This is a genomic window from Halomonas tibetensis (assembly GCF_042643535.1).
In the GTDB taxonomy this organism is placed as follows: domain Bacteria; phylum Pseudomonadota; class Gammaproteobacteria; order Pseudomonadales; family Halomonadaceae; genus Halomonas; species Halomonas tibetensis.
In genome coordinates this window covers 1-54,644 of record NZ_JBHRSQ010000009.1, presented here as the reverse complement: position 1 = coordinate 54,644, position 54,644 = coordinate 1, and the positions used below count along the sequence as shown (strand labels likewise).

General features: G+C 63.3%; 56 protein-coding genes (1 of these 56 running past the window's edge). 24 read left to right on the top strand and 32 right to left on the bottom strand.

Translation table 11 applies throughout. The features are described 5' to 3' along the window. Positions 1-859, bottom strand: partial view of an AEC family transporter gene (locus ACFODV_RS06515; protein ID WP_379756476.1) — the 5' portion only. The gene continues 56 nt to the left of window position 1, outside the view; the window shows 859 of its 915 coding nt (coding positions 1-859); it begins with the start codon at positions 857-859; the stop codon falls past the left edge of the window. 156 nt (positions 860-1,015) lie between these two features. Here ACFODV_RS06515 and ACFODV_RS06510 point away from each other — a divergent pair, with 156 nt between their 5' ends. Both ACFODV_RS06510 and ACFODV_RS06505 read left to right on the top strand, forming a co-directional pair. Then, on the top strand, positions 1,016-1,483 hold the full coding sequence (locus ACFODV_RS06510; RefSeq protein WP_379756473.1) for a hypothetical protein: 468 nt from the start codon (positions 1,016-1,018) through the stop codon (positions 1,481-1,483). Continuing rightward, positions 1,480-2,073, top strand: a complete 594-nt coding sequence (locus ACFODV_RS06505) for an SCO family protein (protein WP_379756470.1) — start codon at positions 1,480-1,482, stop codon at positions 2,071-2,073. The genes ACFODV_RS06510 and ACFODV_RS06505 overlap by 4 nt, the downstream gene beginning before the upstream one ends. A gap of 50 nt (positions 2,074-2,123) precedes the next feature. Here ACFODV_RS06505 and ACFODV_RS06500 read toward each other — a convergent pair whose 3' ends face one another. The 7 genes from ACFODV_RS06500 to ACFODV_RS06470 all read right to left on the bottom strand — a co-directional run bounded on the left by ACFODV_RS06500 (position 2,124) and on the right by ACFODV_RS06470 (position 8,262). Further along, positions 2,124-3,188, bottom strand: a complete 1,065-nt coding sequence (locus tag ACFODV_RS06500) for a poly(3-hydroxybutyrate) depolymerase (RefSeq protein ID WP_379756467.1) — start codon at positions 3,186-3,188, stop codon at positions 2,124-2,126. Positions 3,189-3,193: 5 nt separating this feature from the next. Beyond that, positions 3,194-3,880, bottom strand: a complete 687-nt coding sequence (locus ACFODV_RS06495) for an FKBP-type peptidyl-prolyl cis-trans isomerase (protein WP_379756464.1) — start codon at positions 3,878-3,880, stop codon at positions 3,194-3,196. Positions 3,881-4,036: 156 nt separating this feature from the next. Then, complete coding sequence (locus ACFODV_RS06490) at positions 4,037-4,480, bottom strand: universal stress protein (RefSeq protein WP_379756461.1); 444 nt, start codon at positions 4,478-4,480, stop codon at positions 4,037-4,039. Positions 4,481-4,528: 48 nt separating this feature from the next. Next, positions 4,529-5,812 carry a TRAP transporter large permease gene (locus ACFODV_RS06485; RefSeq protein WP_379756458.1) on the bottom strand — a complete coding sequence of 428 codons (1,284 nt, stop codon included), beginning with the start codon at positions 5,810-5,812 and terminating at the stop codon, positions 4,529-4,531. Between the two features lie 21 nt (positions 5,813-5,833). Then, positions 5,834-6,421 carry a TRAP transporter small permease gene (locus ACFODV_RS06480; RefSeq protein WP_379756455.1) on the bottom strand — a complete coding sequence of 196 codons (588 nt, stop codon included), beginning with the start codon at positions 6,419-6,421 and terminating at the stop codon, positions 5,834-5,836. A gap of 203 nt (positions 6,422-6,624) precedes the next feature. Then, positions 6,625-7,644 carry a TRAP transporter substrate-binding protein gene (locus ACFODV_RS06475; RefSeq protein ID WP_379756452.1) on the bottom strand — a complete coding sequence of 340 codons (1,020 nt, stop codon included), beginning with the start codon at positions 7,642-7,644 and terminating at the stop codon, positions 6,625-6,627. A gap of 90 nt (positions 7,645-7,734) precedes the next feature. Next, positions 7,735-8,262, bottom strand: coding sequence for a TIGR02444 family protein (locus ACFODV_RS06470; protein WP_379756449.1), 528 nt, complete (start codon positions 8,260-8,262; stop codon positions 7,735-7,737). 77 nt (positions 8,263-8,339) lie between these two features. Here ACFODV_RS06470 and ACFODV_RS06465 point away from each other — a divergent pair, with 77 nt between their 5' ends. Beyond that, a complete protein-coding gene (locus ACFODV_RS06465) occupies positions 8,340-10,286 on the top strand; it encodes an ABC-F family ATP-binding cassette domain-containing protein (protein WP_379756446.1) in 1,947 nt (648 codons plus the stop codon). A 58-nt stretch (positions 10,287-10,344) separates the two neighbouring features. On the opposite strand, the gene dtd is transcribed toward ACFODV_RS06465, so the two are convergent. The 3 genes from dtd to thiD all read right to left on the bottom strand — a co-directional run bounded on the left by dtd (position 10,345) and on the right by thiD (position 12,453). Next, on the bottom strand, positions 10,345-10,782 hold the full coding sequence (dtd, locus tag ACFODV_RS06460; RefSeq protein ID WP_379756443.1) for a D-aminoacyl-tRNA deacylase: 438 nt from the start codon (positions 10,780-10,782) through the stop codon (positions 10,345-10,347). A 118-nt stretch (positions 10,783-10,900) separates the two neighbouring features. After that, positions 10,901-11,506 (bottom strand): chalcone isomerase family protein, encoded by a 606-nt coding sequence (locus tag ACFODV_RS06455; RefSeq protein ID WP_379756440.1) that lies wholly within the window; start codon positions 11,504-11,506, stop codon positions 10,901-10,903. 119 nt (positions 11,507-11,625) lie between these two features. Continuing rightward, the gene (thiD, locus tag ACFODV_RS06450) at positions 11,626-12,453 is read right to left on the bottom strand and encodes a bifunctional hydroxymethylpyrimidine kinase/phosphomethylpyrimidine kinase (protein ID WP_379756437.1); all 828 of its coding nucleotides are present in this window, start codon (positions 12,451-12,453) and stop codon (positions 11,626-11,628) included. A gap of 24 nt (positions 12,454-12,477) precedes the next feature. Between thiD and ACFODV_RS06445 the strand changes: the two genes are divergently transcribed. Beyond that, positions 12,478-12,909: a YqaA family protein gene (locus ACFODV_RS06445; RefSeq protein ID WP_379756434.1), complete on the top strand. Its 432-nt coding sequence runs from the start codon at positions 12,478-12,480 to the stop codon at positions 12,907-12,909. Positions 12,910-12,924: 15 nt separating this feature from the next. On the opposite strand, the gene ACFODV_RS06440 is transcribed toward ACFODV_RS06445, so the two are convergent. From ACFODV_RS06440 to ACFODV_RS06420, 5 genes are all read right to left on the bottom strand, one after another. Then, on the bottom strand, positions 12,925-14,340 hold the full coding sequence (locus tag ACFODV_RS06440) for a TRAP transporter large permease (protein ID WP_379756431.1): 1,416 nt from the start codon (positions 14,338-14,340) through the stop codon (positions 12,925-12,927). Beyond that, complete coding sequence (locus ACFODV_RS06435; protein ID WP_379756428.1) at positions 14,340-14,888, bottom strand: TRAP transporter small permease subunit; 549 nt, start codon at positions 14,886-14,888, stop codon at positions 14,340-14,342. The genes ACFODV_RS06440 and ACFODV_RS06435 overlap by 1 nt, the downstream gene beginning before the upstream one ends. 97 nt (positions 14,889-14,985) lie before the next feature. Further along, the gene (locus ACFODV_RS06430; RefSeq protein ID WP_379756425.1) at positions 14,986-15,810 is read right to left on the bottom strand and encodes an endonuclease/exonuclease/phosphatase family protein; all 825 of its coding nucleotides are present in this window, start codon (positions 15,808-15,810) and stop codon (positions 14,986-14,988) included. 1 nt (position 15,811) lies between these two features. Next, complete coding sequence (locus tag ACFODV_RS06425) at positions 15,812-16,447, bottom strand: thiol:disulfide interchange protein DsbA/DsbL (RefSeq protein WP_379756422.1); 636 nt, start codon at positions 16,445-16,447, stop codon at positions 15,812-15,814. 196 nt (positions 16,448-16,643) lie between these two features. Beyond that, complete coding sequence (locus tag ACFODV_RS06420) at positions 16,644-17,264, bottom strand: c-type cytochrome (protein ID WP_379756419.1); 621 nt, start codon at positions 17,262-17,264, stop codon at positions 16,644-16,646. A 249-nt stretch (positions 17,265-17,513) separates the two neighbouring features. On the opposite strand from ACFODV_RS06420, the gene yihA reads away from it, so the two are divergent. Beyond that, positions 17,514-18,131 carry a ribosome biogenesis GTP-binding protein YihA/YsxC gene (gene yihA / locus ACFODV_RS06415; RefSeq protein ID WP_379756416.1) on the top strand — a complete coding sequence of 206 codons (618 nt, stop codon included), beginning with the start codon at positions 17,514-17,516 and terminating at the stop codon, positions 18,129-18,131. Between the two features lie 54 nt (positions 18,132-18,185). Here yihA and ACFODV_RS06410 read toward each other — a convergent pair whose 3' ends face one another. The 7 genes from ACFODV_RS06410 to argH are packed head-to-tail and all read right to left on the bottom strand — an operon-like array spanning position 18,186 to position 24,347. After that, positions 18,186-18,950, bottom strand: a complete 765-nt coding sequence (locus ACFODV_RS06410) for an HAD family hydrolase (RefSeq protein WP_379757250.1) — start codon at positions 18,948-18,950, stop codon at positions 18,186-18,188. Beyond that, positions 18,944-19,882, bottom strand: coding sequence for a tyrosine recombinase XerC (locus tag ACFODV_RS06405; protein ID WP_379756413.1), 939 nt, complete (start codon positions 19,880-19,882; stop codon positions 18,944-18,946). Before ACFODV_RS06405 ends, ACFODV_RS06410 begins: the two co-directional genes overlap by 7 nt. Then, a complete protein-coding gene (locus ACFODV_RS06400) occupies positions 19,875-20,591 on the bottom strand; it encodes a DUF484 family protein (protein ID WP_379756410.1) in 717 nt (238 codons plus the stop codon). Before ACFODV_RS06400 ends, ACFODV_RS06405 begins: the two co-directional genes overlap by 8 nt. 31 nt (positions 20,592-20,622) lie before the next feature. Continuing rightward, positions 20,623-21,471 (bottom strand): diaminopimelate epimerase, encoded by an 849-nt coding sequence (gene dapF / locus ACFODV_RS06395; protein WP_379756407.1) that lies wholly within the window; start codon positions 21,469-21,471, stop codon positions 20,623-20,625. Continuing rightward, the gene (lysA, locus tag ACFODV_RS06390) at positions 21,471-22,772 is read right to left on the bottom strand and encodes a diaminopimelate decarboxylase (RefSeq protein WP_379756404.1); all 1,302 of its coding nucleotides are present in this window, start codon (positions 22,770-22,772) and stop codon (positions 21,471-21,473) included. Before lysA ends, dapF begins: the two co-directional genes overlap by 1 nt. Position 22,773: 1 nt before the next feature. Then, a complete protein-coding gene (gene lptM, locus ACFODV_RS06385; RefSeq protein WP_379756401.1) occupies positions 22,774-22,932 on the bottom strand; it encodes an LPS translocon maturation chaperone LptM in 159 nt (52 codons plus the stop codon). Further along, positions 22,932-24,347, bottom strand: coding sequence for an argininosuccinate lyase (gene argH / locus ACFODV_RS06380; protein ID WP_379756398.1), 1,416 nt, complete (start codon positions 24,345-24,347; stop codon positions 22,932-22,934). Before argH ends, lptM begins: the two co-directional genes overlap by 1 nt. A gap of 256 nt (positions 24,348-24,603) precedes the next feature. Between argH and hemC the strand changes: the two genes are divergently transcribed. From hemC to ACFODV_RS06360, 4 genes are read left to right on the top strand one after another with little or no spacing between them, the layout of a single operon-like run. Beyond that, positions 24,604-25,545, top strand: coding sequence for a hydroxymethylbilane synthase (gene hemC / locus ACFODV_RS06375; protein ID WP_379756395.1), 942 nt, complete (start codon positions 24,604-24,606; stop codon positions 25,543-25,545). Continuing rightward, positions 25,545-26,339, top strand: a complete 795-nt coding sequence (locus ACFODV_RS06370; protein WP_379756392.1) for a uroporphyrinogen-III synthase — start codon at positions 25,545-25,547, stop codon at positions 26,337-26,339. Before hemC ends, ACFODV_RS06370 begins: the two co-directional genes overlap by 1 nt. Before the next feature lie 7 nt (positions 26,340-26,346). Beyond that, on the top strand, positions 26,347-27,861 hold the full coding sequence (locus tag ACFODV_RS06365) for a uroporphyrinogen-III C-methyltransferase (RefSeq protein ID WP_379756389.1): 1,515 nt from the start codon (positions 26,347-26,349) through the stop codon (positions 27,859-27,861). Next, positions 27,858-29,132, top strand: coding sequence for a heme biosynthesis HemY N-terminal domain-containing protein (locus ACFODV_RS06360; RefSeq protein ID WP_379756386.1), 1,275 nt, complete (start codon positions 27,858-27,860; stop codon positions 29,130-29,132). Before ACFODV_RS06365 ends, ACFODV_RS06360 begins: the two co-directional genes overlap by 4 nt. Positions 29,133-29,311: 179 nt before the next feature. Here the strand turns inward: ACFODV_RS06360 and ACFODV_RS06355 are convergent, their stop codons facing one another. Beyond that, positions 29,312-30,748 (bottom strand): anion permease, encoded by a 1,437-nt coding sequence (locus ACFODV_RS06355; RefSeq protein WP_379756383.1) that lies wholly within the window; start codon positions 30,746-30,748, stop codon positions 29,312-29,314. A gap of 202 nt (positions 30,749-30,950) precedes the next feature. On the opposite strand from ACFODV_RS06355, the gene frdA reads away from it, so the two are divergent. Genes frdA through frdD form a run of 4 tightly spaced genes read left to right on the top strand, consistent with a single transcriptional unit; the run spans position 30,951 to position 34,234 of the window. Continuing rightward, positions 30,951-32,735, top strand: coding sequence for a fumarate reductase (quinol) flavoprotein subunit (gene frdA, locus ACFODV_RS06350; protein ID WP_379756380.1), 1,785 nt, complete (start codon positions 30,951-30,953; stop codon positions 32,733-32,735). Continuing rightward, positions 32,732-33,451, top strand: a complete 720-nt coding sequence (locus tag ACFODV_RS06345) for a succinate dehydrogenase/fumarate reductase iron-sulfur subunit (protein ID WP_379756377.1) — start codon at positions 32,732-32,734, stop codon at positions 33,449-33,451. Before frdA ends, ACFODV_RS06345 begins: the two co-directional genes overlap by 4 nt. A gap of 10 nt (positions 33,452-33,461) precedes the next feature. Next, entirely contained in the window at positions 33,462-33,857 is a 396-nt protein-coding gene (locus ACFODV_RS06340) for a fumarate reductase subunit C (protein ID WP_379756374.1), read from the top strand. Next, positions 33,857-34,234, top strand: coding sequence for a fumarate reductase subunit FrdD (frdD, locus tag ACFODV_RS06335; RefSeq protein ID WP_379756371.1), 378 nt, complete (start codon positions 33,857-33,859; stop codon positions 34,232-34,234). The genes ACFODV_RS06340 and frdD overlap by 1 nt, the downstream gene beginning before the upstream one ends. An 80-nt stretch (positions 34,235-34,314) precedes the next feature. Here frdD and ybiO read toward each other — a convergent pair whose 3' ends face one another. After that, positions 34,315-36,615 carry a mechanosensitive channel protein gene (ybiO, locus tag ACFODV_RS06330; RefSeq protein WP_379757247.1) on the bottom strand — a complete coding sequence of 767 codons (2,301 nt, stop codon included), beginning with the start codon at positions 36,613-36,615 and terminating at the stop codon, positions 34,315-34,317. A 194-nt stretch (positions 36,616-36,809) separates the two neighbouring features. Between ybiO and crcB the strand changes: the two genes are divergently transcribed. Both crcB and ACFODV_RS06320 read left to right on the top strand, forming a co-directional pair. After that, positions 36,810-37,193 carry a fluoride efflux transporter CrcB gene (gene crcB, locus ACFODV_RS06325; RefSeq protein ID WP_379756368.1) on the top strand — a complete coding sequence of 128 codons (384 nt, stop codon included), beginning with the start codon at positions 36,810-36,812 and terminating at the stop codon, positions 37,191-37,193. Then, a complete protein-coding gene (locus tag ACFODV_RS06320; protein ID WP_379756365.1) occupies positions 37,190-37,585 on the top strand; it encodes a fluoride efflux transporter FluC in 396 nt (131 codons plus the stop codon). Before crcB ends, ACFODV_RS06320 begins: the two co-directional genes overlap by 4 nt. Before the next feature lies 1 nt (position 37,586). On the opposite strand, the gene ACFODV_RS06315 is transcribed toward ACFODV_RS06320, so the two are convergent. The 6 genes from ACFODV_RS06315 to ACFODV_RS06290 all read right to left on the bottom strand — a co-directional run bounded on the left by ACFODV_RS06315 (position 37,587) and on the right by ACFODV_RS06290 (position 43,659). Continuing rightward, positions 37,587-38,879: an aspartate kinase gene (locus ACFODV_RS06315; RefSeq protein ID WP_379756362.1), complete on the bottom strand. Its 1,293-nt coding sequence runs from the start codon at positions 38,877-38,879 to the stop codon at positions 37,587-37,589. Between the two features lie 172 nt (positions 38,880-39,051). Then, positions 39,052-40,194 (bottom strand): carboxynorspermidine decarboxylase, encoded by a 1,143-nt coding sequence (gene nspC / locus ACFODV_RS06310; protein ID WP_379756359.1) that lies wholly within the window; start codon positions 40,192-40,194, stop codon positions 39,052-39,054. Between the two features lie 51 nt (positions 40,195-40,245). Then, complete coding sequence (locus tag ACFODV_RS06305) at positions 40,246-41,445, bottom strand: saccharopine dehydrogenase family protein (RefSeq protein WP_379756356.1); 1,200 nt, start codon at positions 41,443-41,445, stop codon at positions 40,246-40,248. 170 nt (positions 41,446-41,615) lie between these two features. Further along, positions 41,616-42,233, bottom strand: coding sequence for a TPM domain-containing protein (locus tag ACFODV_RS06300; RefSeq protein ID WP_379756353.1), 618 nt, complete (start codon positions 42,231-42,233; stop codon positions 41,616-41,618). A 62-nt stretch (positions 42,234-42,295) separates the two neighbouring features. Beyond that, the gene (locus ACFODV_RS06295; RefSeq protein WP_379756350.1) at positions 42,296-43,042 is read right to left on the bottom strand and encodes a TPM domain-containing protein; all 747 of its coding nucleotides are present in this window, start codon (positions 43,040-43,042) and stop codon (positions 42,296-42,298) included. Then, the gene (locus ACFODV_RS06290; RefSeq protein WP_379756347.1) at positions 43,039-43,659 is read right to left on the bottom strand and encodes a LemA family protein; all 621 of its coding nucleotides are present in this window, start codon (positions 43,657-43,659) and stop codon (positions 43,039-43,041) included. The genes ACFODV_RS06295 and ACFODV_RS06290 overlap by 4 nt, the downstream gene beginning before the upstream one ends. A 578-nt stretch (positions 43,660-44,237) precedes the next feature. On the opposite strand from ACFODV_RS06290, the gene ACFODV_RS06285 reads away from it, so the two are divergent. From ACFODV_RS06285 to ACFODV_RS06250, 8 genes are all read left to right on the top strand, one after another. After that, positions 44,238-44,471 (top strand): hypothetical protein, encoded by a 234-nt coding sequence (locus ACFODV_RS06285; RefSeq protein WP_379756344.1) that lies wholly within the window; start codon positions 44,238-44,240, stop codon positions 44,469-44,471. A gap of 107 nt (positions 44,472-44,578) precedes the next feature. Continuing rightward, a complete protein-coding gene (locus ACFODV_RS06280) occupies positions 44,579-47,002 on the top strand; it encodes a type I restriction-modification system subunit M (protein WP_379756341.1) in 2,424 nt (807 codons plus the stop codon). Next, entirely contained in the window at positions 46,995-48,275 is a 1,281-nt protein-coding gene (locus ACFODV_RS06275) for a restriction endonuclease subunit S (RefSeq protein WP_379756339.1), read from the top strand. The genes ACFODV_RS06280 and ACFODV_RS06275 overlap by 8 nt, the downstream gene beginning before the upstream one ends. Before the next feature lie 49 nt (positions 48,276-48,324). Further along, the gene (locus tag ACFODV_RS06270) at positions 48,325-50,163 is read left to right on the top strand and encodes a GmrSD restriction endonuclease domain-containing protein (RefSeq protein ID WP_379756336.1); all 1,839 of its coding nucleotides are present in this window, start codon (positions 48,325-48,327) and stop codon (positions 50,161-50,163) included. A gap of 85 nt (positions 50,164-50,248) precedes the next feature. Then, the gene (locus ACFODV_RS06265; RefSeq protein ID WP_379756334.1) at positions 50,249-50,815 is read left to right on the top strand and encodes a hypothetical protein; all 567 of its coding nucleotides are present in this window, start codon (positions 50,249-50,251) and stop codon (positions 50,813-50,815) included. Then, positions 50,805-52,046: a PDDEXK-like family protein gene (locus ACFODV_RS06260; RefSeq protein WP_379756331.1), complete on the top strand. Its 1,242-nt coding sequence runs from the start codon at positions 50,805-50,807 to the stop codon at positions 52,044-52,046. Before ACFODV_RS06265 ends, ACFODV_RS06260 begins: the two co-directional genes overlap by 11 nt. A gap of 17 nt (positions 52,047-52,063) precedes the next feature. Then, entirely contained in the window at positions 52,064-53,233 is a 1,170-nt protein-coding gene (locus ACFODV_RS06255) for a hypothetical protein (RefSeq protein WP_379756328.1), read from the top strand. Positions 53,234-53,261: 28 nt separating this feature from the next. Beyond that, a complete protein-coding gene (locus tag ACFODV_RS06250; RefSeq protein ID WP_379756325.1) occupies positions 53,262-53,876 on the top strand; it encodes a Fic/DOC family protein in 615 nt (204 codons plus the stop codon). On the opposite strand, the gene ACFODV_RS06245 is transcribed toward ACFODV_RS06250, so the two are convergent. Continuing rightward, positions 53,854-54,018 carry a hypothetical protein gene (locus ACFODV_RS06245; RefSeq protein WP_379756322.1) on the bottom strand — a complete coding sequence of 55 codons (165 nt, stop codon included), beginning with the start codon at positions 54,016-54,018 and terminating at the stop codon, positions 53,854-53,856. The two genes, ACFODV_RS06250 and ACFODV_RS06245, sit on opposite strands and share 23 nt — an antisense overlap. An 85-nt stretch (positions 54,019-54,103) precedes the next feature. Here ACFODV_RS06245 and ACFODV_RS06240 point away from each other — a divergent pair. Next, the coding region (locus tag ACFODV_RS06240; protein ID WP_379756319.1) for a type I restriction endonuclease at positions 54,104-54,644 on the top strand (541 nt) is incomplete at its 3' end.

Sequence of the window (54,644 nt, the reverse complement as noted above, 5' to 3'; positions counted from 1 at the left end):
CAGTGATCAGCGCCGCCATCATCTCGGCGTCGCCGCCCAACTGGCGAGCCAGAATATAGGCGGAGGTGGCAGTGGGCAGGGCGGCGAATAGCAGAACCACGTCGCGGCTTACCGGGTCGAGGCCCAGCGTGACGGCGAGTGCCAGGACGAGTGCCGGCATCAGCCCCAGCTTGATGAGGTTGGTGGCCCAAACGCCCCGGTCGAGGCGCAGCAGTGCTTCCGGGCGCAGCGCAACGCCCACCGCCACCAAGCCCAGCGGCAGGGCAGCGCGGCCGAGCAACTCTACCGTAGCTGCGCTCCAGCCTGGCAGGCCGATACCGCTGAGATTCAGTCCGATGCCGATCAGGCAGCCGAGGATTAGCGGGTTGCGCGCCAGGGCGGTGAGGCTCTTGCCGAGGCTGCCGGTACCGAGCGTTCCTGCGGCGATAAAGCTGGCGACGCAGAGCACGTTGACCACCGGTACCATCAGCGCCACTGCCACGGCGGCTACGGTGGCCCCCGGGGTGCCATGCAGGGCAGCGGCTCCGGCCACCCCTACGTAGGTGTTGAAGCGCAGGGCTCCCTGGAAGGCGGAGGTGAAGGCCGGAGGATCGAGGCCCAGCCAGCCGCGAAAGGCCCACAGCAGGGCCCCGAACAGGCCCATGGCGCCCAGTAGCGCCAAGGCCACTCGCCCCACCGGAACCTGGCTCACATCGGCGGTGGCCAGGGTTGACACCAGCATGGCGGGAAATAGCAGGAAATAGATCAGCCGCTCCAACTGAGGCCAGAAGTCGCCCCCTGGCTGGCGCAGCCGGCCCAGCACGGCGCCCAGCAGGATCAGCAGGAACAGTGGCCCCAGCGCATTTGCTATTCCTGTCATCGTGACCTCCTTGGTCGGGTTGCCCTGCGACATCCTTGCGCAGTCTGCCACAGGCAAATGCTGATAAGCTTAACGCGACATTTCCAATCGTGAGCATTTCCTCTCGTCACCATGCCGACACCTGCTTCCACCGACCCGGCTGTCTCTCGCCCCCCGATGCTCCGCCTTCTGGCCCTTTTTACTCTGGGCACCGTGGCCATGGCGCTCTGGTACCTGACCAGCTACAGTCTCCGCGGCGGTGACGACGTGCACTGGTTCCCGGAAGAGGCTGACTGCGAGCTGAGCAAGGGTGCCTGCCGCGCAGTGCTGGGCGAAGATGGTCGCCTGACGCTGGACCTGGGCGCACAAGGCGAGATTCGTGCCCTGGAAATCCTGTCGATGACGGTCGCCCTGGAGGGCGTCGAGGCCGAGTCGGTGGTGGTGGACTTCATCGGCCGTGACATGGACATGGGGCTACACCGATATCCGCTGACCCGGCAGGGCGATGGCACCTTCCGCGGTGAGGGGCAGGTCCCGATCTGTACCGAAACCGTGATGCCCTGGCGGGCCAGGGTAATCGTCACCAGCGGTGAACGCCGTCTTGGCAGTGGATTCAACTTCGAGGTGGAGAGAAGCCGATTATGAAACGACAGGGACTCTGGGCGGGTATCGCGCTGATTGTGCTGATGCTTGGCGTAGGTGGCTACGGCTGGTTCCAGCAGCAGCTCGGGGCCAGCGGCGGCGGCAATGCCCTGGCCGGCGGCCCCATCGAGCTGCCCTCGACCCGGGGTGATTTCTCCCTGGCCGAGCTCCAGGAGGATCAGCTGGCGGTAGTCTTCTTCGGCTACACCTACTGCCCCGACGTCTGCCCCATGAGCCTCGCCGTAGTGCGCCAGGCGCTGGCTGAGCTGGACGATACCGACCGTGGGAGAGTAGTGCCGCTGATGATTTCGGTGGACCCCGAGCGAGATACGCTTGAGCGCTTGGCGGAATACACCGGCTTTTTCGGCGATGCCTTCATCGGTGCGACCGGCAGCGAGGCACAGCTCAAGGAACTCGCCGAGCGCTACGGGGTGATCTGGCGGCGGGTTGAAACCCCGGAATCGGCCATGGCCTACACCATCGACCACAGCTCGTCTCTCTATCTGGTGGACCGTGAGGGTACCATCCTGCGGCGAGTGCTTTACTCGCCGGCGCCTCATGGACTGCTCTCCGCCCTCGGCGAGACGCTCTGACGGCGAGCCCTGGGGGGCTGTCTGCGCTTTATCTAACCGCCAGCCCTGCTTCAGTTCGAGTCCCGTACTTCCTGCAAACGATCCATCATGGCGATCAGCGCGCTGATCTGGGTACCCTCCCGGGTATCGTGTAGCGGATTGAGCTGCCAGGTACTCTCGGCGAACCCCCACCAGTCCCAGCATCCCTGGGGGTTGCCCAGGCTGGTCTCGGCCTGGGGATAGAGCACCACGCGGTCGTGGGCGGCCGCCCACTCGTTGAGGCCGCTGTGGTGCACGAAGGTGTCGCCGATCTGTTCAGCGCCCATGGCGCAACCGTGCAGCGCCACCGTCAGGCCGCAGCCGCCGGCGTCGCAAGCTGCGGGCACGAACAGATAGCCCGCCGCGTCCAGACCCTTAACGGCGAAGTCGCTCTGGTCGAAGTGCAGCAGGTCGCCGGCGAGCTTGTTGGCCTTGTTGGCCGTACCCGTGCCTGGGGGGGTGTCGTGGAGCCAGTCCATTGCCTCGCTGGCAATGTCCTTGTCGCAGGCCAGCATATGCGTGGCGCCGCCCTGTCGGCAGTCGCCTAGTTCCTCGGCCGTAAGTGGCGTCGTCTCTCGCTCGATGGGCCAGCCATGCCCGATGTTGTCGCTCTGCAAGAAGCTCAGCTGTGTCTCCGGATCCGCCAGCCAGTTGGCGAGTTGCTCGGCCAGGGCGGAACCCAGGGACGGGGCGACGGTCTTGTCCTCTCTGCCGTGCCAGACGAAGGCGCGCAGCCCGGCCAGGTTCTCGGCGCTGCCCACGCGCTCCAATTCACGGTAGTCGGCCAGGCGCTGCTCCAGCTCGTCTAGCTGGGGTGGGCCAAGCCGGGTGGTCATGCATTGGCCCAGGGCGCGGCCCAGGCTGCCCTGGGCGCAGGACCAGGGGCCGGCACCGAGCACGGCGAGGCCCTGAAAGCGCTCTGGCCAGGCCACTGCCAGCTGGGTGGCCATGTAACCACCGGAGGAGACGCCGATTACGCTGGTGTCGGTCTTTTCAAGCCCCAATCGGGGCAGGTCGGGAAGGCGATCGGCGGCAGCCGGGGAGGCGACAAAAACCGCCAACACAAGGCCGGCGGCGGGAAGGAGAGGTGAGATCATGGGGCTCAGTCGTTGATCACGTCGAGTAATTCGACATGAAAGATAAGGGTCTCGTGAGGGCCAATGGGTCCCTGGCCCTGAGCGCCATAGGCCAGCTCGGCGGGGATCACGATCTCCCAGTTGTCGCCGACGCTCATGAGCTGTAGCGCTTCCTGCCAGCCGTCGATCACCTGATCGACCCGGAAGCTCACCGGCTCGCCGCGCTCGAGGGAGCTGTCGAAGACGGTGCCATCGATCAGGGTGCCTTCGTAGTGAACCTTGACGCTATCATCGGGGCCGGGGGTAGCCCCGTCGCCAGTTTCCAGCACGCGATACTGCAGGCCTGAGGCGGTGACCTCGACGCCCTCCACCTCGGCGTTGGCGGCCAGGAAGGTCTCGCTCTCGGTGCGGTTGTTCTCTGCCCGCTGATCGGCTTCGGCCTGGCGAGCGGCCATCGCCTCCTGCTGGAAGTGCATCAGCGTCTCGGCCATCTCTTCATCGCTCATCGCCAGTTCGCCGCCGGCGAAGACATCCTGGATCGCCTGGGTGAAGGCGTCCATGTCCAGGTCGGGTACATCCTGATAGATGCTCTGACCCAGGGTCACGCCCAGACTGTAGCCGAGGCGGCCCTCGTCGGTCTCCGGTGCGGCCAGTGCCAGGGGCGCAGCGCCGAGCAGGGTAATCAGGGAAGCGGTAGTCAGCAGTCTCTTCATGAATGGGCCTTGAAGTTGGGCACGTTACGCCTTGATATGGAACTTGGCGCAGGTGCGAGATACGTGTGCGAAGGTCATGGGACTCCGCAGAGGCGGGCCGGTTCCGCACGGAGGCGATAATAAGCCGGCCCGGACCAAGGCATCATCCCATCGGGGTCAGACCACAAGGATGGGGCAGTGCGCGGAGCCGGCCACACGCTGGGCCACGCTGCCAAGCAGCAGGCTCTTGTCGCCGTTGGTGCCCTGAGAGCCGATCACGATCAGGTCACATTCACGCTTTCGAGCGAAGCGTACGATGATGCGTGACGGGCGTCCTCCCTTCACAAAGGCACGCATCTTTTCGGCCGGCACGCCCATCTCGATGGCCTGGCTCTTGGCATGCACGGCGATCTCGGTGGCGTACTCCTTGAGGGCGTCGTCGGGTATCTCAAGCTTGTCCGGGCGCACCATGGAGAGCGAGGCCTCCAGCAGGCTGTGGTGCTTGAAGACGCACAGGATGTAGAGCTCGGCGCCGGTCAGCAGCTGCAGGCCGACGCCCTTTTGCAGGGCCTTCAGCGCCCCCTTGGAACCGTCCACCGGGACCAGTATCCGGTTGAACATGGCGTGTCTCCCTAGAATTGATTGGGTCAGGGGTCAGGGGTCAGTGGATCAACGGAACGCCAGGTCGCGAAGGAACAGGGCGATCTGCGGGAACATGATGATCAGCGCAGCCGCCAGCACCAGCATGAAGATGAAGGGCGGGGTGCCGCGGATGACCTCCCAGTAGGGCCGCTTGAAGATGGCAATGGCGGTAAATATGTCACAGCCGAAGGGTGGCGTCGCCGAGCCTATCGCGACCTGCAAAGTGATCAGTACGCCAACATGGACCGGATCGAGGCCCGAGGCAGCAATGGCCGGTGCAAAGATCGGCGTCAGCACCAGGATTACCACGATGGGGTCTACGAACATACAGGCCACGAAAAAGGCAATGGAGATAGCGATGAGAACGCCTACTGGGCCGGCCTCATTGACGCCCACTGCGGCGAGTATTTCCTGGGGAATCTGGGCAAAGGAGATGATCCAGGAGAAACCGTTGCCGACGGCCACCAAGATGAAGACGACGGCGGTAATCAGGCCGGTAGACTTGGCGATGGCGTAGATGTGGTGCAGCTTCAGTGAGCGAAACACCACGAACTCGAGGAGCACCGCATAGAGCACGCAGGCAGCTGCGGCCTCGGTGGGGCTGAAGACACCTCCGTAGATGCCGCCGACGATCAGCACCGGGAAGCCCAACGGCCAGAGGGCATCCTTGACCGAGACGGCGCGCTCCTTCCAGGTGGACCTCGGCTCGGTAGGCACCTTGTTGATGGTGGCGTACAGGATGCAGTAGGCCGAGAACATGGCCAGAATTAGCAGGCCCGGGCCGATGCCGGCGATGAATAGTTCGCCGATGGAGGTGCCGGAGATGACGCCATAGATGATCATGCCGATGCTCGGCGGGATCAGGAAGGCGATGTCGCTGGAATTGATGATCAGCGCCAGGGTGAAGGGATCCTTGTAGCCCGCCTTGAGCATGCGCGGGCGAAGCGGAGAACCCACCGCCACCACAGTCGCCTGGGTGGAGCCTGAGACCGCGCCGAACAGGGTGCAGGAGGCGGCAGTGGAGACCGCAAGGCCGCCCTTGATGTGGCCGACAAAGGCCATGACCATGTTGATCAAGCGGTTTGCAGACTGCCCGCGAGTCATGATGTCGGCGGCCAGGATGAACATCGGCACGGCGATCAGCGCCGTGGGCCGAATACCGCCCATCATCTGTTGGATGAGGGTTTCCATCTGGCCGGTGCCGCCAAAGGTCATGTAGAACCCGACGAAGGCCGCCGTGACCAGGGGGATCATCATCGGGAACCCGAGCAGCAGGAGCACGATCATGATGGAGACGATGATGGTTGTCATGGGGGTGTGCCTCGCTCGGAATCAGACTTCCGTTTCCGTGTCCTTGTAGCCGTCCACCACGTGGGTCGAGAGGTAGACGTCATGTGAGGTCAGGTTCTTGATGGCGGTCAGCAGGTACTGAATGCCGGTGATGGCAAAGCCTATGGGGACCCAGATGTACATGATCCAGATCGGAATGCTCAGCGAGGGCAGCACACGTCCACGGCTATAGAGGGTGGAAATGTAGCCGATCGAGTAGTAGCAGAGCATGAACATCACCAGGGCGGTGAACAGGGAGATGATAATCATCATCCAGCGCCTGCCGCCGGTGGGCACAGCGTCATAGATGGCTGACATGCGGATATGGCGGCCATGACGCGCCGCATAGCCTATGCCGGCGAAGGTGATCATCACGATTAGGATTCGGTTGATCTCCTCGGAGAAGTGCAGACTCTCACCGAGGATGAAACGGCTCAACACATTGGCGATGGTGTTGACGGCCATGAGGATCACCCCCATGGCTAGAATCACTGCTTCCGCACGGCTGATCCAGGTGTCGATGGGCCCCAGCGGGCCAGGCAATGTCGAGCGGTAGTTCTTCTCGGCAATGTCGTCTTCGTTCATTTCCATGTCGGCGGGCTCCTGTCGATTCCCTACGCACGATTATCACAGTCGTTCTTCGAGAGTACGCCCTCAGGCCTCGTCATGCCGTTGAGACTTCAACGCTGGGTGGCCGTGATACCCCGAAAGAGGGTACCGAGACGGTAAAGGAAAAAGGGGCAGCCTGTCGGCCACCCCCTTGCATCAGCGGTGATGACGAGTTGATTGACAGATCAATCGTCGGCTCTAACGGCTTCTAGATCAGCGTGGAACTGCTCGATCAACTCGCGGCCACGCTCGCCGGTCATCTCGATGAACTCTTCTTCGACCTGGGGCGCACGGGCACGGAAGGCCTCGATCTGCTCCTCGGTGAGGCGAGTCACAGTAACCTCGTCAGAGGCCTCCTGGATCTTGGCCAGGGATTCTTCGGCCAGACCGGAGATGTGATCGATGATGATCTCGTAGGCGTGCTCGCTGGCGTCACGCACCAGCTGCTGCTCGTCTTCGGAGAGACCGTCGAAGAAGTTCTGGTTGGCCATCATGGCGGTGGTGAACCAGCCGTGGCCGGTGTAGACCAGGTGCGGAGAGACCTCGTAGAGACCGCCAGACTCAATCCAGAAGATCGGATTCTCCTGGCCCTGCAGGATGCCGGTCTGCAGGCCGCCGTAGACCTCGCCCCATGGCAGCGGTGTCGGGCTGGCACCGAAGGCCTGGTAGGTGGCGGAGAGCAGCGGGTTGGTCATGATACGGATGTTCTTGCCGCGCAGCTCTTCCGGGGTCGTGAAGGGCTCATCCAGAGTCACGATCATCTCGCCTTCCGGATACATCTTGAGAAGCTCCAGGCCCTGCTCGGCGTAGAGCTCAGGGAACATCTCGTTGATGGCTACGCTTGTGTTGAAAAACTCGATGACGGTCTCTTCATCGGTGGGCAGCAGGTAGGGAACGAAGAAAATTTGCGCCTCAGGAATCAGTGCGCCGGTGAAGCCTGGCGACTGGTTAACGAACTGCAGGATGCCGGCCTGGGTCTGCTCCATGATGTCATCGGACTCGCCCAGCTCGCCGAAGCGATAGACTTGGAGGGTATGATCGGAATTTTCCTCGATGTACTCCTTGAACGCCGTGGCAAAGACGTCCTGAACATCACCCTCGAACTCCTCGTGGGCGTAGCGCCAGTTGGCAGAATGGGCCGCCGCGGACATCCCGAAAAGCAGGGCGCCGACGGTAGCCGTGGTCATCAGTTTAGTTGCCTTCATTCTTGTAGTCCCCTTACCGGTTGGGTCGTCATGTTCTTGCGAAAATGACAGGCACGAAGCGGACCTGAAATCCGCACATGTACTTTCAGGCTAGCGTGGTGCCGGGGGAGGGTCAAGAGAGGCAATTAGCGTATGAAGCGTTGAAAGGTGGGTTTTTTTCTGCAAACCGAGGGCGTTTGCCAGCACCTTGTCGGCGCCCCTGACACTGGCTGATGGGGCCGGTGTCAGGGCCGCCGGTGAGGCCGTTAGGGCCAGGCGCTCGAGTCGGCAGAGGGTCTCCCGTTCGGCCTGAAGTTCCGCGTGCTTTAGCGTCTTGCGCAGTTCGGCGACCCCTGGCCGCACGCACGCTTCTTGTTTGAGTCGACGGCGCAGCCGGCGAAGTGGGGCGGTGACCTCGCGCTGCCAGCGGAGAGCGTCCACCAGCCCCTCTTCTGCGGTCGGCCCGGGCACGGCGCCATGGTAGAGAAGCCAGCAGCGCCACAGCAGCTCGCAGACATCGACACTGGCCTGATCCTGCAGTGCCAGGCAAGCCTGTTCGACTCCCTGTTGGCCATAGAATGCCAGGGCAAACTCCCAGAGAGGCTGCTGAGTCAGCCGAGCCCGCAGGATGGCCGTCATTTCGGTAGAATCATGGTTTGTATCCTAGGCTGTCGCCGGCATGGCGGCGGCTATCACGCACTGTCCGTGGAGCCCGCATGATCGCACTGCGCCAAGTTTCCCTGCAACGCGGTACCCAGGCCCTGCTGGAAGGGGCCGACCTGACCCTGCATGCCGGCCACAAGGCGGGCATCGTTGGTCCCAACGGCGCCGGCAAATCGAGCCTGTTCAAGCTGCTGCTGGGCGAGCTGGCCCCGGATCGTGGAGCAGTCGAAATGAGCGGCGGCCAGCGCATCGCCCATATGGCCCAGGAAGTGGAAGCGCTGGACCGGGCCATTATCGACTATGTACTGGACGGCGATCATGAGCTGCGCGAGACCGAGGCGGCTCTGACGGCCGCCCGGGAGTCTGATCACGCCCATCGGGAGGCGGAGCTGCACGGTGCCATCGAGGCCCTGGACGGCTACAGCGCGCCGGCTCGGGCGGCTCAGCTGCTGGTGGGTCTGGGCTTCACCCAGCAAGACCTGGTGCGTCCGCTGTCGGACTTCTCCGGCGGCTGGCGGATGCGCGTCAACCTGGCGCGCACCCTGTTTATGCCCTCGGACGTGCTGCTGCTTGACGAGCCCACCAACCACCTGGACCTTGACGCCCTGCTGTGGCTCGAGCAGTGGCTGATGCGCTACCCCGGCACCCTGCTGCTGATCTCCCACGATCGCGATTTCCTCGACGCGGTGTGTGATCACATCGTGCATTTCGACCGCCAGATGCTGGTCATCTATCGGGGGAATTATTCGACCTTCGAGCGTACTCGGGCCGAGAAGCTGGCCCTGCAGCAGGCCGAGGCGGTCAAGCAGCAGGCACGGCGCGAGGAGATCGAACGCTTCGTGGCCCGCTTCCGCTATCAGGCCAACAAGGCACGCCAGGCCCAGAGCCGCCTGAAGATGCTGGAGCGGATGGGCGACATCGCCATGGCCCACGCCGATTCTCCCTTCCACTTCAGCATTCCCGCGGCGGACAAGACGTCTCATCCTCTGCTGGTGCTGGACGAGGCTCGGCTGGGCTATCGCGATGCCGCGGGAAACGAGACGGCACAACTTGATAACGTGAAGCTGACGCTGCTGCCCGGACAGCGAATCGGGCTGCTCGGCCCCAACGGGGCCGGCAAGTCGACCCTGATCAAGTCGCTCACCGGCGAGCTGGCCCTGTTGGCCGGCAAGCGGGTGCCCGGCGAACACCTGGCGATCGGCTATTTTGCCCAGCACCAGTTAGAAGGGTTGGATCTGGCCTCGACCCCTTTCATGCACGTGCAGCGGCTTTCACCCACGGCCGCGGATCTGGATATCCGCAAGTTCCTGGGGGGCTTCGGCTTCCAGGGTGACGACGCCTTCGGCCAGGTGGGTCGCTTCTCCGGCGGCGAAAAGGCGCGGCTGGCCCTTGCCCTGGTGGCCTGGCAAAAGCCCAACCTGCTGCTGCTTGACGAGCCCACCAACCACCTGGACCTGGAGATGCGCGAGGCGCTTACCGAGGCGCTGGCGGCCTTCGAGGGCACGGTGATCATCGTCTCCCACGACCGTCATCTGCTGCGCGCTACCGTGGACGAGTTCTGGCGCGTCGCCGACCACCGGGTCGAGCCCTTCGATGGTGATCTCGAAGACTACCGTGCTTGGCTCAAGGCGCGGCTCGAAGGTGAGCGCCGCGAGGCCAGAGTCGAAAAGGGCGAGCGTCAGGCGGATAGCGCCGCCCCCAAGGAGGATCGCAAGGCGAACCGGCGCGCCGCTGCCGAGCTGCGCGAGAAGCTGCGTCCGCTGAAAAAGAGTCGCGACCGCGCCGAGCAGGCCATGGAGAAGGTCCAGGCGGAGCTGGCCAAGGTGGAAGAAGCCCTGGGCGACGCCGAGCTCTACACCGACGCCGGGCGCAAGGAAGAGCTGACCGCCACGCTGGCTCGTCAGGGCGAGCTCAAGTCACGCCTGGACAGTCTAGAGGCCGAGTGGTTGGCTGCCGAAGAGGAACTGGAGGCCATGGAAGCCGAACTTAGTGGAGGCTGACGACATCTGCGGGAAGTCCCGCCGGGTGGTGCTTGACCGTTGGCCTGGACCGGTGTCTTCAGCTCTCCAGCAGAAAGGTTACCGGGCCATCGTTGACCAGCGAGACTTCCATATTGGCGGCAAACTCGCCGGACTCCGTCTTGGGCCAGGCCGCCTCCGCCTGCTCCAGCAGATAGTGGAAAAGTCGGTGGCCTTCATCTGGCGGGGCGGCGCTGGAAAAACTGGGCCGTAGCCCCTTGCGAGTATCTGCCGCCAGGGTGAACTGGGAGGCCAGCAGCAGACCGCCGTCGACCTGCTGCAGATCAAGGTTCATCTTGTCGTCATCGTCGCCGAACACCCGATAGTGCAGCAGCTTGTGCACCATGCGGTTGGCTGCGGCTTCGTCGTCGCCCTTCTCAACGCCGACCAGCGCCAGCAAGCCGTGGCCAATAGCGCCCACGGTTCTGCCTTCTACGGCGACGCTTGCCCGGGTGACCCGTTGAATCAATGCCTTCATCGTCGACCTCTTTTCTGCCCCGTTTCCGCCGCTACCCCAAGACGTCTCATACGCAGGGTGCATTCAAGCAGTTGAATTCAAAAAGTTGAATGTGATGGCCAATCTAGCACGCTCCGGTTCAGAGGCGGCCCAGAAGGGCGTCGCGGAAATCGTTCCGCAAGGGGTTGTCACCGAGCCAGATGCCAAAGAGTGCACTAGCGAGGGCGGGGTCGTCACCGCGATAGAGCCCCTCGCCATTAAGGGCCAGAAACAGGGCGTCTCCGTCCCAGGTCATGGCATAGCGGTCACCGGGTTTGACGCTGCGATAGGCCCGATTAAAGGCGTTAAGGCCGGGCAGCAGGTCGCGATAGGTCGACTCGCCCAGGCGTTCACGCACGCTATCGCGGGTGGCAGCGGCAAAGTCGTCCGCCTCAATGGCGTGGAAGTACTCGAGCTCCAGCCGGCGCGGCACAGCTGACAGCGGTGCCGGCTCTGGCCGGTTATCGGCCTGGTAGTAGGCGCCCGCATAGGCGGTCCAGATCATGTAGCGAAACAGGCCGTGGCCGATCAGCCGGTAGGTCTGGCCGGCTTCTTCCAGTTCGGTGGCAAACGTCGCACCTTTGACCTCCACTGTCTCTGTGGCATCGGCTCTTATCGGCAAACAGGCTATCAGCAGAGCGAGCAACAGGGCGGGCAGAAAGGTAGGAGTATCATCAGGCCGAGCAGGGTGAATAGGTCGTTGCACGAGGAGTCTCCGACGGATGTGACGACAGTCTAGTAGGGACCTTGCCGTCGCAAAGAGGTTCTGTACCGACTCCCAGGATGTTTCGCCACCCCTGCGAGGGATAATGCATCGGAATGGCGCTACCACCAGGCGTGAAAGTGGTGCACTGGACCGCCTCCCTGACCCACGTCAAGGCGCCGGCTCGCGGTCAGCGCTGCGCCAAGCCACTGCTTGGCACTCGCCACCGCCTCAGGCAGCGAGTCACCCTGAGCCAGGTGCGCGGTGATGGCAGAGGAGAGGGTGCAGCCGGTGCCGTGCAGGTTGGTGGTATCGACCCGGGCACCTTCGACCCAGACGGCGGCGTCGGCGCTAATCAACAGGTCGGGACACTCCTCGCCGCTCAGGTGTCCGCCCTTGAGCAGTGCGCCACCGGCGCCCAACGCACGCAGCGCCGGTGCCATGGCCAGCATCTCACCCCGGGTGGTGGGAGCCGGCAGATCCAACAGCACCGCGGCTTCGGGCAGGTTGGGGGTGATCAGGTCGGCCAGCGGGACCAGGACCTCGCGCACCGCGCGGATGCCGGCGTCATCCACCAGGATATCGCCGCTCTTGGCCACCATTACCGGGTCGAGCACTACCCAGCGCGGGCGGCGGCGTGTCAGCGCCTCGCGAATCACTTCGGCTACCTCCAGGCTCGCCACCATTCCGATCTTGACCGCGTCGATGCGTACGTCGTCCAGCAGGGTGTCGAGCTGGGCCGCTATGAAGTCGGCCGGCACCGGGTGTACGCCGTTGACGCCACGGGTGTTCTGGGCGGTCAGGGCTGTGATCACGCTGGTACCATAAGCGCCCAGCGCTGAGAAAGTCTTGAGGTCGGCCTGGATGCCGGCGCCGCCACTGGGGTCGGAGCCGGCGATGGTCAGCACGTTGGGAACCCAGTGCTTGGGAATCGAGGATGAGTCGGTCATGCGGTCACCTGATATGAAAAGAGCATGCTGAGCCTGTTTGCGGTGGCTCTGGTCAGCGCCACTCTGCTGCCCGGCGGTTCGGAGGTGTGGCTGGCCCGGCTGTGGTGCCTGGGTGAGCCGGCCCTGGTGCTGTGGGCGGTGGCCACCGCCGGCAATACGCTGGGCAGCCTGATCAATGTCTGGATGGGCCGATACGCGCGCCGCTTCCAGGATCGCCGCTGGTTTCCCGCTTCGCCGGCGGGGTTGGCGCGTGCCGAGCGGTGGTACCTTCGTTTCGGCGAATGGAGCCTGCTGGCCTCCTGGGCGCCTGTGGTGGGCGACCCGCTTACCGTGCTGGCTGGCATCTTCCGGCTACCCTGGTGGCGGGCGGTCCTGCTGATCACTCTGGCCAAGTCGACGCGCTATGCCGTGGTACTTCTCCTGGCCCAGCAGTGGCTCGCCCCTCTGTGCCAATAGCCTTCCGCCAGGGCGCTACAGCACCGAGGGCAGCCAGGTGGCCAGCGCCGGAAAGAGCGCCAGCGCCAGCAACATGCAGAGCTGCAGGGCGATGAAGGGGATCACCCCTCGGTAGATCGCCGAGGTGGGCACGGATTCCGGCGTTACCCCGCGCAGATAAAAGAGCGCGAAGCCGAAGGGTGGCGTTAAAAAAGAAGTCTGCAGGTTTACGGCGATCATGATGCCCAGCCAGATCGGGTCGACGCCCATGGCCAGCAGTACCGGGCCGACGATAGGCACCACCACGAAGGTGATCTCGATGAAGTCGAGGATAAAACCCAGCAGGAAGATCACCAGCATCACCACCAGAGTGGCCCCCATCACCCCACCGGGCAGCGCCTCGAACAGCTCGACGACCAGCTCTTCGCCCCCGAAGGCGCGGAACACCAGCGAGAAAAGCGCCGCGCCGATCAGGATCAGGAACACCATGCTGGTGACCTGGGTGGTGGACTGCACTACCTCGCGCAGGATCGGCAGGGTCAGCCGCCGGTTGGCCAGGGCCAGCATGAAGGCGCCGAAGGCGCCCACCGCCGAGGCCTCGGTGGGCGTGGCGAAGCCGCCGAGAATCGACCCCAGCACGGCGACGATCAGCAGTACCGGCGGCAGCAATCCCTTGAGCAGCAGCGGCCAGATGCTGCCGGTATGGCCCAGCTCCGTCATCAGGGAGTCTCGGTCGGCCGCAGGTGCGGTCTCGGGCTTCAGCCAGGCGGTGATCAACAGGTAGATAATATAGGCCACTACCAGCAGCAGGCCGGGCACCAGGGCCCCGATGAACAGATCGCCCACCGAGAGGGTGCGTGGGCTCCAGATCCCCATGGCCAGCTGGGCCTGCTGATAGGCGTTATTGAGCACATCGCCCAGCAGCACAAGCGCAATGGAGGGGGGAATGATCTGGCCCAGTGTGCCGGTGGCGCAGATAGTGCCAGTGGCCAGGGAGGGCGAGTAGCCGCGTTTGATCATGGTGGGCAGCGAGAGCAGCCCCATGGTCACCACGGTGGCGCCAACGATGCCTGTGGAGGCAGCCAGCAGCATGCCCACCAGCACCACGGCGATGCCCAGGCCGCCGCGCAGGGCGCCGAAGGCCAACGACATCGCATCGAGCAGCGTTTCGGCGATGCGCGACTTTTCCAGCAGTACCCCCATCAGCACGAACAGCGGCACCGCCAGCAGCGTCTGGTTGTTCATGATGCCGTAGAGGCGGTTGGGCATGGCGCTCATATAGGTCGTCTCGAAAGGCACCGGCACGCCCAGCTGCATCAGGACATAGCCAAGCCCGGCGAAGATCAGCGCGGTGCCCGCCAGCGACAGCGCCACCGGATAGCCCAGCATCAGAACGCTACATACCGCAGCGAACATCACCAGCGGCATGAACTCGAGGAGAGTGGCCAGCATTACACAAGCTCCTCGTGGTCAGGCGACTTGCCGGGCAATCGGTGGCGGATGACCAGGACCTGACGGATCAGCTGAGCGATGCCCTGTACCAGCAGCAGCACCATCATTATCAGGATCAGGCTCTTGAGCAGAAAGACACCCGGAATGCCGCCGTCCGGTGAGCGCTCCATGATCGCCCAGCTGCTGCGCACATAGCCGTAGCTGCCGATGCCGATGAACAGCACCACCGGGATCAACAGGAAGAGGGTGCCGCAGAGATCGATCCAGGCGCGCCCCCGGGCGGAAAGCCGTCGGTAGAAGATGTCCACGCGCACATGACCGTCGCGGCGCAGGGTCCAGGCCGCGCCGAGCATGAACACGGCAGCATGCATGTACATCACCGATTCCTGCATCACGGTATTGTGGATATTGAACACATAGCGCATGACCACGATGGCGAATTGCACCGCCATCATGATGATGACGAGCCAGGCAACACTTCGGCCGATGCGGTCGGTGAAGGCGTCCAGGCTGCGCAGCAGGGCCGGTTCGCGGGCGGAGGGTGTCATGATAGGTCTCGCGCGGAAGCGGAAAAGACGCGCATCATCGCCGATTAGACGACGATCGTCATCCCCGGATCTCAACCCTTTGGCCGAACATTGCGTCTCAGCCGTGCTCGACCTTGCGTCGTACGGCCAACGTCTGGAGGCAAGCCGCCGGCAGTTGGACATCCACGGCGATCGGCAGGTGGTCGGAGAAAAGGTGGTCCAGCACCCGTACGTCAGCGGCCTGGAGTGAGTTCGACAGCAGAATATGGTCCAGGGCGCGGCGCGGCTGCCAGGAGGGATAGCTGAGCGGTGGCCGGACCGGATGCAGCGGTAAGGAGGCGCAGAAGCGGTGGTGGCCGTGTAGCTGTTCCGGCGTGCAGTTGAGGTCGCCCATCACCACCACATGGCGAAGCGGCTGGATGATCTCGGAGAGATAGTCGAGCTGGCGGACCCGACCACGATGACTGAGCGCCAGATGGGCCACGAATAGATGCAGGGCATCGGGTCCTTCACCAAAGCGAGCATGGATGGCGCCACGCCCGGGCAGGGTACCTGGCAGGCGATACTCCTCGATCCGACTGGGAGTCAGACGCGACAGCAGCCCGTTGCTGTGCTGGGCGATTCGGCCCAGGTTGCGGTTGAGCTGCTGGAAGTGGTGGGGAAAGCCGCCACGGCTGGCAAGGTATTCCACCTGGTTGACGTTGCTGGAGCGGAAACTGCCACCGTCGGCCTCCTGGAGGCCGACGATGTCGAAGCGGCCGAGCACCTCGCTGACCATATCCAGGCGCCGCTGGCGCTTGGGATGGGGTAGCAGATGTTGCCAGCTCCGGGTCAGATAGTGATGATAGGCCGAGGTCTGAATGCCCACCTGCATGTTAAAGGTGAGCAGCTTCAGATGGCCTCCCTCCAGGGGCGGCGTTCTTGCCTCGGCGAGATGGGACATGTCAGCTGTCACTGCGCTCTTCGCGCACCTTCTCGATCAGTGCATCGGCGATCTGGGGCATGTTGGAGAGGCTGCCGGCGCTGGTGGGGGTGATCAGATAGCGTCCATCGATGATAAGCGCGGGTACGCTCATCAGTCGCATGGCACGTAGCCGAGCGTGGGCCTGATTGACACTGCTCTTCACCGCGAAAGAGCTCAGCGCCTGGCGGGCCTCTTCGACGTCGACCCCGTAGTCGCTGAAGAAGTCAGCCACGTCGTCGACCTCGGTGAGGCGACGGTTCTGCTGATGGATGGCGTCGAAGAAATCGGCGTGGACCGCCTCGACGATGCCTAGCTCTTCAGCGGCGTAGAAGGCCGCAGCGTGCTTGTTCCAGTCGCCACCCATGGTGCCCGGCAGGTGCACTACGCTGACGTCTTCATCCAGCGTCTCATACCAGGCCGTGACGTGTTCCTGCAGATTGTAGCAGTGCGGGCAGCCATACCAGAACGCCTCGGTGACCTCAATCTGTCCTTCGTCAACGCGGGTCTCGACGGGCTGGGGCAGGACCTCGTAGTGCTGTCCCTCGACCAGCGGCGAAGCGGTGGCCAGGCTCGACAAGCCGAGGCCGGCGAGGGCGAACATCAGTGGCTTTAGCATCAGAAATTCTCTCCTTGGTGGGTCCGGCCCGGGCCGGCGTCGCTGCCTTTGAGCATTTGCTGCGTCGAGGGTTCCATAACGGAGACGGCGGAGTCGGTAAAAACACGACCAGGGCGGCCCGAAGGCTGCCCTGTCACGCTGAGCGTGGCATCTCCACTTGACTCAGTCGGTGAGAACCGACCCGATGCAAACCGACTCAGTGCAAGCCAAGCACGTAGTTGGCGACGGCTTCCATGTCGTCATCGCTCATCTTGGCAGCGATGTCGCGCATGATGTTGGCCGGATCGTTGGCGCGTTCGCCGGCGGCAAAGTCCTGCAGGGTGGAGAGGCTATATTCCGCGTACTGGCCTGAAAGCGCCGGGTAAACGGCGCTGCCGATCCCTTCCCCTGTGGGGGTGTGACAGGCAGCGCAGGCCGGAATGCCTCTCGCCATGTCGCCGGCCCGATAGAGCTCCTCACCACGCTCCAGCAGAGCGTTATCGGGGTCTACTTGGCCCAGATTAGCCTCCTGCTGGGCGAAGTACTTGGCCACGTCCCAAGCATCCTGATCCGAAAAGTTGTCCACTTGGCCAGCCATCTGGGCGACCACGCGCCGGCCGTCACGAATGTCCATGATCTGTTTGGCGGTGTAAGACATCTGCTGGCCGGCGAGATGCGGGAAGGCCGAGGCCGGGCTGATGCCCACCTGGCCGTGACAGGCGGCGCAGCTTTGCGCCTTCTCACGACCCGCTGCCGCATCGGCGTCAGACTCAAGGTCGGCGTGGGCGGCGCCGACGGCGCCCATGGTAATTGCCAGGCTTGCCAGTAACTTTCTCATCGCTAATCCACTATGCCGTTACGTTGTTGACCGGTACGTACCCTGGGTGCCGCCCGGTTCGCGAGAAGAACCAGAGTCGAGCCATCCTGATGCTCTAGACCTGCTGGTTCGCGGACGTCGAGGGCGCGGTGGTACACTAGCTTGCCCCGGGTCGCAGACAAAAGACACTGTACTATACCGAATCACCCCGGCGGCGGGAATGCAAGCCGCGCCCCGTCTCTCTTCGACCATCGTCAGGATGTCATCGCCATGGCGCGACTCAACTATCAGACTGCCCAATTCCTCACCAGCGCCCCCACCCTGGCCCAGTGTCCGCCCGACAGCGGTGCCGAGGTGGCCTTCGCTGGTCGTTCCAACGCCGGCAAGTCCAGCGCCATCAATACCCTGACTCGCCAGAAAGCCCTGGCGCGTATCTCCAAGACGCCTGGGCGTACCCAGCTGATCAACTTCTTCACCCTGGGCGATGATGTCGAGCGTCGCCTGGTCGATCTGCCGGGCTATGGCTTTGCCAAGGTGCCCGAGCAGGTCAAGCTGGAGTGGCAGCGCCATCTATCGGACTATTTGCAGCGCCGAGCCTCGCTGCGTGGGCTGGTACTGGTGATGGATGTGCGCCACCCCCTCACGGAGTTCGACCAGACCCTGCTGGGCTGGGCGGATGACAAGGCGATGCGGGTACATATCTTGCTCACCAAGGCCGACAAGCTCAAGCGCGGCCCGGCCGCAAGCGCTCTTCAGCAGGTTCGCTCGCGGCTCCGCGAGTGGGAGGATCTGGTCAGCATCCAGCTCTTTTCGTCGCTCAAGGGTCAGGGCATCGAGGAGGCGCATGCGCGCCTCGACGATTGGCTGCTGGACCCTTCCGAAGCGTAACGCTTCGGGGAGCACCGCCAACCCTCCACCGGACGGCTCTTTGTGCAGACTGTGTCAGCGCCGCCTGACTAGCCAGGTGATTAGCTCCGGCAGCTCGCGCACATGGTCCAGCCGGTGGATGCCGGGGGGCAGGGAGCGGTCGTCGGGGCCGATCCAGGCTGCCTGCATGCCCAGGCGTCGAGCCGGAAGGGCGTCGTCTGCCCAGGAGTCACCCACGTGCAGCGCCCGCGAGGGCACGGCCCCGAGCCGGGCCAGGGCGGCCAGGAAGGGGCGCGCGTCTGGCTTGGGGGCCAGCAGCTCGCCGGCGGCAATGATCACCGGAAAGTGGCGCCCCAACGCCAGGCGAGTGACGTCCACATTGCCGTTGGTGATGCTGGCCAGTTTGTAGCGCGTCCCCAGAGTCTCAAGCAGCACTTCCACTTCCGCATGGGGCGTGACCTCATGTCTCAGCGCCATGAAGCGCTCCATGGCCTGCATGGCCCAATGTTCGGCGTGTTCCGCCGCCAGCCCGTACTCTCCCAGCAGCTCGGCTAGTGCCCGGCGGCGCAGCCAGGTGAAATCGCCGCGGCGCAAAGGGTGTTCGCCGGCCAGGTGCAGGCGGCGATTGGTAAAGGCCTCGAGCGGAAAACGTTCGGCGAAGCGCCCTCGTTCGTCTGTCGGGCGTGCCTCTTTGTCGTGCGCCTCGTCGTGCGCCGCCAGCCAGTCGGCCAGTGCCTCGTCCAGCCAGGCATAGTGGCCGGTCTCGGTGCGCTGCATCACCCCGCCGTTATCCCACAGGGTGTCGTCCAGGTCGAAGGTGATCGCCTCCAGTTTCACGATGGCTCCTCGTCATGGTCCCGAGCGGGACGGCGTCTCGCCCGGGGGTGGGCGGCGTCGTAGCTGGCCGCCAGGTGCTGCCAGTCCAGCCGGGTATAGACCTGGGTGGTCGCCAGGTTGGCATGCCCCAGCAGTTCCTGGACGGCGCGCAGATCCTGGCTCGACTCCAGCAGATGGCTGGCGAAGGAGTGGCGAAGGCGGTGGGGATGAAGATGTTCGTCGAGTCCGCGGCGGCGGGCGATCAGCGCCAGGCGCTGCTGGATGGCTCGGTGCCCCAGCCTTGCACCACGGTTGCCCACGAAGAGGGCCGTCTCCCCAGGGGCTGCCAGTGTCTCCCGCAGGGCGAGCCAGATATCCAGCGCGCGGTGCGCGTGACGACCCACCGGAACCTGGCGGGGCTTGCCGCCTTTGCCCAGCACGCGCACCCGTTCGGGCTGTAGATCGACAAGATCTAGCCCTGCCAGTTCGGCCAAGCGCAGGCCGCTGGAGTAGAAAAGCTCCAGCATGGCCTGGTCGCGCACGGCCAGCGGTGAGCCATCGTGGGGGGTCTCCAGGAAATGCTTCAGGCGGTCGACATCCACCGGACGTGGCAGATGGCGAGGCTGGCGGGGCGCGCGGGTCAGGGCCACCGGGTTGTGGTCTAGCCGGCCAAGGGTGACCAGGTGATCGGCCAGTCGCGAAATGGCCGAACGGCGCCGGGCCAGGCTTCGCGGCGCCAGCCCCCTGGCGCGCTCGCCGCCCAAAAAGCGACGCAGCAGGGCGGCGTCCAGCCGTCGCCAGTCGTCGATATCACGCTCGGCCAGGAAGGCTAGCAGAGCCGTGAGGTCGCGATGATAAGCATCCAGCGTGGCTGGGCTGGCGGTGCGCCTGAGCCCGGCCAGGAAGGCTTCGACCTCCCCGGTCAGGGGGCCTTGTGGGGTAGGGTGCTCAGCCATAACGCGCTGAGTGGCGCACCAGCAGTCGGGCCACCACGTCGCCCACGTATTCGGTAAACAGGGTGTCCATGCTGGCGCGAAAGTGGTCGGCGTCGGGGCTGGCGAGAACCAGGTAGCCCAGCGGTTCGCCCAGAGTCAGCCGAGTAATGACGCAGGAGCCGGAGCGTCGCGGTGCCGCGGTGTGGGGCAGCAGCCTCTTCCAGTCGGTGGGGGTGAGACGGGTGCAGCGGCTGCTGCGGCCGTCGAGGAGGGCCGCCAGGCGTGAACCGGCGTGTTCGTCGAGTACCTGGCGCGGCGCCTGGGGCGGCTGGGGGTCGGCATCGGTCAGGCTGGCCGGGCACCACAGCGCCACCGCCGGCGTGGCGAAGCATTCACCGAGCTGGGTGGCCAGGGCCTGGCCCAGGGCGTCGCCGTCCTGGGCCTCCAGCAACGCAAGGACCAGCTCCCGGGTACGCCGGTACTGGCCCTCGTTGTGGCGGGCCGATTCGAGCAGCTGCTCCAGCCGCCACTCGGCCTGTTCGGCGCGAGTGCGCAGATCGTGGACCAGCCGCTCCAGCAGCGAAGTAGCGCCACGCGCCTCCGGATGCGGCACGCGCAGCTGCTGCAGCAGCCCCTCGCGACCGACGAAGAAGTCCGGGTGGGTGGCCAGCCACTCGGCCACTCGATCCGGGTCGAGGGTCTTGCGCGGTTCGGGGACGGCTCTTGTCATACCAATTCCTCGGCGATGGGCCTCGTCGGCCTCAGATCAGGATGATGCGGCCGTCATAGACGCGTTCAGCGGGGCCGCTCATGGCCAGCGAGGTGCCGGGACCACCCCATTCGATGGTCAGGTCGCCGCCAGACAGGTGCACAGTGACGGGACTCTTCAGCAGCCCCTGGCGAATGCCGGTGGCGACCGCGGCGCAGGCCCCGGTGCCGCAGGCCAGGGTCTCGCCGCTGCCTCGCTCATACACTCTGAGACGTATCTCATGTTCGGACACCACCTGCATGAAGCCTGCGTTGACCCGTTTTGGAAAGCGCGGATGGGACTCGATGGCCGGCCCCAGGCGTTCCAGCGGAGCGCGATCGACGTCGTCGACCCGCAATACCGCATGGGGGTTGCCCATGGACACTAACCCGATCTCGAGGCGCTCGCCGTCCACCTCAAGGGCATGCAGCGGGCGATCCTCGGCGGCATCGAAGGGCTCAGGCGTGAAGGGCAAGGCCTCGGGGGAGAAGCGCGGCTCGCCCATGTCGACCCGCACCCGGCCGTTGTCCTCCACCAGCAGGACCAGCGGGCCGCCGGCTGTCTCCACATGGATCTCGTGCTTGTGTGTCAGCCGCTGGTCACGCACGAAGCGGGCGAAGCAGCGTGCTCCGTTGCCGCAGTTTTCTACTTCGCTGCCGTCGGCGTTGAAGATACGGTAGCGGAAATCCAGATCCGGGTTTTGGGGTGGCTCGACGATCAGCAACTGATCGAAGCCGACGCCGAAGCGGCGGTCGGCCAGGCGTCGGATCTGGTCGTCCTGTAGACGGGCCCGCTGGGTGACCAGATCAATCACCATGAAGTCGTTGCCAAGGCCGTGCATCTTGGTGAAGTGCAGCAGCATCAGGTGGCGTCCTTCGACAAGGGGTCTTCCGGTAGTGATGCTTCCGGCAGCAGGGCCTCGCCGGCCCACAGCTCCTCGAGGCGCTCGCGGCGGCGGACCAGGTGGGCGACCTCGCCATCCACCATCACCTCGGCGGGGCGCGTGCGGCTGTTGTAGTTCGATGCCATCACGAAGCCATAGGCCCCGGCGGAGCGCACCGCCAGCAGGTCGCCGGCGGCTATGGCCAGTTCGCGATCCTTGCCCAGGAAGTCGCCTGTCTCGCACACCGGGCCGACCACGTCATAGGTGGCAGTATCTCGGGCGCGGCGAGTGTCCACCGGCAGAATTGTCTGCCACGCCTGATAGAGCGCAGGGCGGATGAGATCGTTCATGCCGGCGTCGACGATGGCGAAGTTCTTCGTCTCGCCGGGCTTGAGAAATTCGACGCGGGTCAGCAGCACGCCGGCGTTGGCGGCGATCGAGCGGCCCGGCTCGAAGAGCAGGGTCAGACGGTCGCTGCCTTCCCACCGGGAGAGGCGCTCAAGAAGCGCCGAGGCGTAGTCGAAGGGGGCCGGCGGGTGTTCATCACGATAGGGCACGCCCAGGCCGCCGCCCAGATCCAGGTGCTGCACCTCGATGCCGCGTTTGCGCAGTGTCTCGAGCAGCACCAGCAAGCGATCCAGTGCATCCAGGAAGGGGGAAAGCTCGGTGAGCTGGGAGCCGATATGGCAGTCCAGGCCGGTAACTTTGACGTGGGGCAGGCTCGCGGCCAATTCATAGACCGCCAGCGCCTCGTCCACCGGGATCCCGAACTTGTTGTCCTTGAGCCCGGTAGAGATGTAGGGATGGGTGCCGGCGTCCACGTCCGGGTTGACCCGCAGTGATACCGGCGCGACCTTGCCGAGCCGGCCAGCCACCGCGTCCAGTCGCTCGAGTTCAGGCCGTGACTCCACGTTGAAACACTTGATACCCACCTCCAGCGCCCGGGCCATTTCGGCCTCCTGCTTGGCAACACCGGAGAACACCACCTTGGCGGGATCGCCACCGGCAGCCAGCACCCGCTCCAGCTCGCCTAGCGATACGATATCGAAGCCGGCGCCCAGGCGGGCCAGCAAGCCCAGCACGGCGAGGTTGGAGTTAGCCTTCACCGCGTAGCAGATCAGGTGAGGGTGGCCGCCAAGGGCCTCGGTGTAGGCGCGAAAGTGTCGGGCCAGGGTGGCCTTGGAATAGACGTAGCAGGGCGTGCCGAACTGCTCGGCGATGCGGGTCAGCGGGACCTCCTCGCCGTAGAGCACGCCGTCGCGGTAATTGAAGTAGTCCATGCTAGCTCTCGCTGTCGTCGGGGGCGTTGGCGGCGTCACGGGGGCCGTATTGCTGGGCCGCCTGCTCGTCGTCGGGCAGATAGAGCGGGCCCTTCTGGCCGCAGCCGGCCACCCCGACGAGCAGCGCAAGGAGCAGAGCGGTAAGCGCGGGGCGGGCCATCAGGCACCTGCCTGCAGAGCGCTGAGAGCGTCGCGGGCGCGCTGGGCGGCGGCGCGCACCTGGTCGGGGGCGGTGCCACCGATATGGTTGCGAGCGGCCACCGAGCCCTCCAGAGTCAGCACCTCGAAGACATCACCCTCGATGAAGTTGGAGAACTGGCGCAGTTCTTCAAGGCTCATTTCCGAAAGATCTTTCTTTTGCTTCAGTCCGTAGGCTACCGAGAGGCCGACGATCTCGTGAGCATCGCGGAAGGCAACGCCCTTGCGCACCAGATAATCGGCTAGATCGGTGGCGGTGGAAAAACCGCGCCGAGCCGCCTCGGCCATCTGCGCTTTCTTCGGCTCGATGGCCGGCACCATGTCGGCGAACGCCTTGAGGCAATCCTTGACGGTATCCACGGTGTCGAACAGCGGCTCCTTGTCCTCCTGATTGTCCTTGTTATAGGCCAGCGGCTGGGACTTCATCAGGGTCAGCAGCGCCATCAGGTGGCCGTAAACGCGACCGGTCTTGCCGCGCACCAGTTCCGGCACGTCGGGGTTCTTCTTCTGCGGCATGATCGAAGAGCCGGTGCAGAAGCGGTCTGGCAGGTCGATAAAGTCGAACTGGGCGCTGGTCCACAGCACCAGCTCTTCACTCATCCGTGACAGATGCATCAGCAGAATGCTGGCGAAGCTGGTGAATTCGATGGCGAAGTCGCGATCGCTGACCGCGTCCAGACTGTTCTCGGCGGGGCGCTCGAAGCCGAGCAGCTCGGCGCTGACATGGCGATCGATGGGGTAGGTGGTGCCGGCAAGGGCCGCCGCCCCTAATGGCATTACATTGACGCGCTTGCGGCAGTCGAGCAGCCGCTCGTGGTCTCGGGCCAGCATCTCATGCCAGGCCAGCAGGTGATGGCCGAAGGTGACCGGTTGTGCCGTCTGCAGGTGCGTAAAACCAGGCATGATGGTGTTGGCCTCGCGATCGGCCAGTTCAATCAGGCCGCAGCGCAGGCGGGAGAGCTCGGTGGCAACCCGATCGATTTCATCACGCAGAAACAGGCGGATATCGGTAGCTACCTGATCGTTGCGGGAGCGACCGGTATGCAGCTTCTTGCCGGTGATGCCGATCGTGTCGGTGAGTCGCGCTTCGATATTCATGTGCACGTCTTCCAGTGCCACGGACCACTGGAATTCGCCGCGGGTGATCTCGCCCTGTATCTCGTTCAGTCCGCTGATGATGGCGTCGCGCTCAGCCTCGCTGAGCACACCGACCCGGGCCAGCATGGTGGCGTGGGCGATGGACCCCTGGATGTCGTGAAAAGCGAGGCGTTGGTCGAAGTCGACCGAGGCCGTGAAGCGGGCGACGAAGTCGTCGGTGGGCTCGTTGAAGCGGCCGCCCCAGGACTGGTTGGTGCNGGTGGTGGAATCTGCGCTCATCGGGCTGGGCATCCTGCGTAACGGGTTGCGGTGAGGCGGGGCCCCAGGGCCCCGGCGCCGCCGCGGCGGCGCTGGCTGGACATGTCGGGCAGTGTACCAGAGTCCGCTCGAGTGGCGAGGGGCCGCCTGAGGCGTTGATTTCTCCTGCCCTTCCGGGTGCTTTATGATGAGAGCCTATATGCTGTAAGCAATACTAATATTTTCGGGAGCCGGTGCTGCTGGACGCCGGCAGGGGAACCGAAACAGGGAGAACTTCGTGCAACCCATCACCAAGCTGCGTATTGCCACTCGCAAGAGTCAACTGGCCATGTGGCAGGCCGAACATGTCCGCGACCGTCTTCTGGCCGCCCATCCTGGGCTCGAGGTGGAACTGGTGGCAATGTCCACTCGCGGCGACAAGATTCTCGACACACCGCTTGCCAAGGTGGGAGGCAAGGGACTCTTCGTGAAGGAGCTCGAGGAGTCGATGCTCGATGGTCGTGCCGATATCGCCGTGCACTCCATGAAGGACGTGCCCATGCATTTTCCCGAGGGGCTGGGACTTTCGGTGATCCTGGAAGGGGCCGAGGCCACCGACGCCTTCGTCTCCAACCACTATGCCAGCCTGGAGGAGCTACCCGAGGGGGCGCGAGTCGGGACCTCGAGCCTGCGTCGGGGTCTGCAGATGCAAGAGGCCCGTCCTGACCTGGAGGTCCTCAGCCTACGCGGCAACGTGCAGACGCGCCTGGGCAAACTCGATGCCGGCGAGTTTGACGCCATTTTGCTGGCCACCTCCGGCCTGCGCCGCCTGGGCCTCGACGAGCGTATCGCGATGGAACTCCCCCCCGAGGTCTGCCTACCTGCCTGCGGACAGGGCGCGCTGGGCATCGAATGTCGCCTGCACGACCCCGAGCTGATTGCGCTGCTGGCGCCGCTTGACGATCCGTCTACAGCGACCCGAGTGCGCGCCGAGCGGGCTATGAATACACGCCTGGAGGGCGGCTGTCAGGTGCCGATCGGCGGCCATGCCGTGTTTGAAAACGATGGTCAAACCCTGTGGCTTCGGGCTCTGGTGGGCACTCCTGACGGCAGGCGGGTGCTTCGCGCCGAGGGACGCGGCTCGATCCATGAGCCAGAGGCGCTGGGTATCCGGGTGGCCGAGGAACTACTCGATCAGGGTGCCGGCGAGATTCTCGCCGAGGTCTACGGCGCCGGCTGATGGATGGACTTCCGGTCGTCATCACCCGGCCCGGCGAGCGGGGCGACGTGCTGGCCGCGGCTATCGAAGCCAGCGGGCTGCCGGTGATGCGCCTCGATTCGCTGCGGCTCGAGGCGCTGCCCGAGAGCTCGGAACAGCGTGCCGTATGGCTCGATGTCGACCAATTCCGCCGGATAGTGGTGGTGAGCCCCTTCGCTGCCGAGTGCCTCGCCGAAGCGTTGGATCGCTACTGGCCTCAGCTTCCGGTGGGCATCGATTATTACGCCGTGGGGGCGGTCACTGCCGACATTCTGCACCAGCGGCTGGGCGTGCGGGTCCACATTCCACCTGCCGCGGCCGGCGAGGATACCAGCGAGGCACTGCTTCGATTGGGCTCTCTGCAACGCCTGGCAGACGAAAAAATCCTGCTGGTGGCCGGCGAAGGGGGGCGTACGCTGTTGGCTGAAACCCTCGCCGCACGCGGGGCCCGGGTCACCCGGCTGGCGGTCTATCGACGTACCCCGCTTCTTCCTTCTCTCGACATGCAGCGCCGCCTATCACAGGGTAACTTTCGTGCCCTGGTGGTCAGCAGCGGAGAAATCCTCGAACATCTGGCAAGATGGTGTAAAGGCGCCGCGTTGAACCAACCGCTAATCGTTTCCAGCACCCGGTTGGCTACACTGGCCAGCAAGCTGGGGTTTCGTGCCCCTGTCGTGGCGTCCGGCGCCACGCCAACCGCACTGACGGTGGCGCTGACCGCCACCTGCCACCCGCAGGAAGCCGATGTCGATCAAGACGATCTCGAAAAGGGCTAGCGACAAGATGAGCAAGCAACCACACGAGCAAGATGAACAGAAAGCACCCGATGGCGCACAAGCGGCGGCCTCGGGCAGCGACCCCGGCAAGGGTAACCCCCAGAGCCGACGACGTTCTCGGCGCTATGACAACAAGGCCAGCCAGAACGCTGCCTCCCAGAGCTCGTCAGAGCCCACCAAAGAGGCGGAAAAGTCGACGGCTCCCACCGGCAATGCCCAAGGTAATGGCGACAAGCCGGCCCAGGCTGCCGGTAAACCAGATGCCGTTGCCGCAGGTAAGCCGGGCGAGACTGCCGAAGGCGATACGCCCGCGTCGGCCGCTCCAAAGGAAAAGCCGGCATCATCTCCCCAGGCTGCCAGTGGAGATAAGGCCCCATCCAACAAGCCCTCCGGCGCTGCCGGCAAGAGCAAGCCTGCCGAACCCAAATCGGCTGCCGGCGGCAGCGGTGCTGGCGGTGCGGCTCGCCCGGCAGGCGGTGGTGACGGCAAGGGAGGCAAGGCGGGCCTCGCCGCCATCGTGCTGGTGATCTTGCTTGCCATTGCCGTGGCGCTATTCGGCTGGCAGGCGTGGCAGAAGCTCGATGCCCAACAGGCGCGCATTGCCGAGTTGGAGTCCGCCTCCGGCCAGTTTGCCAGCGCCTCGGCGCTAGCGAGCCTGGAAAGCCGCCTGGAGCAAGGCGAGAGCGAGCGTGACGCCGCCATCGACGGTGCCATCGAGGTCCTTCAGGGGGAGTTCGCCAGCTATCAGGGGGAGGTCAACGAGACCCTGGACCAGGTGCTGACCGAATTGTCTCGCGAGCAGGAGACTGACGAGCGCGACTGGCTCCACGCCGAGGCGGCCTACCTGCTGCGCCTTGCCAATCAGCGTCTGCAGCTGGAGCGTGACGTGACAGGCGCTGCGGCTCTGCTGCGCACCGCCGATGATCGCCTGCGCGAGGCGGACAATCCCGCCCTGGTGCCGATTCGCCGAGAAATCGCCAGCGAACTTGCCGCTCTCGACGCCGTACCCCGGGTTGATCGCACCGGCCTGTGGCTGTCGCTCAATGCCCAGCAGCAGCAGATTTCGAGCCAGCCGCTCTCCCAGGAGATCGAAGAGATCACCGTTCGCTCCGGCATGGAAGAGGCGCCGACCGGCAACTGGCAGAATCAGCTCTCGCGCTTCGGTCAGGAGCTCAAGGAACTGGTCACTATTCGCCACCACGATGCGGAGCTTGAGGCGCTGATCACTCCCGAGCAGGAGTCCTACCTGCGTCAGAGCGTTCGCCTGGTCCTTGAGCAGTCACAGCTGGCGCTGCTCAAGGAAGAGCAGGGGCTCTATGAGGCGAGCCTCGACAAGGCCCTGACCCTGATCAATGGTTACTACGACACCTCCGCCTCCGGCGTGCAGTCGGTCGTCGAGCACCTGGCTGAACTCAAGGCCCAGGCAATTCGCCCGGAGCTGCCGGACATCAGCGGTTCCCAGCAGGCTCTGGCCACCTTCATCGAGCGCCGGTTCGAATCGCGCCGGGGAGATGACGCATGAGAAAGCTGATCCTGATCGTCGTCCTCGGCCTGGCGCTGGGCGCGCTGTTCGGCCAGCTGATGATGTCGGTGCCCGGCTACTGGCTGGTAAGGGTGGGTGACGTCTCCTTCCAGACCTCGTTCTGGTTTGGCCTGGTGATTCTGCTGACCGCCTTCCTGGTCTTGCACTTTGCCCTGCGCGTGCTAATGCGCCTGACCCGACCCGTTTCGCGCTTCAAGGTGTGGAACAGTCGCACTCGCAACCGCAATGCCATGAAACGCACCGTGCGCGGTCTTGTGGCATTGGCCGAGGGTCGCTGGAAGAAAGCCGAAAAAGCACTGGTCAAGGCGGCGGACGATTCCAGCACCCCGCTGGTCAACTATCTTTCCGCCGCTCTGGCGGCTCACTACCAGGGCCGCTTCGACCAGGCCGACACCCTGCTCAAGCGGGCTCATCTGAGCACCGAAGGTGCCGATACTGCGGTGGGCATGATGCAGGCTCAGCTGATGCTGGACCGCCAGCAGTATGAAGAGGCGCTGGCCATCCTCACTCGGCTGGACCGCCAGATGCCCAACCACCCTCAGGTACTCAAGCAGCTCAAGCAGGCCTATCTGAGCGTCAGCGACTGGGACGGATTGCGTCGGCTGATGCCACGCCTGGGCGCTCAGCAGCTGATCTCGAAGGAGGAGCGCGACCAGCTGGAGCAGCGTGCCTATCGCGAGCTGATCGTGCGCGAGGCTCGCGAGGGCAGCGACATCGAGAAAATCCGCGGCTTGTGGGCCGATATGCCCGACCATCTGCGCGGCAATATCGATCTTATTGTGCTCTACGCCGAGGCGCTGGTGCGCGGCCGCCAGGAGCCTATCGCCGAGCGGCTGCTCCGACACTCGCTCAAGGAGAACTGGGACAGTCGCTTGGTGCTGCGCTACGGGCTGCTCGATGTGGATGCCGCCCGCCAATTGGTTACCGCCGAGAAGTGGCTGCAGGAACGGCCCAACGACCCGGATCTGCTGCTCACTCTGGGGCGTCTGGCCCTGCGCAATGCTTACTGGGGCAAGGCTCAGGAGTACTTTGAGGCGAGCCAGCGGCAGCGACCCAGCGGCGTGGTATGTGCCGAGTTGGCGAGGCTTTATGCCAACCTTGGCGAGCACAACAAGAGTCAGCTCTTCTATCGCCAGAGCGTGGAGCTGCTCGACAAGTCACTGCCCTCGCTGCCCCAGCCCCGCGAGGACAAGGACGTGCTGACCAAGGACAAGGGCAGCAAGGACGCCGAGGCCAAGAGCAAGGCCTGACCCGCCCACAAACCATCGTAGTGGTTACTCAAGGTAATACTTCAGGGGGCGCTCAGGCGCCCCCTTCTAGTTTCAGCAGGACCATCGTGTTCGAGGCGGCGCCAGGCCAGTTGTCGGTGAAGCTGCCTGACCTGGCATCGCCGCTCACCTAGGGTTGTGGAAACCTTATCAGGGACGTCTTAGCTGATCAGCGACAGCCAGGGCGTTCCGATTCCCAGCCATGCCACCAGGAACACCAACCCGAAGATCGCACCGAGACGCCAATACATCGGGCCGGGTATATAGCCACTGCCGTAGTAGACGGGGCTCGGTCCGGTGGCATAAGGAGTGAGAATACCCATGATGCCTAGTGTCGGCAGCAGCATGAGCACGAACATGTGCATGTCGATACCGGGTATGCCAGACGCTGCCGCCAGCATGACCGGCAGCAGCGCCGTGGTATGGGCGGTGACGCTGGCGAAGAAGTAATGCAACACAAAGAAGATGATTGTCAGTGCGATCATCGCCATCATCGGGTCGAAGTGGCTGATGCGAGCGCCGACCAGCAGGCCGAACCACTCGACGAACCCGACCTGATTGAGCCCTCCGGCCAGGGCCACCAGAGTGGCAAACCAGAAGAAGGTGTTCCATGCCGCCTTGTTGGCAAGAATATCGTCCCATCTGAGGATGCCGAGTATCAGCATGGCGCAGATCACCATAAGCCCCACCAGGGCCGACGACACCACTGCGCTGGCAAAGATCCACAGGGCCAATGCCGTGACCACCAGGCAGAGCAGAATAATTTCGTTACGGGTCAGGCCGCCGAGCTGCTTGAGTTCCCCTGTCGCCCAGTCGGTAACGGCACTCCCCGACTTGATTTCCGGTGGACACAGCCAATAGGTCAACAGTGGCGTCAGCAGCAGCAGCAGGATACCTACCGGCGCCACCGCCATGAACCACTCCCCCCAGCCGATGCGAATGCCCGTAGCGGTTTCGGTCAAGGCAACGGCCAACAGATTGGGCGCCAGAGCGGTCAAGAACAGAGAGCTGGTGACGCAGGTCGAGGCGATCGCTGTCCACATCAGGAAACTGCCGATGCGCTTGCTGCTCGGATCGTTCGGGTGCGAATCGTAGAGTTCGGGAAGGTTACGCACCACTGGGTAGATGGTGCCCCCGCTACGCGCCGTGTTGGAAGGCGTGAAGGGAGCCAGCACCGCGTCAGCCAGCATCACCGCATATCCCAGGGTCAGCGTCCTGCGCCCCATGGTCTTGACCAGCCATAGGGCGATCCGGCGCCCCAGCCCGGTTTTCTCGTAGCCGAGGGCGAACATAAAGGCGCCAAAGATCAGCCATACCGTCGAATTGGTGAAGCCGGACACCGCCCATGAAAAAGCCCGCCCGGAGGAACTGAATCCAGGTTCGGCCAGTTGCTCGGGAGAGAACAGTACCCATGGAGCCAACAGCGCCGCGACGACAATGCCGATAAGACCAATCACCGCTCCTGGCAATGGCTCGAACACCAGCCCGACGACAACGCCCAGAAAGATCGCAAAGAAATACCAGGCATGGGGAGCCAACCCGGCGGGCACTGGCATCAGCGCCACGATGATGGCCACGATGAACGGTGCAAGCTTCATTAGGTATTTCATGAGTATGCTTCCCATTAAGCCCCTTGAAAAAAGGGGCTGGTGAGTCAGGTTCATGGAAAAATTAGTTGATCCTGAGCAAGGTTGCCTGCTCTTTCAACTAAGGTGTTATGTGATGACGCCTTATCCTGCCCAGGAACGCCTATCATCCAGTTAATCAGGTCTAGCCGGCAATCGATCATCGGGGAGAACCATGCGAGAACAGGACATTGACATCGTTATCGTGGGGGGCGGAGGTGCCGGCTTGCGAGCGGCGATCGCTGCTGCCGAAAGCGCCAGAAAAGAGAACCGTCAGCAGCGCATCGTAATGCTCTCGAAAGTCTATCCCATGCGATCCCACACAGTGTCGGCAGAAGGTGGTGCCGCCGCTGTGACCAGTGCCGAGGACAGTTTGCAGGCGCACTTTGACGATACGGTTGCAGGGGGTGACTGGCTCGCCGAACAGGGCGTCGTTGACTATTTCATTCGCCACGCTCATCGGGAGCTGGTGCAGATGGAGCGCTGGGGCTGCCCCTGGAGTCGCAAGCCGGATGGTTCGGTTCAGGTACGGCGCTTCGGCGGCATGAAAACGGCGCGGACTTGGTTTGCCGCCGACAAGACCGGTTTCCACATGCTGCACACCCTGTTTCAAACCTCGTTGAAGTATCCTGAAATCGAACGTCTGGACGAGTATTTCGTGCTCGATCTCGCGGTCGTCGACGGCGCGGTGGCCGGGGTCATCGCGCTTGAGATCGCGACCGGTGAGCTGATTCTGTTGCGCGCCAAGTCGGTGATCCTGGCGACGGGCGGGGCGGGCCGCCTGTTCCGCTTCAATACCAATGCCGGCATCGTCACCGGAGACGGCATGGCTATGGCCTTTCGTCATGGCGTTGCTCTGCGGGATATGGAGTTTGTCCAGTACCATCCGACCGGGCTTCCAGGGTCCGGCGTGTTGATTACCGAGGCGTGCCGTGGCGAGGGTGGCATCCTGGTGAACAAGGATGGCTACCGCTACCTGCAGGATTACGGACTCGGCCCGGAGACGCCCCTGGGCGAGCCGCAGAACAAGTACATGGAGCTGGGGCCACGCGACAAGTTATCCCAAGCCTTCTGGCAGGAGCAGCAGGCGGGGCGAACCGGCAAGTTTGGCGACAGCGACGTGGTCTACCTGGACCTGCGCCATCTGGGCAAGGAGTATCTGCATGAGCGTCTTCCGTTCATCTGTGAACTTGCCAACGTCTTCATCAATGTCGATCCGGTGAATGAGCTCATCCCGATTCGACCGGCGGTGCATTACACCATGGGGGGAATAGAAACCGACGCCAATTGCGAGACCGGCATCAAGGGACTGTATGCCGCTGGCGAGTGCGCCTCAGTGGGGCTTCACGGGGCCAACCGTCTGGGCTCGAATTCCCTCTCCGAGTTGCTGGTCTTCGGGCGCCTGGCGGGAGAGCAGGCTAGCCAGCGCGCAGCAACGGTCGCCTTTGCCGACAGCCGTGTCCCGGAAGAGCAGGCGCAATACCAGAAGAACCGAATAGCGCAGCTGTATGACGCTGAAGGCGAGGAAAACTGGGTAGAGCTCAAGCGTGAGCTCGTGCTAACGATGGAGACTGGCTGCGGGATCTATCGGGAAGCCGAGGGGATGCAGGCTACACTGGACACGATTCGCGACCTGCAGACCCGTTATCGGAACATTCGACTGCAGGACAAAAGCCGTGCCTATAACACCGAACTGATGCAGTGCCTTGAGCTGGGCTACGGGTTGGACATCGCCGAGGCGACCTGCCTGGGCGCTCTTGAGCGCAAGGAATCACGCGGCGCCCATAAGCGGCTCGAGGAGGGCCTCCAGCAACGTGACGATGTCAATTATCTGAAGCACAGCCAAGTGTTCTTCAACGCTGAAGGGCCAGCCCAGCTTCGCTGGCAGGATGTGGATACCCACCTGTCCGCCCCCGCTGAACGCGCCTATGGCGATGCCGGCAAAGGAATCAAGCAATGACCACCAAGCAGCTCAGTATCCAACGCTATCTTCCCGAGCAGGGCAGTGCTCCGTACTGGCAGGATTTCGAGATCCCCTTCGACGACAGCACCTCGGTTCTTGACGCTCTAAACTACGTCAAGGAAGAGCTGGATGGCAGCCTTAGCTACCGATGGTCGTGCCGCATGGCGATCTGCGGGTCCTGCGGTGTGATGGTGAATAACACCCCCAAGCTGGGCTGCCAGAGCTTTCTGCGCGACTACGAAGGAACGCTGAAGATTGCGCCGCTCGCGCACTTTCCGGTGCAGAAGGACCTGATCGTCGATATGGACCTGTTTCTCGATCATCTCGCCGCGGTGCAGCCCTATCTTATTAATGATAGCGGGGAAGGCACCGAAACGTTCAAGCAGACTCCGGCGCAGATGGAAAAGTACAAGCAGTTTGCCGGCTGCATCAACTGCGGCCTGTGCTACTCGGCCTGCCCTCAGTTTGGTCTTAACCCTGAATTCCTGGGGCCAGCTGCTCTGACGCTCGCACACCGCTATAACCTGGATAGCCGGGATCAGGGCAAGAAGCAGCGCATGCCGCAAATGAACCGCGAGGAAGGGGTCTGGAGCTGTACTTTCGTGGGCTTCTGTTCGGAAGTCTGCCCGAAAAATGTCGATCCAGCTGCGGCGGTAAACCAAGGCAAAGTCGAGTCGGCGAAAGATATGCTGATCGGGATATTCAAAGGCTAGGGGCGGCGTCATGGCAAAGCAAACAAGTTACTTTCCCGAACTGAAACGTGACTGGTGGTTGAAGCACCCTTACTTCAAGAAATACATGGCAAGGGAAGCCACGGTTCTTCCGCTGGTGTTCTTTCTCCTTTGCCTGCTGGCAGGGCTGTATAACCTGCTGCTGGGAGCTGAAAGCTGGCAGGGTTGGCTTACGTTCATGCAAAACCCTCTGGTTATCGCGATCAATGCGCTGGCTTTTATTGCCAGTCTGTTTCATGCCTGGACGTTTTTCCAACTGTTCCCGCGCGTCATGCCGTTACGTGTAGGTGGCCGTCTGCTGCCAGCGAACCTTATGGTGTTGGGTCAATGGTTTGGCGTGTTGGCGGTGATGGTCCTGGCGGCCTGGATATTCACGGGGGGACAGTGATGAACAAGACCACATCTGGCAGTTTAAAAAGAAGCGATGAGCCGATCTGGTGGGGGCTGTTCAGCGCTGGCGGTGTCTGCTTTGCGATGTTTGTCCCAGCGGCGATCCTGTTTATCGCCTTGCTCATCCCGGCCGGGATCATGGCGCCGGAATCACTGAGTTTCGAGCGTGCCCGGTCCATGGTGTTCGGCTTGCCCGGGCTGATCTTTATCGGTGTCGTGATCTGCCTGCCGCTGTTCCATGCGGCCCATCGTATCCGCCACGGCTTGCACGACCTGAAGCTGGGAAAGGAACATCTGAACAAGCTGGCTACCTACGGCAGCGCCGCCCTGCTCAGTGTTATGGCACTTCTCGGTTTCGTTATCGGAATCCTTTAGCCATGCGCTAACACGCATGAAACAAGACGGGGCTGCCATGGGCAGCCCCGTCTTTATCGGGAACAAAGCAAGCCGTTGGCTTAGTCCTCGTCGAAGTCACCCTTGAACTCGGGATTGGGCTTCGAGCGGGGGTCCTCTTCGCCGGCCCGGCTGCTCTCGCCTGAGCGGGGCTGACCGCCGGGGCGTCCGTCGATATCGAAGGGCTGCTGCATGACCCGCAGGTTGGCGGGAGGAGCCTCGCCCTCCTTGCCGACCCCGAAGTAGAGGGTAGTGTGCGGGAAGGGGATCTCGATGCCCTTGGCGTCGAAGTGCAGCTTGACCAGGCGGTTGTAGGCGCGGCCGGTCGACCACTGGGTGCCGGGCGTGGTCTTGATGCGCACGCGTATATTCACCGAGCTGTCGGCCAGGGCAATGACGCCGGCCACCTCCAGCGGGGCGAGGATGCTCATCTTGTGCTCCTCGTCGGCCGCCAGCTCGTCGAAGGCCTCGCGCAGGGCGATGATGGCGTCGTCGATGCTCTCCCGATAGGCGATGCCGTACTCGCCCACATGGTAGCCGAATTCGCGCATGTAGTTGGAGACAGTGTCCACGCTGGAGAAGGGCACGATGTGGTAGGTGCCGTTAAGGTCACGGATGCCTACCGAACGGATGCTCAGGCGCTCCGCGGTGCCGGTGACGCCGCCAACGGTCACCACGTCGCCGGTGTTCATGGCGTTCTCGACCTGGATGAAGACACCGGTGATGATGTCCTGGACCAGCTTCTGGGCGCCGAAGCCGATGGCCAGGCCCAGCACACCGGCACCGGCGATCAGCGGTCCGATGTTGATGCCGATCTCGGCCAGCACAATCATCAAGGTGATGGTCACCAGGGCGATGGCCAGCGCATTGCGGAACAGCGTGAGCAGGGTCATGGCTCGGGCCGAGGGCGTTCCACTGCCTGTCTCGGGATTGAGCTTGTGCTCGATCAGACTGGCCAGTGCCAGCCATACGCCGATGGCGAAGACCAGAATCACGGCCACGCTGATCAGCTTGCCGACCAGATTGCTGCCCGACTCCGAGGCGTACCAGGCCGCCAGGTCGAAGGCGCCCCAGGCGTTGAGCACCAGCATGACCACGAGTGCCAGGATGACGGTACGGATCACCCGCAGGGCGTTGGGCACGTAGCTGTTAAGTCGCGCTTCGAGCATCGGCAGCTTGCGACGCAGGTCATCGGAGAGGTTGATGCGCCGGCCGATGGTCTGGGTCAGGAAACTGGAGAGCAGCAGGCCCACCACCACGGCGGCGATGGTCTTGAGAGTGGCAAAGAGCACGAAGGGCAGCGCGTCCACCGGACGGGTCAGGGTCACCACCAGCACCATGACGAAGTAGGCCAGGGCGAACAGGTGCCAGGTGCGGGCGAAGAGCTGCAGGCTCACCCGGCTGGCGGCCATGGTGGCCTGACGCGCCTTGTTGTCGATGGCGTCGCGCAGACGCAGGCGATTCTTCATGACCACGGCCACGGCATAGATGAAGGCGCCGAACATGATCAGGGTACCGACGCTCTGGCCCAGGGCGGGCGAGATATAGACGTTGATCCCCGGTACCACCACCATCAGACCGTAGCCGATCAGGCCGATCAGACGTGCTATCCAGCGATTCCAGTAGGCGGCCTCGTCGGAGGTGATAGGCAGCAGGCGCAGCCCCTCGTAGCGGGAGGCGAACAGCATGCGCACCCCCGCTTTGAGCAGCTCGATGACGAGAAAGGCGTTGAGGAACAGCGAGGCGCGGGTGGAGAGCTCGCCGGTCTCGCCGATGGCAAAAGTGGCGAGCAGGTTGCCGCCCAGGTAGGCAAGGGCCACGATCAGCACGTCGACGAGCGCCGCCAGGGCCACGCAAATGATCAGCCTCAGCACCGGGGTGAGCCCCTCGCCGTTCAGCGACCACTGGCTGATATTGGTGAACAGCGGTTTGGCTGTGCGGCGGAAAGCAAGGAACAGCACCAGGGTGGCCAGAATGACCAGGCCCAGGTTGATGGTGGCGCTGGTAAAGGCCTCCATGTCAAAGGTGCTGTCCAGATCACCGCTTCCCATGGTGCGCAGTACGTCCAGAGCGTTGCCTAGCTGGCCGCCGATGTCGTTGGCCACCCGGCTGGTGATTTCTGCCAGCTGGCGGGGCAGAGAGGCTGTCGGGGCCTCCTCCGGTGGCGGCTCGGCGGCAGACGCCTCGGCCATGCCCCGCAGCTGCTCGATCAGCTGCTGGCGGGTCTCCTCGTTCTCGAGCAGATTGGCCAAGGTGGCGTTCGCCGTCTGGCCGTCTGTTTCGGCCGGCTGAGCCTGTGCCGGTCCGGCCAACGCCAGCAGAACGACCAGCAGCCAGCCGAGCATCAGGGGTAGAGCTCGCATGGAATTCACGCTGTGACCTCCGTCTCTTGCGTGTGATGTGTCATGTTGAGTCGGTCCAGGGGTAACGCATAAAGAGGCATGATACGGTCTTTAGGGCCAGACCTCGAGCCGCCCTGTTACGGTGCACAACGCGGTACAAGCCGCGTATGCCACCGGTTATGAAGCGGTCCATTCGAAAGTAAGGGAGAGCGGCGATGGCAGTCAGCCTGCTGTTGGTGGCGGCTGGAGGAGGCCTGGGAGGGATGTTGCGTGTGGCGGTGGGCAATGCGGTGAGCCGGCGCCTCGGCGTCGCCTTCCCCTGGGGAACCCTGGCGGTCAATCTCAGTGGCTCTCTGATGATCGGCTTGCTGGCAGGCCTCTTAGGGCCACCGTTGCCGGGCGAGGTAGGCAGCGCCTGGTCGCTGTTGGCCATTGGCCTGCTGGGTGGCTACACCACGGTGTCGACCTTCAGCCTGCAGACCCTGACGCTGTGGCAGGAGGGGCGCCCGCGTATGGCGCTGGCCAATGTGCTGGCTACCCTGGTGCCTGGCCTCTGCGCGGTGGCTGCCGGCGCCTGGCTGGCGGGAGGCCTGACATGATCGATTGGCGGGCCTACGGAGCGGTCGGGGCCGGCAGCGCCCTGGGCACCTCCCTGCGCTATCAGGTCAGCCTGGCGCTGCTAGCCCTGCCGGGGCCCTGGTTTCCCTGGGCAACCCTGGCGGTCAATATGCTCGGCTCCTGGTTGATCGCGCTTTTCGCGGCCCTGGCCGCCGCCCGCCTGCAGGGGCGGGTAGCGCGCTGGCAGCCCTTCCTGGTGGCCGGCTTCTGCGGTGGCTTCACCACCTTCTCGCTCTTCGGCCTGGAGCTTATACAGCTGCTGGCCGAGAGTCGTTTGCTCGCTGCCTTTGGCTATGGCCTGGCCAGCCTTGTGTTGTGGCTGGCCGCCGCCTGGCATGGCCATGGGGTAGGTCGGCGACTGGCCGCGTCCTGAGTCACTCAGGGAGCCGCCAGCTGTCGGGGCACTCGGCGGCGCGATAGAGGCGCTGGGCGGTAGTGGCATTGCGTTGCTCGGCCACCCGGGTCCGGCCACCCTCCAGGGCGTCCAGCAGGGCATCGTCGGCATGGCGCACGGTGAGCAGTACCAGGTCTTCCTGGCGTGCCACCGAGAAATGCTCTTCCAGCGCCTCCAGCGCGGGAGAGAGTCTCTCCGGCTGGTGGTTGACGGCCAGGCGCAGCCGCAAGGCCTCGACATCGATCAGGTTGGCGTGCAGGCCGGCCTCGGCGAAGCGTGTCAGGACCTCGGCCATTAGCGCCTCATCGACGAAGCTGCCGTCGCGCGGGCTTACCTCAAGCAGCAGCTGGTCGTCGCGCAGCATGCAGGCGGGCAGGGTGTCGCCCTCGCCGAGCTCAGGCCCGATGATGCTGGGAGCCGCCTCGGGTTCGAGGAAGGAGCGTACCGTCAGCGGTATTCCCCGGCGCTGCAGAGGGGCCAGGGTGCGGGGATGGATCACCTTGGCGCCGTGCCAGGTCTGCTCGAGGGCCTCTGCGAAGCTGAGCCGTGCAATCTGCCGAGCATTGGTGAAGCGCCGCGGGTCGGCGTTGAACAGCCCCGGCACATCCTTCCAGATGGTCAGCTCGTCGGCGTCCAGCGCCTCGGCGAGGATTGCCGCGCTGAAGTCTGAGCCTTCGCGACCCAGGGTGGTCATGACGCCGTCCGCGGTGGCGCCGATAAATCCCTGGGTCAGCAGGACCTCGTCGTTTGCCTGTGCGAGCGATGCGATGCGCTCCCGGGTCGCCACCCAGTCGATGTTGGCCGCCTGATGGCGATCGTCGGTAATGATCAGTTCCCGGGCATCGCACCAGCGGGTCGCCACGCCGATCTCGTTGAGCCAGGCGGCGACCAGTGTGGTGGAGAGCAGCTCGCCGATGCCCACCGTCTGGTCATAATGGAAGGGGAAAGGGGTGTCCCGATGGGCATGGTGCGCGTTGTCGAGTTCGGCCAGCCGCTGCTTCAGCTCGTCGGCCACGGCGGACTCTGGTCCGAACAGCGCCTCGGCCACCGCCAGATGGTCATCGCAAATCGCCGCTAGCCGCCGGCGGTAGAGCGTCTCATCATCCTGGCGGGCCGCCTGAAGTAGCGCCTCCAGGGCGTTGGTGGTCTTGCCCATGGCAGAGGCGACCATGGCTGATGGCCTCGGCGCCTTCTCGGCCAGCAGCTCGCCCATATGACGGATGGCGTTGGCGTCCTGGATCGAGGCGCCGCCGAACTTGTAGACCCTGAGCATCGCAGGCTCCTGTGGCAGTGGATTTCCTCCACCATAGAGGCCAGGGGCGCCACGGTGAAGTACCGGAAGAATTTGGGCGAAAACCCGGGGCCAGAAACAAAAGAAGCCCCGAGAGGGGGCTTCAGTCTGGTGCAGTCCTTCGGTCTGGCGTGTAATCGGTGGCGCGGTTGGCTCAGCTCAGTCGTTGCATGTAGTCCACGTAGCCGAAGGTCCGTACCGTGCGCACCGCGCGACTCGTCTCACCGATTCGGCAGATGGACGGCAGGCGGATGCCGTTGAAGGTGGTGGTCTTGACCATGGTGTAGTGGGCCATATCGGTGAACACCAGGCGGTCGCCGATGGCCAGTGGCGCATCGAACGAGTAATCGCCGATGACATCGCCAGCGAGGCAGGTCATGCCGCCCAAGCGATAGGTATGAGCCTTCTCGCTCGGTTCGCCGGCGCCGATGATCTGCGGTCGATAGGGCATCTCCAGCACGTCGGGCATATGCGCCGTGGCCGATGTGTCGAGAATGGCAATGGGGCCGTCATTCTCGACGATATCCAGCACCGAGCAGACCAGATAACCGGTGTTCAGCGCGACCGCCTCGCCCGGCTCCAGATAGACCGTGAGGTGCGGGTGGCGCGCCTTGAAGTCACGGATCAGCCTTACCAGCCGCTCCACGTCGTAGTCCTCGCGGGTGATATGGTGGCCGCCGCCGAGGTTGACCCACTTCATGCCACCTAGATATTGGCCGAACTTTGCCTCGAAGGCCGCCAGGGTCTCCTCCAGGGCGTCGCTGTTCTGCTCGCACAGGGTATGGAAGTGCAGCCCCTCCAGGCCTTCCATGTCGGCACCTGCCAGGTCCTTGGCCCGGGTGCCGAGCCGCGAGCCCGGCGCGCAGGGGTCATAGATCGGCACCGCGCCAGTGGAGTGCTCCGGATTGACCCGCATGCCGCAGGAGACGCGCCGAGGGGCTGCCATGACGATGTTGCGAAAATGCTCCCACTGCCCCGGTGAGTTGAAGCTGAGGTGGTCCGCGTAGCGCAGTACCACCTGCATCTCTTCCTCGGTGAAGGCCGGTGAGTAGCAGTGCACCTCGCCGCCGAAGGCCTCGGCGCCGAGGCGTGCCTCATCCTGGCCGCTTGCCGTGGTGCCCACCAGGTACTGGCGTACCAGTGGGAAGGTATCCCACATGGCGAAGCCCTTGAGCGCGAGCAGGATCCTGGCGCCGGTGCGTGCCTGGATCTGACCCAACAGTTCCAGGTTGCGGCGCAGCAGGGCGTCGTCCACCACATAGGCCGGTGAGGGGCAGGCCCCAACGTCGAAATCCATTCCGACGTTCGGGCCGAGGTTCAGAGTCGCGTCGCGTGTGTCAGCCATGGATCAGGCCAGCGGGTCGTCGTCGGGATCCAGCTCGACCACCTGCCAAGGCAGGCCCATCTCGCCGATACGCTCCATGAAGGGGTTGGGATCTAGCTGCTCAACGTTGAATACGCCCTCTCCCTTCCAGAGGCCTTCCAGCATGAGCATGGCGCCAGTGACTGCCGGCACGCCGGTGGTGTAGGAGATCGCCTGGGACTTGACCTCTTCGTAGCACTTCTCGTGATCGCAGATGTTGTAGATGTACACCTTGCGACGCTTGCCATCCTTGATGCCGTCCAGGATCACGCCGATGTTGGTCTTGCCCTTGGTGCGGGGGCCGAGCGATGCCGGGTCCGGTAGCACGGCCTTGAGGAACTGCAGCGGAGAGATCTCGATGCCATCGACCTTGATCGGCTCGATGCTGGTCATGCCGACGTTCTCCAGCACCTTCAGGTGGGTGATGTACTTGTCGGAGAAGGTCATCCAGAAGCGGATGCGCTCCAGGCCCTTGATGTTCTGGACCAGGGACTCGAGCTCCTCGTGGTAGAGCAGATAGAGGTCCTTCTCGCCGATGCCGTCGAAGTCGAACGTGCGCTTCTCGGCCAGCGGCGGAGTCTCCTTCCACTCGCCCTTCTCCCAATAGCGACCGTTCGCGGTGATCTCGCGAATATTGATCTCGGGGTTGAAGTTGGTGGCGAAGGGATAGCCATGATCGCCGCCGTTGGCATCCAGGATATCGATGCGGTGGATCTCGTCGAACAGGTTCTTCTGGCCGTAAGCGCAGTAGATATTGGTCATTCCGGGATCGAAGCCGCAGCCCAGGGTGGCCATGTTGCCCGCCTTGGCAAAGCGCTCCTGGAAAGCCCACTGCTCCTTGTACTCGAACTTGGCTTCGTCGGGATGCTCGTAGTTGGCGGTGTCCAGATAGGGCACGCCGGTGCGCAGGCAGGCCTCCATGATGGTCAGGTCCTGATAGGGCAGGGCGACGTGGATCAGCACGTCTGGCTTGAACGACTCGATCAGCTTGACCAGCTCATCGACGTTGTCGGCGTCCACCCGGGCGGTCTGGATGGGACGATCCAGTTGGGCGGCGATCGCCTGGCACTTGGCCTCGTTGCGGCTGGCCAGCAGGATCTCGCTGAAGACCTCGGGGTGCTGGGCACACTTGTGGGTAACAACGCCGCCGACGCCGCCGGCGCCGATAATCAGGACTTTGCTCATGGGGGTTCGAATCCAGATCGGGGAAAGTGGAAGTGTCTTGGCCTCGCCCGACACCCCGACAGGGGAAGACGAGAGGGCGCTGATAATGGCGTTCCCCGAGGCTGCTATCAAGTGCTTTTCGCGTCAAGCCTGTGACCAAAGTGGTAGCCCTGGCACTCGGGGGAAGCGGGTCAATCCAGCACGATCAGGTGATTGGGCAGCTCGTTGCGCTCGTGGGTGGCCGGCACCTGCTCCTTGAGATGTTCACCGCAGGCCTCGATGCACTCGAGGAAACCTTGCAGGGTTTCGCCGGCTTTCACTCGCTGGGTGAACGTTGCCACGATAGATTGCCAGGTCTCGTCGCTGATACGCGCCGAGATGCCTCGATCGACCAGGATTTCCACATAGCGCTCGGCTTCGGAGACGAAGATCAGCATCCCTGTTCCGCCCTCGGTGTGGTGCAGGTCCTGTTCGAGGAACTGTCGCCGTGCGAGGTTGGCCGCCCGCCAGTGGCGTACCGATTGCGGGATAAGCCGGGTGGTGATGTTGGGGATGCGGAACATCAGTCCCAGCGCGATAAAGGTCGCCCATTGCACCAGCGTCAGCTCGTAGGCCGTCAACCAGCCGGGAAAGTAATTGACCGCCCCGGGCACCACCAGGGCCAGCAGGCCGGCCCAGAGCAGCGGGATATAGGCATAGTTGTCTGCACGTGGAGCCAGTACGGTGACCAGCTCGGCATCGGTATCGCGTTCGACACGATTAATTGCCTCGGCTACCTGGCGTTGCTCGTTTTCACTCAATAAAGCCATAGGGGTCGTGATCTCCGAATCCTGATTGTCATGTCGGTGTCGCCACCGGCCGGAATGCTGGATTACCAGCCGCCTGAAGCGCCGCCGCCACCGAAGCCGCCGCCGCCACCGCCGAAACCACCCCCGCCGCCGCCGAAGCCGCCGCCCCCGCGCGACCTGCCGCCGAGAGCACCGCCCAGCAACATGCCGGCCAGCAGGCCGCCGCGTCCGCCGCGTACCAGGGTCATGACGACGACGAACATCAAGAAAAAGAGAATCGATGCGGGTCCTTTGGGCCCCTGCTCCCCAGCCGGGGCGCTGGACGTGGCGATGGTGTCCGTGGACTCGCCACCCAGCACCTGAATCATCGCCTCCACGCCCTCGGTGATGCCGCGGGCATAGTCTCCTTCTCGGAAAGCCGGCGTGATGATCTGGTTGATGATCGCCGATGACTGGGCATCGGTCAGGCGACCTTCGAGCCCGTAGCCGACCTCGATGCGTACTTCACGTTCGTTCGGCGCGACGATCAGCAGGGCCCCATTATCATCGTCTTTCTGACCGATGCCCCAGTGGCGACCCAGTTGATAGCCGTACTCTTCGATGGCATTGCCATCCAGATCCAACACGGTCACCACGACGAGCTGCTCGGTGGTAGCGTCTTCATGTGTCTCGAGCATCCCGGAGAGGCGCGATTCGACGGATGCGTCGAGCAGGTCGGCCTGATCCACTACACGCCCCGTCAGTTCAGGAAACTCGGGCGCCTGGGCCTGAACGTTGAACGCGGCCAGTAGCAGCAACGTCAGCAATGAAAGGCGTAATCGATTGTTCATTCAAACTCCACTTGCGGGGCTTGGTCCGCGTTCTCCGTTGTGGCTTCGAAGGTCTCGCGAAGCGACATGTCGCTGTAGAGGAAACTGTGCCAAAGGCGGCCAGGGAAGGTGCGGATCTCGGTGTTGTAGCGCTCGACCGAGGTGATGAAGTCACGCCGTGCCACCGCGATGCGGTTTTCGGTCCCCTCCAGTTGCGATTGCAGGGCCAGGAAATTCTGGTTGGACTTCAAGTCTGGATAGCGCTCAGACACCGCCATCAAGCGGCTCAGTGCACCGGTAAGTTGCTGCTGGGCCTGCTCGAACTGACGCATCTTTTCCGGGTCGTCCAGCGACTCGGCGTCGATCTGGATGGACGTGGCCTTGGACCGTGCCTCTACCACGGCAGTTAAAGTCTCCTGCTCCTGCCGGGCAAACCCCTTGACCGTCTCGACCAGATTGGGCACCAGGTCCGCGCGTCGCTGATACTGGTTTTCCACTTGTGCCCAAGACGACTTCACCTGTTCGTCGTAGGTAGGGATGTTGTTGACGCCGCAACCCGTCAACAGCATCGCCATGATCATCACAAGGGCAAACCGCCAGATGCGAGGGTCGGGGAGCGTGGGGTGTCTCGTCGGCATGGGGGCGATCATCCTGTCATTGCGATTCGAAGACGCCAAGGTACAGCTCAGGCTGATGCGAAGGAAGCGATGCCATGTTATGGATAGGCGGATTCGCGATCTAATCGGCTTGGCCGTCGCTGCTGGTGCGTACGACCTGCCCGCTGATGGGCGACCTTGCGGCGGGGATGTGTCGGAATCGAACCGACATCCCTTGTAGGGCAACAGCGACGACGTCAGGGGATGGCCAATAAACGAAAAAAGCGCCCGTAGGCGCTTGATTCGTCGACTTGATTGGTGGAGGCGGCGTCCAACCAAAAAATTATACAAGCTTATGATTTTCAGATAACTTTGCTGGTTGTGATCTTATTTATGCCCCCAAATATGCCCCCTCAAGATGGCTGCTGGATCATCGGGGCCAACTTCATCATGGTCCTCTCCGTCGAGGCAGTCCAGAGCCGGCATTAACTGGAAGCGCTGGAGCCGGCCAGACCAAGGAGACACGGAACAGGATAATTCGCCCTCCATTGCATCAACAAGGCCTCCTTGCCTAAGGTTACAGAGTGAAACATCTCACTCCATAGGCTCAAGGAAGACTCATGCCCTCATCACTGATGCGTTCTACCCTGCTGGCCGCTGTGGCCTTGCTCGTTTCCGCTTGCGCTACACCCAGCCCACCCACCTGGCAAAAGGAAGGCGTCAGCGCCGAAGAGACTCGCAACGTCTATTCCGAGTGCCGTTATGAAATTGGCATGTCGGACAAGACCCAGGCTGAGAGACAGCAGCTGCTCAACTACTGCATGGAGCGGCATGGGTTCAGGCTCCGCCGCTAGTTGCCACCAATCCCCCGTGGCCTTCCCGCCCCAAGTTTGATGAGATAGGGCCAGTCACCACGGCCGCATGATGCGGTCGGCTCATCTATCTCAGGGAATCGCAGGTCATGATCCTTACCCTCAACCAGCTGGAACGGCACCTGTTCAAGGCGGCTGACATCCTGCGCGGGCGCATGGACGCCTCGGAGTTCAAGGAGTACATCTTCGGCATGCTGTTCCTGAAGCGCTGCTCGGACGTCTTCGAGCAGCGCCAGGAGGAGGTCCGCGAGCAGCTCAGGCAGGCCGGCAAGGGCGAGATCGACATCGCCAACGTCATCGAGATGCCGAGCTGGTACAAGGCCACCTTCTATGTGCCTGAGCAGGCGCGCTGGTCCTATCTGCTGAAGGAGGCCCACCAGGGCGTCGGCAATGCGCTGAACAAGGCGCTGGCCGGCCTGGAGGAGCACAATCCCAGCCTCGCCGGGGTGCTGGAGCATATCGACTTCACCCGCAAGGTGGGCTCCACCACCCTGCCGGACAAGAAGCTCCGCGACCTGATCGTTCACTTCAGCGAGTACCGCCTGCGCAACGAGGACTTCGAGTTCCCCGACCTGCTCGGCGCCGCCTACGAGTACCTGATCCGTGACTTTGCTGACTCCGCCGGCAAGAAGGGCGGCGAGTTCTACACCCCGCGCCCGGTGGTCCGCATGATGGTGCGGCTGATGGACCCCCAGGAGGGCCACAGCGTCTACGATCCCTGCATGGGCTCCGGCGGTATGCTGATCCTCTCCAAGGAGTACCTGGAGGAGCAGGGCGGCGATCCGCGCCGGCTCAACCTCTTCGGCCAGGAGGCCTCCGGCTCGGTATGGGCCATCGCCAAGATGAATATGTTGCTGCATGGGGTGAGCTCCGCCGACCTGCGCAACGACGACACCCTCACCGACCCGCAGCACGTCGAGGGCGGCGAGCTGGTGCGCTTCGATCGCATCCTCACCAATCCGCCCTTCTCCATCGGCTACACGCCCAGCCAGCATTTCCCGGAGCGTTTCCACTACGGCAGCGTTCCGGAGGGCGCCAAGAAGGCCGATCTGATGTTCCTGCAACACATGGTCGCCTGCCTCAAGTCCGACGGCCGCCTGGCCACCGTCATGCCCCACGGGGTGCTGTTCCGCGGCGGCGACGAGAAGCGCATCCGCGCCGGCCTGCTCGAGGACGACCTGGTGGAGGCGGTGATCGGCCTGGCCCCCAACCTCTTCTATGGCACCGGCATCCCGGCCAGCGTCCTGGTGCTGCGCGCCAAGGGCGCCAAGCCCGATGAGCGCAAGGGCAAGGTGCTGTTCATCAACGCCGACCGCGAATACCACGAGGGCCGCGCCCAGAACTATCTGCTGCCGGAGCATCTCGAGAAGATCGCCAGCACCTATGAGGCCTTCGCCGACGAGCCCGGTTTCTCCCGGGTGGTACCGCTCATGGAGCTTCGCGACAACGACTACAACCTCAACATCCGCCGCTACGCCGACAACACCCCTCCACCGGAGCCCCAGGACGTGCGCGCCCACCTCAAGGGCGGCGTGCCGGTGGCCGAGATCGACGCCAAACGCCCGCTCTTCGACGCCCAGGGCCTCGACCCCATGGCGCTCTTTATGCCCAGGGCGAGTGACTCCGAATACGTGGACTTCGCCGAGCAGCTGACCGAGAAGCGCAACCTCAAGCCCGCCATCGAGGCCAACGCCGGCCTCACCACCAAAGAGGCCAGCGTGATGGCCGCCTTCGAGGCCTGGTGGGCCGAGCACGGCGCCAGTATCACCTCGCTGACCGGCAACGGCGGTCGCCTCACCCGGCTGCGCGACGAGCTGCTGGGCAGCTTTACCGCGGCGCTGGAGCCCACCGCCATGCTCGACCGCTTCGCGGTGCGTGGCATCATTGCCGGCTTCTGGTTCGACAACAAGAACGAGTTCCGCACCCTGCAGGCCCGCGGCTGCCTGGGTGTGGTGGACGCCTGGCGCACCTCCATCGTCAGCCTGCTGGAGGACGAGCAGAGCAAAGCCAACCCCCTCGACCACCGCCTGGTCCACTTCCTGCTGGAGGAATACGTCGCCGAGCTCGAAGAACTCGCCGCCCGCAAGGCGGAGCTGGACACCCGCATCAAGGCCGCCGAGGCCAAGCCGGAGGGCGACGACGGCGACGATTCGGAAGCCAGCGACGGCGATGACGATGACGCTCCGACACCGGAGCAGATCAAGGCCTGGAAGAGCCAGCGTACCCAGGTGCGCAAGTCCCACAAGGCCAAGGTCGCCAGCTTCGAGCAGCACCTCAACGCCGCCGTGGATGCTTTGGACGAGCCCGCCGCCGCCGAGCTCGTCGGAGACATTCTGCACAACGACCTCAAGGGCATCCTCGAGCGCTATATCCGCCAGCAGCGCCAGCAGGTGATCACCGCCTTCGAGAACTGGTGGGACAAGTACCGGGTTACGCTGGCCGACATCGAGACTGAGCGTGATGCCGCCGCCAGAGAGCTACAGCAGTATTTGGGGGGTCTGGGGTATGTTTAAGAAAATCCCATTATCTGACTTGACAATAAAGATTACTGACGGCTCTCACTTCAGCCCTACCCCTGTAGAGCAGGGAAGGTTAATTGCCAACGTGAAGGATATGCAGGGAGGTCATGTCAATCTGGATTCATGCACAAGAATCAGCGATAAAGATTATTCTAAGTTAGACGCATCAGGGTGCGTTGCAAAAAAGAATGATGTTCTTCTTTCCAAAGATGGCACTGTTGGAAAAGTTGCGATAGTGGATGATGATAACCAGCTTGCCACCTTATCATCAATTGCAATTATCAGAACATTAGAGCAAGCCAACCATAGGTATGTTGGTCAGTTTTTAAAAAGCGAAGATGCAAAAAGGCAATATGATAACGCAATGTCCGGAAGCGCCCTTCGTCGCCTGGTTCTTCGTGACATAAACAGCTTAAAAATCCCCACCCCCCCCAAGGTTGAGCAGGAACTCATCGCCCACCTCCTCGACACCCTCGACACCCAGATCCAGAAGACCGAGGCGCTGATCGCCAAGCTGGAGAAGGTCAAGGAGGGCCTGCTCCATGACCTGCTGACCCGCGGGATCGACGAGAGCGGCCAGCTCCGCCCCAGCCCCGAGAAGGCGCCGGAGCTCTACAAGGAGTCGCCGCTGGGGTTGATTCCGAGGGAGTGGTCCTGCCAAGAATTAGCCGCCGCTGCGGATGTTCAACGTGGTCGGTTTACACACCGGCCACGAAATGATCCTGCCTTCTACGGCGGAGACTATCCTTTTATACAGACCGGTGATGTTGCTGCAGCTAAGGGAGGGATTGTGATCGACTTCTCCCAAACATTAAGTAGATTGGGCACTACTGCCAGCTCCCTTTTTCCAGCGCGGACTATAGCCATAACAATTGCAGCAAACATTGCGGACACCGCAATTTTAGGAAGGCCCATGTACTTCCCGGACAGCGTTGTTGGTGCAGTGGTTAATGACGGCGCCAATGCCAGATTCGTAGAACTCTGCATAAGAAGGGCAAAGCGTTCACTGGATGCTAGGGCACCGCAAAGTGCACAGAAAAATATCAATTTGCAGGATTTGAGGCCTCTCCTTATACCTTTCCCCTGCCTGTGTGAGCAAAATCGAATAGCTGAAAGCTATGAGGTTTTTATGGGCCGAGTGCTGGCGGAGCGGCAGAAGCTGACAAAGCTAAAATCCGAGAAGATAGCTCTCATGGACGACCTCCTCACCGGCCGCGTCCGCGTCACCCCGCTTCTCGAAAAGGCCCAGGCCACCACCCCGGCATAGACCGGGGCTCTTACAACAACATCAGGGTCACAACGCACAGGGAACCGCCATGACCACCTTCGACAGCACCAAACGCTCGCTACCCGAGTTGCTCAAGGACATCACCACCGGCAAGATCCAGCTCCCCGACTTCCAGCGCGGCTGGGTGTGGGACGACGACCACGTGCAGAGCCTGCTGGTCAGCATCGCCCGCTCCTTCCCCGTGGGCGCGGTGATGCTGATGGAGACCGGCGGCGAGGTGCGCTTCGAGACCCGGCCGGTGGAGGGCATCAACCCGGATAGCGTGACCAAGGCCCCGGACCAGCTCATCCTCGACGGCCAGCAGCGCCTCACCAGCCTGACCCAGGCGGTCGGCCTAACCTCCCCGGTGGACACCCGCACCGCCAAGGGCAAGGACATCAAGCGCCACTACTACTTCGATATCCGCACCGCCCTGGAAGGCGAGGACCGGCTGGAGGATGCCGTGGTGGCGGTGGACGAAACCCGCCAGAAGCGCAGCAACTTCGGCCGCGACGTGGATCTGGACCTCTCCAGCCGCCAGTTGGAATGCGAACTGCTCCACTTTCCTTGCGACAAGTTGCTGTCACCGAATGAGTGGGCCGGCGACCTGTTCAAGTACAACAAGGATCAGATCGGCACCTACTTCGAGTTTCAGGAGAAGGTCCTCAGTGCCTTCTCCGCCTACCAGCTGCCGGTCATCGAGCTCAAGAAGGAGACCTCCAAGGAGGCCGTATGCCTGGTGTTCGAGAAGGTCAACACCGGCGGCGTGCAGCTCTCGGTGTTCGAGCTGATCACCGCCAGCTACGCCGCCGAGGGCTACAACCTGCGCGACGACTGGTTCGGCTCCGATATCCGCAAGGTGCCCTCGCGCCAGGCTCGCTTCGACCAACACGAGCTGCTCAAGGACGTGCAGAGCACCGACCTTCTCCAGGCCATCACCCTGCTGCACACCCGCGAGCGCAAGCTACAGGACCTCAAGGACGGCAAGACCGGCAAGCAGGTGCGCCCGGTCAGCGCCAAGCGCGCCTCGGTGCTGGACCTGCCCCTGGAGGCCTACCAGCGCTGGGCTGATCAGGTCGAGAAGGGCTTTGTGGAGGCGGCCTACTTCCTTAAGGGCGAGTGTTTCTATAGCCGCCGCGAGATGCCCTACGCTACCCAGCTGGTGCCGCTCGCGGCGGTGCTTACCCTTCTGGGCAATCGCTGGCGCGAGCCGCGCATTCACCAGAAGCTCTCCCGCTGGTTCTGGAGCGGCGTGCTCGGCGAGCTCTACGGCGGCGCCGTGGAGACCCGCATCGCCCTGGACCTGGAAGAGCTGATGAACTGGTTCGAGGACGACGCCGAGGTGCCGCGTACCGTCATCGATGCCTCCTTCGACCCCACCCGTCTCGAGTCCCTGCGCAGCCGCAACAGTGCCGCTTACAAGGGCATCAACGTGCTGATCCTGCGTGAGGGCGCCAAGGACTTCTTCTGGAAGGGAGATATCCAGGAGCTCGACCAGCAGGGCGTGGAGCTCGATATCCACCATATCTTTCCCCGCGCCTGGTGCGAGGCCCAGAGGCTCTCCTATCGGGTCTACGACGCCATCATCAACAAGACGCCGATCTCCGCCAGGACCAACCGCATGATCGGCGGAGACGCGCCCTCGCACTACCTGGCGCGCCTGCAGGGCCACGAGCAGGTCCAGCTCGGCGACGAGGCGATGAACGCCATCCTCGAGGGCCACCGCATCCCCACCGAGGCCCTGCGCGCCGACGACTTCGACGCCTTCTACCAGCAGCGCAAGCGCCGCCTGCTCGAGATCATCGAGAAGGCCATGGGCAAGAAGCCGCTGGTGGGTTCCGATGAGGGCGTGCCGGAAGCTTCTGAAGGAACTACCCAGGAGGTCTGAGCACTGACCTGACGTATCGGGAATCTCAACGGCGGCGAAGGACAACAAGGATACCGCCATCGCATTCGGTAATAGGGAGTCATGGATGAAGGAATGTACCGTCATTGGAGTAGGCGGGGCCGGCCTGTCGTTGGCACAGCAAGCTCACAAGCTGGTCAGTGGCCGTTTCATGGCCATCAATACGGATCGCAAACAGCTGGAAGACCTACCGCCAGAAGAGCGGCTGGTGATAGGTACGAAATGCTGCGGTGGCTTGAGTGCCACATCGCCGGCCCGCGGTCGCCAGGCAGTGGAAGAGTCGCTCGGCGACATCAGCGCTCGATTACCCAACAGCGGCAAGGTGGTGCTTTTGGCAGGGCTGGGAGGCGGTGCCGGAACCGGGGCCATGCCTACCCTCGCCAAGGAGTTCATCCAGCGGGACCTGAATCTTCTTGTGGCCGTTACGCTACCGTTCGGGCTCGAGGCTGAGAGACGCGAAGCCGCCTTGGCAGGACTGAAGGAGTTGGAGGCAACCGGTGCCACCATCATCACGCATGACCTTTCAGAAAGTATCAACGGGTCGATGGGACTGGAGGAAATACTTGTGACAAGCGCGGAAGACCTCGCTCAGCGAGCGCAATCTTGGATCAATGGAGAGTCCGATGCTCAATGACCTGCTCATGACAGATGCGCTCATGGAGGTAGTCAGCGATGCCCGTGAGAAGGCCAACAAGCATGGGGAGCGCTTCAATATCTTCTCGATTCTCAGGGCTCATCGAGACGAAGCGCGGACCCACTCTAGGTTCTTGCACGAGCTGCTGAACCCACAGGGCCGTCATGGTGAGGGTAGTGCCTTCCTGCACCTTTTCCTCGAGAATGTCCTGAGGCTTCAAGCGTCCGGAGAAGGTCGCTATCGGGTCAGCCGTGAGTTGGCCACAGAAGAAAAGCGTCGAGTCGATATCGTCATCGAGTCTTCCGACACCATCGTCGGCATCGAGCTCAAGATTGATGCGGCCGACCAGCCGGCCCAGCTTCATGACTATTACCAGGAACTACAGCGGCGTGCAGGCGGTGATAAGCAAATCGTTCTGGTGTATTTGACACTGGATGGGAAAAGCCCATCGGCCATGAGCCTGAATTCGTTGAGAAAAGAGAAAGTAGCCTGCCTCTCTTTCGCCGATGACGTCTCACTCTGGCTCCAGGCCTGCATCGAGAAAAGCCAACACAAGCCCGCTCTGGCGCATGCCATCCAGCACTACCAGCAGTTGATTCATAACCTGACAGGGAAGGGAGGAACAATGAACGATCTAGTGGCCGGTGAGCTGAACAGTGACATGGAGCGCTTCAAGGAATCCCTGGAGGTCGAGAAGTCACTTCCCAAGGCCAAAGCCTCAGTACAGGAGGTGTTCTGGCAAGAATTGAGAGCCGCCCTCGAGTCCGAGTTTGGAATCACGCCGAGTGTCTACGGCGGGAAGAGCATCGCGGCCATTTCCAAGGACTACTACTCTAAGAGCAGAGATAACAAGCATGTTGGTCTCAAGATGCCAATCTGCAGGCTCGAAGACAAAGATATCTATCTCTACATCAACCTCTACCATGCCGTTCACTATGGCCTCAGGGTAGAAAACGAGTCAGGAATTGCCATTCCTTCTCCTGACCTGAGGGAGATGACTCGAAAGGAAATAGGGAAAGGAAATGCTGAGGCTGATAGAGAAGCCACTTGGTTGATCTGTTACTACTACAATCCCGCAGCGGGCGATAACGATAAAATCATCAATTTCAACGATTTCAACAGCGCAGCTGTTGGCCTCCTGGATGACGAGATGCGCCGTACATTGATCGCGGACATGGTGGCTCACCAAGGCGAGCTTGCCGAGAAAGCCAAAGCGCTGTGTAGCCGATAACAGCAGCGGACGAGCCAATGCCGACTTACGGAAACATTCTCCTCAGACAGGACGAGAACGGCGCATTCACCACCGCCCGGCGGGCGCCGCTGGGCTTCACCGATGGCCGTAACGAGGCCTGGCTGCGCGATTTGCTCGCCGATAACCCGGACCTGCTGCCCATCGAGGAGGTCGATCCCTCCTTCGCACCCCTGTTGCCCCTGTGCACTGAGCTGCAGACCGAAGCCGGCCCGGTGGACGCGGCCTTCATCAGCCCCACGGGGCGGCTGACGTTGGTGGAGTGCAAGCTGTGGCGCAACCCCGAGGCTCGCCGCAAGGTGATTGCCCAGATCCTCGACTACGCCCGCGCGGTATCCCAATGGAGCTACGCGGATTTGCAGCGCCAGGTGGCAACAGCGACCAAGCGCGAGGGGAACGTGCCCTTCGAGGTCGCCCGCGAGCTGCAGCCGGATCTGGACGAAGCCGCCTTCGTGGACGCCACCGCCCGTTCCCTGCGTGAGGGGCGCTTCCTGCTGCTGATCGCCGGCGACGGCATCCGCGAGGGAATCACCGGCATGGCCGAGCTGATCACCCGCAACGCCGCACTGGGCTTGAGCTTTGGGCTGGTGGAGGTCGCGCTCTACCAGTTCGGTGAGCGGGGCCTGGTGGTCCAGCCCCGTGTCGTCGCGAGAACCGAGACCATCGAGCGCACCTTCGTGAACGTGAGGGAGGGCGGCACCAGCCGTCTGCACGAGGTAGTGGACGATGCCGGTAGCGAGGTCGAAGCCGTCTCGGTGACGGAAGATCGTGCATGGTGGGAGCCGATCACCCGCATTAACTTCGATGATCCGGAGCAAGAGGCACCGTCCTACCGGCCCCGCAACCACGTCCGGGTTTCGCTACCCTATCCGGGGGTCTGGCTCACCGCCTTCCGCTCCATGGGGGAAGGCGTCTGCGGCGTGTTCTTCACCGGCGCAAAGTCGGAGGCCAGGCAGGTGCTTGATCGTCTCAACGAGGAGCGTGAGCAGATCCTCGCCGAACTCCCGGAAGGCGCCGACAACCGCCGCTCCAGCGGCCAGCCCGGCTTCGCCATCTATGCTCAGTTCAGTGACTTCGCCAGCGACGACGAATGCCGTGAGTGGCTGGCGCAGCAGCTCAACCAGTTCGTCAACGCCCTGCGCCCGCGGTTGAAGGCGATGGGCCACTGACGCGGCCTTGAGCCGGGGGAGCACCTGGATGAACCGGTATCGCACCACAGGATCACAGGGCAGCGCCGAGCCCGGCTCAGATGGCCGGGTAATGGCCAACAGGCTCGGCATCACCGACCAGGAGAGCCTGGATGAGGCCGAAGCCGAGCTATTGCTGAAGCTGTACGAGGAGGTGTTCGGCTCATTGGCGGAAGATCAGCCGCTTGATACCGCGCTGCTGAAGCACTGGCACCATCGTTGGCTCGGTAGCGTCTACGACTGGGCGGGTGAGGAGCGCCAGGTCAATCTGGAAAAGGATGGCTTCCCGTTCGCCGCAGCGAGACAGCTGCCCTATCTATTGCGTGAACTGGATCAGAAGTGGCTGAGTCGGCTGACGCCCTGCAGCAGAATGAGCCATGAGGAAGCGATTCGCGCCATCGCTCAGGTCCACGTCGAGCTGATCCTGGTGCATCCGTTCAGAGAGGGAAACGGCCGCATCGCCCGTCTACTGGCCGATGCCATGGCCTATCAGGCGGGACTGGGACTGCTGAATTACGATGACTGGAGACTGAACAAGGAGGCCTATATTCAGGCCATCCATGCCGGGCTCGACGAAGACTATGCGCCAATGGTGGAGCGGGTCAGGCAAGCGGCAGGAACTTGAAGCGGGACTTGCCAGAGCGAAGCCTGGCCTCGATTCCGCGGCTGGCCTCGCCAGTTTCCACGGCGGTGGAGGAGGCAACGCTCTTCAGGAGGGCGTCACGGCTCACGGTACGTCGCTTCTTGGGGGAGCGGGATGTGGTCATGCCTGTCTCTCCTTGCTGATATGCTCATTTTACGCGCATACCGCGCCCCCTGCATCAAACACCTACAGCACCATGGAGCCACGGTATGGCAGGACCCGAGTACACGGACGTCGAGAAGCCCTTCATCGACCAGCTGGTGGGTCAGGGGTGGGAGTTCCTGGCCGGCTCGGTGGACGATCCCGCCGTTACCCACCGCGAGAGCTTCGCCCAAGTGGTGATGGAGCCGCTGCTGCGTGAGCGACTCCGCGCCATCAACCTGCGCGACGGCAAGCCCTGGCTCAATGAAGCGCGCCTGGATCAGGCAGTGTCGGCCATCACCCGGCTGCCGGCGAGCAAGGTGCTGGAGGCCAACAGGCGCGCCACCGAGCTGCTGCTGGGCGGCCTGCCGGTGGAGGGCCTCGAGGGCTGGGACGGCGGCCGTGGCCAGAACCTGCGCTTCATCGACTGGGAAACGCCGGCCAACAACGTCTTCACGGTGGTCAATCAGTTCAAGGTGAAATGCCCGCCGGGCCATGACGCGTGGAAGGGCCACGTGATCCCGGACCTGGTGCTGTTCGTCAATGGCATCCCGCTGGTGGTGGTCGAGTGCAAGAGCCGCACCGTACCGGAAGGCATCAGCGATGCCG

What these genes read in the sequence shown, in the direction of transcription:
- ACFODV_RS06300 (WP_379756353.1), bottom strand. Translation starts at nt 42,233, where the DNA reads ATGGCTTTATTGAGTGAAAACGAGCAACGCCAGGTAGCCGAGGCAATT.
- frdD (WP_379756371.1), top strand. Translation starts at nt 33,857, where the DNA reads ATGAACAAGACCACATCTGGCAGTTTAAAAAGAAGCGATGAGCCGATC.
- ACFODV_RS06510 (WP_379756473.1), top strand. Translation starts at nt 1,016, where the DNA reads ATGCTCCGCCTTCTGGCCCTTTTTACTCTGGGCACCGTGGCCATGGCG.
- ACFODV_RS06295 (WP_379756350.1), bottom strand. Translation starts at nt 43,042, where the DNA reads ATGAACAATCGATTACGCCTTTCATTGCTGACGTTGCTGCTACTGGCC.
- ACFODV_RS06365 (WP_379756389.1), top strand. Translation starts at nt 26,347, where the DNA reads ATGAGCAAGCAACCACACGAGCAAGATGAACAGAAAGCACCCGATGGC.
- ACFODV_RS06465 (WP_379756446.1), top strand. Translation starts at nt 8,340, where the DNA reads ATGATCGCACTGCGCCAAGTTTCCCTGCAACGCGGTACCCAGGCCCTG.
- ACFODV_RS06425 (WP_379756422.1), bottom strand. Translation starts at nt 16,447, where the DNA reads ATGCTAAAGCCACTGATGTTCGCCCTCGCCGGCCTCGGCTTGTCGAGC.
- ACFODV_RS06420 (WP_379756419.1), bottom strand. Translation starts at nt 17,264, where the DNA reads ATGAGAAAGTTACTGGCAAGCCTGGCAATTACCATGGGCGCCGTCGGC.
- thiD (WP_379756437.1), bottom strand. Translation starts at nt 12,453, where the DNA reads ATGACCGACTCATCCTCGATTCCCAAGCACTGGGTTCCCAACGTGCTG.
- ACFODV_RS06285 (WP_379756344.1), top strand. Translation starts at nt 44,238, where the DNA reads ATGCCCTCATCACTGATGCGTTCTACCCTGCTGGCCGCTGTGGCCTTG.
- ACFODV_RS06265 (WP_379756334.1), top strand. Translation starts at nt 50,249, where the DNA reads ATGAAGGAATGTACCGTCATTGGAGTAGGCGGGGCCGGCCTGTCGTTG.
- frdA (WP_379756380.1), top strand. Translation starts at nt 30,951, where the DNA reads ATGCGAGAACAGGACATTGACATCGTTATCGTGGGGGGCGGAGGTGCC.
- lptM (WP_379756401.1), bottom strand. Translation starts at nt 22,932, where the DNA reads ATGGCCCGCCCCGCGCTTACCGCTCTGCTCCTTGCGCTGCTCGTCGGG.
- ACFODV_RS06250 (WP_379756325.1), top strand. Translation starts at nt 53,262, where the DNA reads ATGAACCGGTATCGCACCACAGGATCACAGGGCAGCGCCGAGCCCGGC.
- ACFODV_RS06280 (WP_379756341.1), top strand. Translation starts at nt 44,579, where the DNA reads ATGATCCTTACCCTCAACCAGCTGGAACGGCACCTGTTCAAGGCGGCT.
- ACFODV_RS06345 (WP_379756377.1), top strand. Translation starts at nt 32,732, where the DNA reads ATGACCACCAAGCAGCTCAGTATCCAACGCTATCTTCCCGAGCAGGGC.
- ACFODV_RS06475 (WP_379756452.1), bottom strand. Translation starts at nt 7,644, where the DNA reads ATGAAGGCAACTAAACTGATGACCACGGCTACCGTCGGCGCCCTGCTT.
- ACFODV_RS06245 (WP_379756322.1), bottom strand. Translation starts at nt 54,018, where the DNA reads ATGACCACATCCCGCTCCCCCAAGAAGCGACGTACCGTGAGCCGTGAC.
- ACFODV_RS06495 (WP_379756464.1), bottom strand. Translation starts at nt 3,880, where the DNA reads ATGAAGAGACTGCTGACTACCGCTTCCCTGATTACCCTGCTCGGCGCT.
- dapF (WP_379756407.1), bottom strand. Translation starts at nt 21,471, where the DNA reads ATGCTGCTGCACTTCACCAAGATGCACGGCCTTGGCAACGACTTCATG.
- nspC (WP_379756359.1), bottom strand. Translation starts at nt 40,194, where the DNA reads ATGGATTTCGACGTTGGGGCCTGCCCCTCACCGGCCTATGTGGTGGAC.
- ACFODV_RS06315 (WP_379756362.1), bottom strand. Translation starts at nt 38,879, where the DNA reads ATGCTCAGGGTCTACAAGTTCGGCGGCGCCTCGATCCAGGACGCCAAC.
- yihA (WP_379756416.1), top strand. Translation starts at nt 17,514, where the DNA reads ATGGCGCGACTCAACTATCAGACTGCCCAATTCCTCACCAGCGCCCCC.
- crcB (WP_379756368.1), top strand. Translation starts at nt 36,810, where the DNA reads ATGGCAGTCAGCCTGCTGTTGGTGGCGGCTGGAGGAGGCCTGGGAGGG.
- ACFODV_RS06270 (WP_379756336.1), top strand. Translation starts at nt 48,325, where the DNA reads ATGACCACCTTCGACAGCACCAAACGCTCGCTACCCGAGTTGCTCAAG.
- dtd (WP_379756443.1), bottom strand. Translation starts at nt 10,782, where the DNA reads ATGAAGGCATTGATTCAACGGGTCACCCGGGCAAGCGTCGCCGTAGAA.
- ACFODV_RS06505 (WP_379756470.1), top strand. Translation starts at nt 1,480, where the DNA reads ATGAAACGACAGGGACTCTGGGCGGGTATCGCGCTGATTGTGCTGATG.
- lysA (WP_379756404.1), bottom strand. Translation starts at nt 22,772, where the DNA reads ATGGACTACTTCAATTACCGCGACGGCGTGCTCTACGGCGAGGAGGTC.
- ACFODV_RS06320 (WP_379756365.1), top strand. Translation starts at nt 37,190, where the DNA reads ATGATCGATTGGCGGGCCTACGGAGCGGTCGGGGCCGGCAGCGCCCTG.
- ACFODV_RS06355 (WP_379756383.1), bottom strand. Translation starts at nt 30,748, where the DNA reads ATGAAGCTTGCACCGTTCATCGTGGCCATCATCGTGGCGCTGATGCCA.
- ACFODV_RS06435 (WP_379756428.1), bottom strand. Translation starts at nt 14,888, where the DNA reads ATGACACCCTCCGCCCGCGAACCGGCCCTGCTGCGCAGCCTGGACGCC.
- ACFODV_RS06260 (WP_379756331.1), top strand. Translation starts at nt 50,805, where the DNA reads ATGCTCAATGACCTGCTCATGACAGATGCGCTCATGGAGGTAGTCAGC.
- ACFODV_RS06445 (WP_379756434.1), top strand. Translation starts at nt 12,478, where the DNA reads ATGCTGAGCCTGTTTGCGGTGGCTCTGGTCAGCGCCACTCTGCTGCCC.
- ACFODV_RS06470 (WP_379756449.1), bottom strand. Translation starts at nt 8,262, where the DNA reads ATGACGGCCATCCTGCGGGCTCGGCTGACTCAGCAGCCTCTCTGGGAG.
- ACFODV_RS06500 (WP_379756467.1), bottom strand. Translation starts at nt 3,188, where the DNA reads ATGATCTCACCTCTCCTTCCCGCCGCCGGCCTTGTGTTGGCGGTTTTT.
- ACFODV_RS06360 (WP_379756386.1), top strand. Translation starts at nt 27,858, where the DNA reads ATGAGAAAGCTGATCCTGATCGTCGTCCTCGGCCTGGCGCTGGGCGCG.
- ACFODV_RS06440 (WP_379756431.1), bottom strand. Translation starts at nt 14,340, where the DNA reads ATGCTGGCCACTCTCCTCGAGTTCATGCCGCTGGTGATGTTCGCTGCG.
- ACFODV_RS06430 (WP_379756425.1), bottom strand. Translation starts at nt 15,810, where the DNA reads ATGTCCCATCTCGCCGAGGCAAGAACGCCGCCCCTGGAGGGAGGCCAT.
- ybiO (WP_379757247.1), bottom strand. Translation starts at nt 36,615, where the DNA reads ATGCGAGCTCTACCCCTGATGCTCGGCTGGCTGCTGGTCGTTCTGCTG.
- ACFODV_RS06485 (WP_379756458.1), bottom strand. Translation starts at nt 5,812, where the DNA reads ATGACAACCATCATCGTCTCCATCATGATCGTGCTCCTGCTGCTCGGG.
- ACFODV_RS06370 (WP_379756392.1), top strand. Translation starts at nt 25,545, where the DNA reads ATGGATGGACTTCCGGTCGTCATCACCCGGCCCGGCGAGCGGGGCGAC.
- ACFODV_RS06480 (WP_379756455.1), bottom strand. Translation starts at nt 6,421, where the DNA reads ATGGAAATGAACGAAGACGACATTGCCGAGAAGAACTACCGCTCGACA.
- ACFODV_RS06400 (WP_379756410.1), bottom strand. Translation starts at nt 20,591, where the DNA reads ATGACAAGAGCCGTCCCCGAACCGCGCAAGACCCTCGACCCGGATCGA.
- ACFODV_RS06290 (WP_379756347.1), bottom strand. Translation starts at nt 43,659, where the DNA reads ATGCCGACGAGACACCCCACGCTCCCCGACCCTCGCATCTGGCGGTTT.
- ACFODV_RS06275 (WP_379756339.1), top strand. Translation starts at nt 46,995, where the DNA reads ATGTTTAAGAAAATCCCATTATCTGACTTGACAATAAAGATTACTGAC.
- ACFODV_RS06405 (WP_379756413.1), bottom strand. Translation starts at nt 19,882, where the DNA reads ATGGCTGAGCACCCTACCCCACAAGGCCCCCTGACCGGGGAGGTCGAA.
- ACFODV_RS06490 (WP_379756461.1), bottom strand. Translation starts at nt 4,480, where the DNA reads ATGTTCAACCGGATACTGGTCCCGGTGGACGGTTCCAAGGGGGCGCTG.
- ACFODV_RS06305 (WP_379756356.1), bottom strand. Translation starts at nt 41,445, where the DNA reads ATGAGCAAAGTCCTGATTATCGGCGCCGGCGGCGTCGGCGGCGTTGTT.
- ACFODV_RS06340 (WP_379756374.1), top strand. Translation starts at nt 33,462, where the DNA reads ATGGCAAAGCAAACAAGTTACTTTCCCGAACTGAAACGTGACTGGTGG.
- ACFODV_RS06255 (WP_379756328.1), top strand. Translation starts at nt 52,064, where the DNA reads ATGCCGACTTACGGAAACATTCTCCTCAGACAGGACGAGAACGGCGCA.